Here is a 57,671-nt window from a genome sequence, read left to right as displayed (position 1 = left end):
TACTGACACAATAGCGTTACTGGAGCTTTTTTAGACTTTCCAAACATCCTCTGAGAGAAACAGAAAAAGTTTTACTAGCAGCCGCCAACAAAAATCTGAAAGTTTGCATCTTCCGTTTGGGTGGTATTTATGGCCCTGGAAGAGAATTAATTAAAATATTTAGTCGTGCATCTGGTACAACTCGCCCTGGTAATGGTCAAGACGTAACCAATTGGATTCATTTAGATGATATAGTCGCGGCGATCGAATTTGCCCGTCACTATCACTTAGATGGGATTTATAATTTGGTTGATGATGCCCATATAGCCAGCAAAGAACTCTTAGATACCTTATTTAAAAAACACAATTTACCGACAGTTACCTGGGATGTTTCGCAAAAAAGCAACCGACCCTATAATGCAACTGTATCAAATCAAAAGATAAAAGATGCCGGATACAAATTAATTCATCCCCAGATGATTTTTGATTAACAATATACTTATGCAAGCATCTATCACCACAACTCCTACCCAGTTTTATACTTGGCAAAATTATCGTTGTGCTTACGAAGTTTACCAACCAAATAATATTCATCCAGCCGGAATTCCCTTGCTATTAATTCACCCAATTGGCGTAGGCTTATCAGGTGAATTTTGGCAGCGATTTTGGAATGAATGGTATACACAAGGCAACCAAAATATAATTTACAATCCTGATTTAATCGGGTGTGGTAAAAGTGATATGCCTCATGTGGCATACACTCCCCAAGATTTGGCAGAACAATTACAGTATTTTTTACAAACAGTTGTCCAAAAGCCTGTTGTTTTAGTAGTCCAAGGTGCTTTATTTCCGGTTGCCATCGAATTAGTCAAAAAAGAATCAAATTTAGTTAAAGGTTTGGTACTGTCTGGGCCGCCAGCTTGGCCTGTAATTACCAAACAGTCGTCAACAACACAGCAAAAACTGATTTGGAATCTGTTAGATTCGCCTCTAGGAAATGCCTTTTTTCGCTACGCCAGAACTGAAAAATTTTTGCGGTCTTTTTCCACTCGTCAGCTATTTGCGAGTGGTGATGATGTAGATAGTGAATGGTTAAAGATGTTAGTTGCTGGTGCAGAAAATACAGCTAGCCGTTATGCAGTATTTTCTTTTCTAGCTAGATTTTGGCAACAAGGTTATAGTGGTGACATTGCCAATATCCAGCAACCAACATTAGTGGCTGTGGGTGAAACAGCATCGAGTATTAGCAAAGAAGGGAAACAAGAAACACCCGATGAGCGTTTAGCTGATTATCTAGCAAGATTACCTCAAGGAAGTGGGGTAAAAGTGCCAGGAAGAAATGTTTTACCTTATGAATCTACCAAAGAATTTGTAAGTGCGATCGCGCCATTTATTACGGCATTATCTCAAAAAAATTAGTCATTTGTCGTTAGGACAAATGACCAATACAGTATATTTCATCTAAATGAGGTAGATTTTTCTAACCTCTAACCTCTTCCCCTAATTAAATTACCTCTTCCCGGTTTGGTTTTATCAAACGTTCCGTCAACGACTTAATCACAATATATAAAACCGGAACGACAAACAAACTCAAGAAAGTGGCAATTAACATTCCCCCAAATACCGCAGTTCCTAATGATTGGCGACTACCTGCACCTGCACCTGTAGCCACAGCCAAAGGAAAAATCCCCAAAAGAGTAGAAAAAGCTGTCATCAAAATGGGGCGTAAACGTTCTTGCGATGCTTCAATTACTGCTTTGGTAATTGACAGCCCTTGGTCTCTTAATTGATTGGCAAATTCTACAATCAAAATTGCGTTTTTACTTGCCAAACCAATCAACATAACTAACCCAATTTGACAGTAAACATCATTAGGAAATCCCCGCATTGATTGGGCTAACAGTGCGCCAAAAATTGCTAAAGGTACTGAAAGCATAATAATCAATGGGTCAATGTAATTCTCATACTGAGCAGCCAGTACCAAAAATACAAAGACCAATCCTAAACCAAAGATAATTGGGGCTAAACCGCCTGATTCCAATTCTTCTAGGGCTGTTCCTGACCATTCATAACCATAACCTGGCGGTAGAACTTGTTGCGCCGTCTGTTCCATTTTCTCAATAGCATCACCAGAACTAGAGCCAGGTGCGGCGGAACCGTTGATTTCTATTGAGCGGAATAGGTTGTAATGGTTAATGGTTTGCGCCCCTGTGGTAGAGGTAATTTTCACCAGGTTGCTCACAGGAATCATTTCATTGCGACGAGAGCGGACGTATAATTTACCAATATCTTGGGGGTTCGAGCGAAACTGTTCGTCTGCTTGGACGTATACCCGATAGTTACGCTGCTGCAGGTTAAAATCGTTGACATATTGCGAACCTAAAGCAGTTTGTAAGGTGGTAAAGATATCGTCTACATTAACTTGCAGTGCATTTGCTTTGTTGCGGTCTACTTCTACAAGTAGCTGGGGTGTATTAGCTGCAAAGGTAGTAAATACTGCTTGTAATCCTGGTGTTTGATTAGCACGGCCTAGCAATTGTCCCATTGTTTGGACTAAATTTTCTAAGCCACTATTACCTCTGCGGTCTTGCAGCTGAAAGGTAAAACCACCAAAGTTACCTAATCCTTGAATTGAGGGTGGGTTAACTGCAAAAACTCTCGCTTCAGGAATGGCGAAAAACTTACCTTGCAATTTACCAATAATTGCCTGTACTGTCTGATCTGGTTTAGGACGTTCATCCCAATTTTTTAAGGTGGTAAAGATAATCCCACTGTTGGCGGTGCTACCACTAAAACCAAACCCACCCACAGCAAAAGTGCCGACGACTTCAGGTAGTTGCAAAATTTCTTTTTCTACCTGAGACATAACATTGCTGGTGTATTGTAACGAAACACCTTGAGGCCCTTGGATAATTGTGATGAAATAGCCTTGGTCTTCATCAGGGAGAAATGCCGTTGGGACTGTTGTATACAGCCAAGCAGTCATTCCCAAGGTGACGATAAATAAACCAATGATGATACTTTTAATGCGGGCGAGAAACATTAGCGATCGCTGATAGCTCTGCCTCACCCAGTCCAAAAATCTGTTAATCTGGTTAAAAATCCAACCTATCCAGCCTGTAGGTTTTTGTCCTTGACGCAGCAGCAAAGCACACAAAGAAGGCGTAAGCGTCAGAGCAATAAAAGTAGAAATGGCAATAGAAAAGGCAATAGTCAGAGCAAATTGCTGATACAACGCGCCTGTAGTTCCCGGGAAAAATGCCACTGGGACAAACACTGCCATCAACACTAAAGATGTAGCAATTACAGCACCAAATAACTCCGCCATTGATTCACTAGCCGCACGCTTGGGATTTATCCCTTTATCTTGAATAAAACGGCTAATCTGCTCAACCACAACAATCGCATCATCTACCACCATCCCCGTTCCGAGAGTCAAACCAAACAAGGTCAAACTATTAATCGAAAAATTAAACACTTTCACAAAGGCAAATGTCCCAATCAAAGAAAAGGGAATCGTCAGCGCGGGAATCAGGGTAGTTCGCCAATCTTGTAAGAATAAGAAAATGACAATTACAACCAACACTACTGCTTCCAATAAGGATTTAAGCACTTCTGCCAAAGACTCTTCGACAAACACAGTAGTGTCAAATGCTACTTGATATTTCATTCCTGGTGGCAAACTCGGAGCTAATTCTGCCATTGCAGCTTTCACGCCTTTTGCCACATCCAAAGCATTACTTCCAGGAACCTGATAAATCCCTAAACCCACGGCATCCTTAGCGCGAAATCGCAAAAATGTATTGTAATTTTCTGCGCCTAATTCGGCTCTGCCAACATCTTTTAGTTTGACTAAAGTACCATCATCTTCAGTTTTAATCACAATTTCGGCAAATTCTTCGGGATTTGTCAGACGACTGGCTGCACGCACATCAATTTGATATTGTTGCCCTTGAGGCGCAGGTTCTTGTCCAATTCTCCCTGCACCAACTTGCAAGTTTTGTTGCGATAGTGCGGTAGTCACATCTTGCGGGGTTAATCCCCGACTGGCCAAGCGATTTGGATCTAGCCACAAGCGCATCGCATAGCGACGTTCACCAAAAATCCGCACATCACCTACGCCTTTGACTCTTTTTAAAGCATCTGCAATATAAAGGTCAGCATAGTTACTCAAGAATGTGTTGTCATATTCTTGATTATCGGTATACAAACCAATTGCCAGCAAAATATTGTTAGATTGCTTGGTAACTCTCACGCCTGTACGCTGCACCACATCTGGCAATTGTGCTTCAGCTACAGAAACCCGGTTTTGGACATCAACAGCAGCTAAGTCTTTATTGCGTGAAGCATCGAAGGTAACTGTAATAGTGCTTGTACCATCGTTGCTGCTGCTGGAGGTCATATATTTTAGACCTTCAACACCGTTAATTTGTCTTTCTAAAATATTAGTTATGCCACTTTCTACGACTTCGGCACTAGCTCCACTGTAGTTAGCAGTGACGTTAATTTGAGTCGGACTAATATCAGGAAAACGGGCAATTGGTAGAGTTGGAATACTAATTAATCCCACCAACAGGATAATAATTGCACAGACCGTAGCAAAGACGGGTCGCTTGATGAAAAAATCAACAAACATAAATTAGGAAGTATGAAGTATGAAGTGTGAAGTATGAAGTATGAAGTCTGAAGTGTGAAGTCTGAAGTGCAGAATTTCAGAGTACCCCTGCGGGAACGCCTGCCGTAGGATGCCCTTAGGGCTGTAAGGCGAACATACTTCATCATTCAGACTTTTTTTTCTAAGGAGCGGGGCTGATGGGTGCGCCATTAGTTAAGTTGAGAATGCCAGAAACAACGATTTTGTCTCCTGCTTTTAGTCCTTCCAGAACTTGATAATTATTGCCTTCAATAGCTCCTAATTTGATTGCTTTTTGCATAGCTACTAAAGATGGTGCGCCCGGTTTGGGGTTTTCTGGTGCTTGCGCGACAAAGACAAATGACTCGCCACCTAAGCGCGACACGGCTGTAACTGGAATTAAGATTCCCGGGCGTTCATTCCAAATTACTTTTGTTTGCACTAACTGACGATTGAGCAGTTGTCTATTGCCATTACCAAAGGTGGCTTTAGCTAAGACTGTTTGGGAATTGGCGTTGGCATTTGGCGCAATGAAACTTATTTTGCCTGTAGCAGTTGCTTGACCTTGGTCATTGAGCATTTGTATGGGTAAGCCCAGACGCAATTGTTTGCCTTGATTGAGTGGTACAGAGATGTTTAATTCTAAGGAATCATTTCTGGTGAGGGTGGTGAGGTTGTCCGCTTTACTGACAAATTCTCCGACTCGGACAGGAATATCGCCAACGACACCAGTAAAAGGTGCGCGGACGTTGGTGTATTGCAATTGCACTTGGGCGGCTTGGACTTGAGCGGCGGCTTGGGTAACTTGCGATCGCGCCTGGGCAATTTCTTCTGGACGCGCCCCATTCTCTAATTGCCTTAGATTCTGTCTTTGCTGTTCTAGTGCTGCTTCTAATTCACTAATATCGGAACCTCTAGCTTTGCGGAGTTGTTCTAGCCGACGCTGCGCTACAACTAAAGCAGCTTCAGCACTGCTTTGTTCTTTGAGATAACCTTCTAAAGCATCTTGCGAAACTGCGCCTTCTTTTTGCAGTTGGGCGTAACGCTGCGCTCTCGATTTTGCTAGTTCTAAATCAGATTTTGCTGAATTAATTTGGGCTTCGGCTTGGGCAATTTCTTCTGGTTGCGCCCCTGCTTGAGCATCCCTGAGCCGCGCTTGGGCTTGGGCTAGCTGCGCTCTGGCTTGGGCAATTTCTTCTGAGCGACTACCTGCTTTGAGTTCTGCCAGGCGTGCTTGTGCTTGCTCTAAAGCAGCTTTGGCTTGTAGCAATTGGGCTTGAGCATCATCACTTTGCAGCCGAATGACTACTTGTCCTTGGGAAATGCGATCGCCTTCTTTAAAGGCAATCTGCGTAATCCGTCCGTCAACTTCTGGTTTGAGGGTGACAGAACGGGGAGCATCTAAAGTCCCCACTAACTCAGATGTTTCTTGGATAGTTGTATTCTCAACAGTGGCTAGTTTTACCGGGATTCCCATCGGTTTACCAGGCGCACTCGCCTTAGGCTGTGAATTACTCGCTTGGTTAGTTTTCCACCATTGCCAACCTGCACGCCCACCCGTGATTAATAGTACAATGCCTAAAATTATCGGCCAAATTCGCTTTTTTTTTGCTACTGATATTGGTTTTGGCTCTGGTGAGTAATTTTCTGGTTGAGCCTGACTAGTATCATTAGCAACAGGCTGCTCTATTTCGACTTGAACCTGTGAATCAGGGAACTCAGCTTGGGACATTTTAGTTTTCTCATTTATTCAGACTGGGAAAAAGGCTGAGGGTTGAGTAATTTCTAGCCTTTTTTATAGTTTTTGGTTTGCTTGAGCAAACGCTCATAAATCTACGCAAGTATTAAGGCAATTAAACTGCATCTTGAGTATCTCCAAAATGCAGTATTTCATAGGACTTAAGTATGAAAACGACAAATCAAGGTTTAGCGAAAAAAGGTTTCAGGCGTTCAAGTTCAGCCTTACACCCAGTCCCAACCACAAATTTTTGTATATAAGTCCTGATTCATTGACAAATACCTCTTTTGCCACATTTAGCAACCTTGCACGAGCCAGCATTGGTTTTGAAATTAAGTTACTCATAATTATCATGCAAGTGCTTACTTACAAATGTAAGTAATTGCTTGCATTATATTATGTATGTTCCCAAAAAGTGTATAAACTAGGGCAAGCCAAGTGCGATCGCGCTTGAAATTGGATACTTCTACCCTCAGAATATCCTCAATTTTCTTGTGGGTATCCTTACCCGTACCGTCTCAAAGGTAAGCAGGATACTCACCCTATAAGATAAATAATTTATTTTTTGGCAACCCCATTGACAAAGAAAGCTTCAAAAACAAATGCGGGTATTTTCCGATGCTGTTATAAACTTAATTCTTGCATCGTGGAATAAAGCATTTACCTTTTAATCCTGATGGAATTTGTGATTTTATTTTTATGGCTCATGCTGATGTTGTTCATTCTGCGGTTAGCCTACTTAGTTGTACAAAATTCTCAACAATCTTCCACGCAAAAACACAGAACAAAGCATATCCGAACTTTTCCAATCACGCTTCCCCCTAGAGGTAGAAAAACTAATTCTCAACAATGGCGAGAATTGCTGAGGTTGGTTCATGGTGATGTTGCTACAGCCAATCGACTAGTTGATTATGAAATGAAGCGTAACCCTGGGCGCAATTTTGATTGGTGTGTAGATAAAGCCTTGTGGCAATTGAAGCGCGATCGCCGTTAATTAATTAATGTGTACGATATTACTCTAAACTGATTGATGAGTTAAGTTTTAGTCACGCGGAGGAATGGTGGCAATGGATGTCAGCTTGATAGTGTCGAACATCTTGAATCCACCAGTTTTAGCTTTTTTCCTGGGGGTGCTGGCAGTTTTACTCAAGACTGATTTAGAAATTCCTGCACCTATCCCGAAACTCTTGTCTTTATATTTACTTTTTGCCATTGGGTTTAAAGGTGGGGTAGAACTTGTCAAAAGTGGCATTAATCAACAAGTTATTTTGACTCTTTTGGCAGCCATGATTATGGCCTGTGTTGTTCCTCTTTATACCTTTTTTATTTTGCGGCTCAAACTTGATACTTATAATTCAGCCGCTATAGCTGCTACCTATGGTTCCATTAGTGCCGTCACCTTTATCACGGCTAGTTCCTTCTTAACTCAACTAGGTATGGCTTTTGATGGGTTTATGGTTGCAGCCCTGGCCCTGATGGAATCACCAGCTATTGTGGTTGGTTTAATATTAGTCAATGTATTTAGTGCCAATAAAAACGAGCAAGAATTTGTTTGGAAAGAGGTATTACAAGAAGCTTTTTTGAATAGCTCTGTGTTTTTGCTAGTTGGTAGCCTGTTAATGGGTCTTTTGACTGGAGAACACGGTTGGCAGACCCTAAAGCCTTTTACCCAAGATATGTTTTATGGGGTGTTGACATTCTTCTTATTGGATATGGGCTTGTTGGCAGCTAGAAGAATCAAAGATTTGCAAACAACAGGGATATTCCTAATTTTATTTGCGATTTTAATTCCAATTTTAAATGCTGGGATAGCTTTATTAATAGCCAAGGCGATCGGGATGTCCCCAGGAGATACTTTATTATTCTCCGTTTTGTGTGCCAGTGCCTCTTATATTGCCGTACCAGCAGCTATGCGCCTAACTGTCCCCGAAGCTAATCCTAGTTTATATGTTTCTGCTGCTCTGGCTGTAACCTTTCCTTTTAATATCATTGTAGGTATACCCCTCTACTTATACGGCATTAATATTCTTTGGAGATAAGATAATGCAGCCAGTCAAACGTATAGAAATATTTGCCAATTATGTTGAACTCGGTAAGATTTTAGAGTCCTTAGAAAAGGCAGGTGTACTTGGACACTCAGTTGTTAAAGATGTCGCAGGCAAAGGTACAAGAGGCAAAGTTACCAACGATTTAGCCATGACAATGCTAGACAACGTTTATATCATTGCCTTTTTTTCACCTGACAAATTGCCTTTAGTAGAATCAAATGTTCGGCAAACTCTCAGTAGGTTTGGTGGAGCTTGTTTCATTTCTGATGCAATGGAAATTGAAACTACTAGATGTGTGGGATGAAATCTCAAGTGTGAAGTGTGAAGTGTGAAATGATTTCCATTAGCACTTTAACTTTTAACTATTCACATCACTTAAGCGTGAAGTTGTAAACCTATCCATCCACTTTTCTAAATAAACTCGGTTGGAATTTTGTTCAGATGGATCTTGAGTATCTGCAGGATAAGGCATCAGTCCTAAAATTGTGGCTGTTGTCACACAAAACATTGACTTTTGGAAAGTGATACAAATTTGCACCCGCAAGTCATCTTCACCGCGAAGACTGTGGCGATAAAGAGCGTGCAAATATTCTGGTAAGTAATGGCGCATATCCTGCATCAACAAGGTAGGAGGAATACCAGCACCACCAATAGGCAAAGGATCGGCATACAAAGCACCATACTGGAATCGAGATTGGTCTGGGGGAATTTGATAAGCTTGAGCGTTGTATGAAACTGTACCAGCAAAGGGAGTGCCTCTAAAGAAAACTGCCTCGACATAAGGCACGGCTGTATCTGCTAAAAATGTTAACCCAGCTTTTTTAGGCAGCAAATCGTAGACTTTATCGCCAATTTTGACAGAGTATGTAACTGGCTTCATAGCATCGGCGACTAATCCAGCTTTAATATGGTCTACAACATCAGCAATTGATGTAATTTCGCCTTGATCATAGCGGTCTGATAAGCTCAAAAATATATCAGCCATGACTCGCCAGAATTGGCCTAAACCACTGTAGTAAGCCGAGACACGCAACTGTTCAATTAAAAAATCAGGAAACAGTTGATTAATGCCCAAAATAAAAGGATTATTTTTAAATTTAGCGGTGATAACTGCTTTTGCTCTTTCTTGAAATTCTTTGGTATCTAAATAGGCATCTAGTCCACCGCCACCGTGCCACATCATTGATTTCATGCAATATTCTGCATATTCATAATTGATGCGGTCATGCCACCAATGACGGAATAATTTTTTATAGGAAAAATCCCCATTAAAGTATTTAAAAAAGGGAAAAAATACTAAAAATTGATGGTCAGCAATGTAGATAAGATTGTTGGAGTAGGCATCTAAAACAACACCATAACTTTTGAGAATGCCGACTACTTCTAAAACATTTTCCGGACTATTAGGAAGTAATGCGCCGCCTGTTCGCAACCTTTCCACATACTCAGTTAAAGGATGTTTAGCTGGCTGATTTTTCATTGTTACCATTGCAAGTTCTCCAAGTTGGGAATGAGGAAATCAAAAGGAAAAAGTAAAAAGGCAAAAATAACCAGATTTTTACCTTTTAATTTTTCCGTTTGACTTTAATTTTTGTGGCTTACCTTTTCTACCGATACTGTGGCCACGACTTTATCTACACTAATCATTGCGGTGATTGTTGGTTCAGTCCAGCGAGATAACCAAGCAGGTTGAATGCCAAAAATTACAATTAACACAGCTAAAACTACTGAAGGCAAGCGATCGCTCCAATAGACTCGTGGTAAATTTACTACTTGGGCAGATAAGCGCCCAAAAAAGGCCCGATTCATCAAGATTAAGAAGTAAACTGCTGTTAACCCTGTCCCAATCATCGACAGCAAGGTTTGCACTGGGAATACAGGAAAACTACCCCGGAAAATAATAAATTCCGAAATAAAACCAACCATCCCTGGTATACCTGCACTGGCCATTACTCCCAGTACCATCAAGCTGCCAATCACAGGTAAACCTCTTTCTGGGTTTAATAGTCCTTGCAGAACGTCTAAATCACGGCTACCTGTTTTCTTGTAAACTACGCCGACTAACAAAAATAACAAGGCGGAGATTAAGCCGTGGCTGACCATTTGCATGACTGCACCTAAGACGCTAAGGGGTGTAGCGGCGGCGGCGGCTAGTAAAACGTAGCCCATATGTCCAATTGAACTGTAGGCTACCATTTTTTTCATGTCAGTTTGGGCGATCGCACAAGACGCACCATAAAGTACGCTAATTACTGCCCAAGTCGCTAACCAAGGAGCCGCATAGTGCCAAGCTTCTGGTAGCAAATTCATCCCAAACCGCAGTAAGCCGTAAGTGCCTAACTTCAACAGTACCCCAGCTAACAGTACAGAAATGGGTGTTGAGGCTTCAACGTGGGCATCTGGCAACCAAGTATGGAAAGGAACCAAAGGAATTTTGATACCAAAGCCAACTAAAATCCCCGCCAGTAGAATCAGTTGGGTAGCTAATGGTAAAGATTGGGCATTTAAGTTGGCTAAGGCAAAGTTAGAGCCACCACTCAGCCAAACCATCCCCAAGAAGCTGGCCAAAATCAAAATGCCGGATAAGGCGGTGTAAATCAGAAACTTTGTTGCTGCGTAACCCCTTCTCGCACCACCCCAAATCGCAATTAACAAGTATAGGGGAATTAGTTCTAATTCGTAAAACAAGAAAAATAGCAGTAAATCCTGGGCAAGAAAAGCTCCAGTTACCCCAGTATTTAACAGTAATACTAGCGAGTAATACAATTTTGGTCGTTGTATAGCACCATCGCTACTGGTAATCGCAATACAGGTTAAAAGTGCATTTAACACCAACAAGGGCAAAGATAAACCATCAACTCCCAGGTTATAACTTAGCCCGATCGCATCTACCCAAGGGAGGAATTCACTAAACTGTTGCGCAATTTCTCCGGGGTTGAATTGGATGGCTAAAAATACTGACCAGACAAAACTGAGACTGGCAAATCCAAAAGCTACTTTCCGGGCTAACTTGCTGTCAAGGGCAGCAGGCCAGAAACCGATTAACGCCGCACCTAAAAGTGGCAGCAAGATTAAGGCACTTAGCATACAAACAAAACAAGAGATGGGGAGATGAAGAGAGAAGGAGACACGTAGCACTAAGATTCTTAGAAATGCAAGTTATCTAAAAGCCCTAATGACCAGCTAATAAAGAAGCCCAGAACGCTGACAACCGCAAGGATAGTCAACATATATCCTTGAGATTGTCCAGAAACGCTGTATTTCAAGCCTTGACCCCCGAAAATAGTCGCAAAGCCTACTAAGTTCACAAAACCATCGACTACATAGCGATCGCTCCAAGCCGATATTTTAGACAGCAATGCCACTGCACTCACAACTGTCAAACGGTAGATGCGGTCAATGTAAAAGTCGTAACCTAATAAGTCTTGTACAAATCGCCAAGCCAAAATTCTTGATCTTGACCAAGCTTTGTGGAGGTACATTGTCGAACCGATGCCTACTCCCAAAATGGTGGAAGACAATAGCACTGATACTACATACCAGTCAATGCTTTCCCAACTTGGTAGTAGATACCATTGCTGAAGCATCACTGGCAATAGCAAACTCAATATTGTCAATGTCACCATTGGAAATGCCATCTGCCAGCCAACTTCTGGCGCGCGTCGGGTTTTTTGTTGTGGAGAACCCCAAAATACTAATCGAAATACCCTTGTCAAGTTTAAAGCCGTCAAGCCATTGACAATCACTAAAACACCAATTACCCAAGGGCTAATTTTTACCAAACCATCAGCCCAAGATAACATTGCCCAAAAGCTGCCTAGTGGTAACAGGGTAATCATCCCGGCTGAACCGACAACAAAGGCAGTAGTTGTAGCCGGCATCCTTGACCACAAACCACCCATTTCGGTTAAATCTTGGCTGTGGGTAGTGTAGATAATTGAGCCGGAACTCATAAATAATAACGCCTTGGCGATCGCATGAGTTAACAGCAACATCAAAGCCACACCGCCCTGCTGTAGCCCTACCGCCAAAAACACTAGCCCCATGTATGCACTTGTAGAGTGGGATAGCGCTCGTTTAATGTCAATTTGGGCTATGGATACCAAAGTTGCGCCAATTGCTGTCACCGTCCCCATAATGATTAAGGCATTCAACGCCACTGGCGATAGTGCTAAGATTGGTTGCAACCTGTACAACATATAAGCACCACCCGCCACCACCAGGGAGTTCCGCATCACAGAAGCGGGGTTTGGCCCTTCCATCGCTTCATCTAACCACAGATGCAAAGGAAACTGAGCGCACTTCCCCGCAGGCCCAGCAATTAAAGCTAACCCCAATAAAGTTGAGGTAACAGGACTTAAATTCGCTGTCTGCGCCCATTCATACAAATCCGAAAAGTTTAAGCTGCCAGCTAAGGTAGAAAGTGTGACTACACCCATCAAGAGCAACAAATCACCAACCCGCTTGGTTAAAAAGGCATCCCGCGCTGCTGTCACCACCAACGGTTGGGCATACCAGAATCCCACCAACAAGTAGGTAGAAAGTGTGAGGACTTCTAGCAAAGCATAGCTGAGAAATAAGGAATCACTAATTGCTAGCCCACTTAAAGCCGCTTCAAAAAACCCAACAAGGGCAAAAAAGCGTGCTAACGACCAGTCTTTTTCCAGATATCCCAAGGCATAAATTTGCGCTAACAGACTTAACCCTGTCACTAAGACTGTTGCCCCAACACTCACTGGCGATATTTCTAAAGCAAAGGATAAATTTAAATCTGCTGCTTGAAACCAGTGAATCAGCAAATTTTCTGGTTCTCTATCCCAAATATCTTTAAAAACAAATAAGCTATGGGCAAAAGCCAAAAGGGTTGTCAACAAGTTAAGATATGCTGCTGGTCTGGGGCCTGTACGTCTGATAATTCCCATTCCCCAGGGCAACGTGAAAATCGCACCCATTAAGCTATATAAGGGTATCCACCAACTTGTTGAAAATAGAAATTCATTCATTTAATTTGCTTCCCTTGACGACTCAGCCTTGATTTTTATCAGTAAGTTTTTTAAACATTGTTTGTGTAATAAAAAAATTGTCAAAGTTTGGACTTTTATATTAATTTTTTAACTAAACTAAAAATGTGTATTTTTCCCTGAGATATTTCTCACAGAGTTAGGATAAAAATTAAGTTACATATTTCAATACTCCTATTTCCATTAGATAATATTTGTTGGGAAATTTCTATTTCTACTTTTAGCAGATAACTTTATAAGATATATTTAAAAAAATTATATATTTTTTTGGCATCATTGATCACATACAACAAAACTGAGGAAAGACAGAAGCACCAATAGATACAGCTTTTGCTCATTCCTCACCAGACAAAATAAGTCTTGGTTATGAACTTTGTTTTGTATATGTAATAAAAAAATTATAAAGCATAAGCGGCTGCTCTTGGAATGAGCCGATTTAAAGCGAGCAGAATCCGGGAATCAAAAAGCATTAAGTTTTTTAAAACTTTTTTATTATAAACTATTATACTAATTTATATTGCCAGGGGAGCCAAGCTTTCCTATGCTTATTTTGGAAGTGTCTTTTAGCTCAAGATGAGCTTCCCCGTCAAAATTTTCAAACAACAGTACTGATTGGATTTAATTTTTAGGAGTTTCTGCGATGCCAATTGCAGTTGGAATGATTGAGACAAAGGGCTTTCCAGCAGTAGTAGAAGCTGCTGATGCGATGGTAAAAGCCGCCCGTGTAACTTTGGTAGGATATGAAAAAATTGGTAGCGCTCGTGTCACCGTGATTGTGCGGGGTGATGTTTCCGAAGTGCAAGCCTCAGTCGCAGCTGGAATTGAAGCAGCAAGAAGAGTAAATGGTGGTGAAGTGGTTTCCACTCATATCATTGCGCGTCCTCATGAAAACTTGGAATATGTTTTGCCGATTCGTTACACAGAAGCAGTAGAACAGTTTCGCACTTAACAGTTGAGAATACAAAGTGACTGACGGGGTTGCTTGCTTGGGCTGCGCTTTTGTTTGTTTGAGAAAATTTAATTAGGGATTAAAACTAATGTCAATTGCAGTGGGAATGGTAGAAACGCTTGGCTTTCCAGCAGTAGTAGAAGCTGCTGACGCGATGGTAAAAGCTGCGCGTGTAACCTTAGTTGGCTACGAAAAAATCGGTAGTGGTCGGGTGACAGTAATCGTGCGGGGTGACGTTTCCGAAGTCCAAGCTTCTGTAGCAGCAGGTGTGGAATCAGTTAAGCGAGTCAATGGCGGACAAGTGCTATCTACACACATCATTGCTCGTCCCCATGAAAACTTAGAATACGTCCTGCCAATTCGGTATACAGAAGACGTAGAACAATTCCGGGAAAATGTGAACGCAATTCGACCTTTCGGCGGCAGAAGACCATAACATATAATGCAAATTGCCAAAGTACGTGGCACAGTAGTTAGCACTCAAAAAGAACCAAGTCTTCGCGGTGTGAAACTACTGATGTTGCAATTAGTAGATGAAGAAGGGAATATCCTACCACAATACGAGGTAGCAGCGGATACAGTGGGAGCAGGAGTAGATGAGTGGGTACTAGTCAGTCGTGGCAGTGCCGCTCGTCAAATCCTGGGCAACGAACAACGCCCTTTGGATGCAGCAGTGGTGGCGATAATTGATACTATTCATGTTCAAGATCGCCTTATTTACAGTAAAAAAGACCAATATAGATAGTCATTAGTCAACAGTCAACGGTCAACAGTCAACAGTCACTCAACTATGGACTATTGACTATGGACTATTGACTATGGACAAAAAGCTTAATTCAGGAGGAATCTCGCAATGGCAGTCAGCAGCACGGCGGCACCCCCAACCCCGTGGTCAAAAACTTTAGCTGAGCCAGAAATCCACGAAACCTCATTTGTCCACTCCTTCTCCAAGGTTATTGGCGATGTGCAGATTGGTGCAAATGTAATCGTTGCTCCGGGGACTTCGATTAGAGCGGATGAAGGTACACCTTTTTACATCGGTGAGAATACCAATATCCAAGATGGTGTAGTGATTCATGGGTTGGAGCAAGGCCGAGTAATTGGTGATGATGGCAATGAATACTCGGTGTGGATTGGTAAAAATGCTTCGATTACCCACATGGCTCTGATTCATGGCCCAGCTTATGTAGGGGAAAATTGCTTTATTGGTTTTCGCTCCACAGTATTTAATGCCAGAGTGGGTGCGGGGTGCATTGTGATGATGCACGCTTTAATTCAAGATGTAGAAATTCCCCCAGGTAAATATGTACCATCGGGAGCGATAATTACCAGCCAGCAGCAAGCTGACCGTCTGCCAGATGTGCAAGACCAAGACCAGCAATTTGCTCATCATGTAGTAGGAATTAATCAGGCACTGCGGGCTGGTTATCTCTGTGCTGCTGATAGCAAATGTATTGCACCCATCCGGGATGAATTAGCTAAATCTTATACAAGTAGTAATGGTTTAACTGTCTTAGAGTTGGAAAGGAGTAGTGAAGTGGCGAGCAATAGCTTGGGTGCGGAAACCATAGATCAAGTGCGTTATCTATGGGAGCAAGGATATAAAATCGGTACAGAACACGTAGACCAAAGACGTTTTCGGACTGGTTCTTGGACTAGCTGTCAACCAATTGAAGCAAGATCGGTAAATGAAGCTTTATCAGCTTTGGAAGGCTGTTTGGCAGATCATAGTGGCGAGTACGTGCGTTTATTTGGCATTGACCCCAAAGGTAAACGTCGGGTATTAGAAACAATTATTCAACGCCCAGATGGTGTAGTTGCAGCAGGCTCTAGCTTTAAAGCCCCTGCTAGTACAAGTGGTTCTAGCTATAGCAGCTACAACGGTAATGGTAATGGTAACGGTGCTGGGATTGGTTCTATCAGTGGAGAAACTGTAGAGCAAATCCGCAAACTGTTGGCTGGTGGTTATAAAATTGGTACAGAACACGTAGATGAGCGGCGTTTCCGTACAGGTTCTTGGGCTAGCTGTAAGCCGATAGAAGCAACTTCAACCAATGATGTTGTGGCTGCTTTAGAAGAATGTATTGGCAACCATCAAGGTGAGTATGTTCGGTTGATTGGGATTGACCCGAAAGCTAAACGCCGGGTGTTAGAAAGCATTATTCAAAGACCTAATGGCCCAGCTGCACCCTCTGGTGGCCAAAAATCCTATCCTAGTTCCAGCATTGCTAGCGCGCCAAAAACAACAGCAACCGCAACTGCTACTAGCAACCGCTTGAGTGCAGAAGTTGTAGACCAATTACGGCAATTATTGGCTAGCGGTTATAAAATTAGTGCCGAACACGTAGACCAAAGACGTTTCCGCACAGGTTCTTGGGCTAGCTGTGGCCAAATTGAGGCAAGATCGGAAAGAGATGCGATCGCCGCATTAGAAGCATACCTGTCTGAATATGAAGGTGAATACGTGCGCTTGATTGGTATTGACCCCAAAGCCAAACGTCGAGTATTGGAAACTATTATTCAACGTCCATAGTAGTGCTGAGTTAAAAGTGCTGAGTGCTGAGTTAAAAGTGCTGAGTGCTGAGTTGTAAAGTATTGAGTTAACTTTGAACCAGAATATTTAGTCACACTAACCATAAACTGTGAGTGATTAAAGATGCTGAATTTTACTCAGCACTCAGCACTCAGCACTCAGCACTCGGCCCTTCTATCTTTCGAGGTTTAATTTTTCATGTCTGTGCCGCCACTGCGCCTCCACAATAACTTTGAGCCTTACATTAGTGGCGAGGTGATTATTCATCCCAGTGCAGTGCTAGCACCCGGTGTGATACTCCAAGCGGCTACCAACAGCAAAATTATTATTGGCCCTGGTGTCTGTATTGGTATGGGGTCGATTCTCCAAGCCAATGCAGGAACCCTAGAAGTAGGAGCAGGGGCTAACTTGGGAGCCGGTTTTTTGATGGTGGGGGCAGGCAAAATTGGTACTAATGCTTGTATTGGTGCTGCGACAACAGTTTTTAACTGTTCTGTGGAACCAGGCGCAGTAGTACCGCCAAGCTCGGTCTTAGGAGATACTAGCCGTCAGATTAGTCCATCTCAACCCCAAGAACCACCCACAAATAATGCTGCTGTTCCGAATACCCAAGAGCAACAACCAGAAGGCAATAATTTAGAGGGAAGTAAGGAAAAAGTAATTTCTCTATCCTCAACGAATCTCTCGGCTGCCGCTTTTTGGGAATTAAAACACCAGTCTGTTTCTATTCCTCAACCTTCGCCTACACCGTCTGCACAACCACCACCTACTGAGCAAGATAAAACTGCGGCTAATTCATCAGACGTAAGTTCAGCCAACCCTGAATCTTCAGAGATTTTTGGCACGCAAATTTATGGGCAAGGAAGTATTCAAAGGCTATTAACCACATTATTTCCCCATAGGCAATCCTTGAATAATCCTAATTCTGACGAACCGCCTGAATAAGTGTTAATTGTAAGTTGTCTTCTAAAGTATGAAGTGTGAAGTATGAATTATGAAGGATGATAAAACTGATTTCATCCTTTATGCTTGATTCTTCTGCCTTTTACTTTCAATCATTGGCTTACCCTTGGGACAGCTACTAAAAGGGCATTTACATCATTGACTGTGAGTATCCTGGAGAATTCACATGGACACATATAATCAACAGTCCCTTAGCACTATTCGGGCCGCATCGCGTCGGCGAGATAGAGATAACCTCAAGGATACTGCCTTGGGTATGGTATCTACACTTAGCTTTCCGGCAATTGTTGGCACTGCTGACATGATGTTGAAATCAGCCGGGGTTCACCTGGTTGGATATGAAAAAATTGGTAGCGGTCACTGTACGGCAATTATTCGGGGTGGTATTGCTGATGTCCGCCTAGCAGTAGAATCAGGTGTGCAAACTGCTGAACAGTTTGGTCAATTGGTTTCGAGTTTGGTGATTCCTCGCCCTTTTCCTAATCTAGATGTCGTGCTGCCAATTACAAATAGATTAAGTAAATATATGGAGGAAGGCAGTTATAGCCGTCTGAGTAATTTGGCGATTGGCTTGGTGGAAACACGGGGGTTTCCGGCGATGGTAGGAGCCTGCGATGCCATGTTGAAATCTGCTGATGTGCAGTTAGCAGCGTATGAGAAAATCGGTGCGGGCTTATGTACAGCTATTATTCGTGGCTCGGTAGCTAATGTCGCGGTAGCAGTGGAAGCGGGAATGTATGAGGCAGAACGCATTGGGGAATTGAATGCGGTGATGGTGATTCCTCGTCCTTTGGATGAGTTGGAACAAACCTTGCCTGTAGCAAGTTGCTGGATAGAAGAACGGCAACCGATTAAGATGCCAGTGAATATTAAGGAGCAAGTGGCTGAATTGGAGGTACTGCAATTGCCAGATTTGGCGAAGTTGCCTGCAAAAGTTACCGAAGAATTATGGAAGGATGAATGATGAATTTTGAATTTTGTGTGATGAATTGTGGGAAAATTCTCATCAAAATTCAGTATTCAGCATTCATCTTGGCTGGAAGGCATCTTACGCTTCGCTTGTTGTTTTGATCATAACTTTTACGGACTATAAATCAAATATCTTTCTTTTAATAGCGAAAATAGATTTTTCTCTATACTAAAACTCATAACTTTGTATGAGCAACACCGCATGATTGGCAGGTGTTTAGTGATACTAGTTTTATATCTATAGATCGCTATTAGAGGAGAATTACCCTTGAACCAAGCGACGCTACACCAGTTAAAGGTATTTGAGGCGGCGGCTCGACATGGTAGCTTTACTCGTGCTGCGGAAGAATTGTTTCTGACCCAGCCTACAGTTTCCATGCAAATCAAGCAATTGACAAAATCTGTGGGGTTGCCCTTATTTGAGCAGGTGGGTAAACGCTTGTATTTGACGGAGGCGGGTAGAGAACTTTTTGCTACTTGTCGACAAATTTTTGAGACGATTGCTCAATTTGAGATGAAAGTGGCTGATTTGAAAGGGCTAAAACAAGGGCAATTACGTTTAGCAGTGATCACTACAGCTAAGTATTTTATCCCACGTTTATTGGGGCCATTTTGTCAGCGTTACCCAGGAATTGATATTTCGCTGCAAGTCACAAATCACGAAAAAATCATTGAGCGAATGATGAATAATCTGGATGACTTATACATTATGAGTCAGGTTCCAGAACATTTGGATGTCAATTGTGAACCATTTTTAGACAATCCTTTGGTAGTTTTTGCACCAGTAAATCATCGTTTAGCAAAAGAGAAAAATATCCCAATTCAAGAGCTAAATGATGAACCTTTCATTATGCGAGAACCAGGTTCAGGGACTCGTCGGGCTGTGCAAGCTTTATTAGAAGAGCATAATGTGAGGGTGAATGTAAAGTTGGAGTTAGGCAGTAATGAAGCAATTAAACAAGCGATCGCAGGTGGTTTAGGAATTTCAGTTTTATCTCGCCATACTTTACTCTCAGATGCTTCGGAGTTTAGTATTTTGGATGTGCAGCACTTCCCGATTAAACGAGCTTGGTACATGGTTTATCCGGCGGGTAAACAATTATCAATTGTCGCTCGGACTTATTATGAGTATTTATTGGATGCTGCCAAAACATTTGTGGAGCAGACTGAGATTCCTGTTTATAGCACTGTTGATTGAGTTTTAATATCTAAGCTTCAATTTGCTTGACTTGTAGCATCTGAACCGTGACAAAATTAACCAGCAGAGTCATTTGATATGGGGGAAAGCTGGCAGTGACAAACCCGGAAACTCTTTCTCTGAGAAAAACAGTCCCAACCCAGGTAGTAACTGTGACGGTATACACCGATCAAGCCTTAGTTACAAGACGAGGTGTCGTTGCTGTAACAGGGGCGGAAAGGGAATTGGTGATTAATTCACTGCCAGTAACTCTAGAAACAAATTCTGTTAGGGTAGGTGGTCAAGGTACGGTAGGAGTACGTTTGTTGGGAGTAAGTAGCGATCGCATCTACACTACCGAACCAGTAGCCGAAAGAGTAGCACAGTTAACCCGGCAAATTCAACAAATAGAAGCGGAAAAACGCAATCTCCAAGCGCAAATTGATGCCTTAGCTTTGCAGGCAAAATTTATTGAGGGTTTGCGGGAAAAAACCGAAGAACCATTTGCTCAAAGTTTGTCCCGCAAAAATCTCAGCCTGAGCGAGACTTTGGATTTTTTGAATTTTTTAGGCAGTCAGTATAGTGAATATGCGATCGCATCTGGTGATTGTCACAGCCAACAGCAGGAACTAGACAAGCAATTACAAGCACTCCGCGCCACCTTACACAACATACAAACACCCCATCCTAAAGAAAGTTTTAGCTTGGTTGTTGGCGTAGAAGTTGCTGGTGCAGGCGAATTTGAATTAGAAGTATCCTACATTGTCAATCGTGCTAGTTGGATGCCACTGTATGATTTGCGAGTAGATAGTGCCAGCCAGACAGTACATTTGAGCTACCTAGCAGAAGTCACTCAAAATACTGGCGAAGATTGGCAGGATGTGGCTCTTACCTTATCCACTGCTAAACCAGGATTAGGTACACTACCACCACAACTAGAACCTTGGTATATTGACAGTTTACGTTCGCGCTCATTACAACGAGTATTACCTCGTCCATCACTGCCTAGCATAGCGGCTGTGCCTGCTGCGGCTGACGCATTTTTTTCCCAAAATGAGGAAGATTTAGCCGATGATGCTTTGATTCTCGCAGAAAATGTCGGAGCAACAGTCTCCAAACAAGGAAGTTTAGTTACATTTAAACTTAATAGTGGTGGGAATATTCCTAGTGATGGCGCGCCCCATAAAACCACAATTTTTCATGATGATTATACCTGTAATTTTGATTATGTAGTCATGCCACGCTTGGTGAGCTTTGCTTATTTACAAGCTCACGTCAAAAATAGCTCTGATGGCGCAACTTTATTACCAGGAAAAGCTAATATTTTTCGAGATGATATTTTTGTAGGGACAACTAGATTAGAAAATATTGCGCCTGGACAAGAGTTTATTTTGAATTTAGGAATTGATGAAGGTTTAAAAATTGAACGTAGTTTAGTAGAACGGCAAGTAGATAAAAAAGTAATTGTGAATCAACGTCGCACTACTTACGCTTATCGGTTATTGATTACTAACTTACTCAATCATGAAATTAATTTAAAAATCACCGATCAATTACCCGTTAGCCGCAATGAGCAAATAAAAGTTCGCCTCACGCGCATTCAACCACAAATTCAACTTGGGGAAATGGGAACTTTAGAATGGCAGTTAAGCGTTTCACCGCAAGAGCGACGAGAGATATATTATCAATTTACGCTAGAACATCCACCCGATTTAACAGTAGTAGGTTTGGATATTTAGATAAGCTAAAACACCTCTATTTTGCATATTGTAATTACATCAAACTCTTGTGGGGGTGGACATATTGTCTGCCAATTGGATGCAAGTTAAATATGGAACAGCTTATCGACAAAAGTACAAAGAGATAATTTAGGATTTAATATCTAATAAATTAAGGATTAATGGTGTCAATAAACGCTATATTTATAAGAAATTGCCTTAAATGAACAGTGAAAGACTGATTAAAATTTTGTTTTTAGCATCTGAACCTACTGATGCGTCACGGCTGCGTTTAGGGCAAGAATTACGAGAAATTCAACAAAGGTTACAACTGGCAAAACAGAGAGATAAATTTAGACTAGAACAGCGATGGAGCGTCCGTCCCACAGATATTAGTCAGGCAATCTTAGATGTTGAGCCTCAGATTGTACATTTTTCTGGTCATGGTACAAATGCTAGCGAGCTTTGTTTTGAAGATGAATTAGGCAAAGTTAAAGCTGTCCCACCTGATGCTTTAGCTGCGTTATTTGAACTTGTGAGTGAACAAGTCAATTGTGTAATCTTAAATGCCTGTGATTCTGCGTCTCAAGCCGATGCTATTTCTCAGCATATCGATTTTGTAATTGGTATGAACCAAGCCATCGGTGATCAAGCTGCGATCGCCTTTGCTGTGGGTTTTTATAAAGCACTTGGAGCAAATCGTTCAATTAATGAGGCTTACAAGTTTGGCTGTGTAGATGTTCGCCTAGAAGGTATTCCTGAACATTTAACCCCAGTAATTTACGAAAAAAAAAATTCCGAGAGCATAAATCGCCACAATCTAAATACATCCTTGTACTAAGTGCTACTATCGATGAAATTAATAAACCACTAGCAGAAGCCATTATTGCTCATTTGCGTCAAATTTCTGGTGATGCATCGTTAACGCTACAAAAGATAGAGGCAGGTAGTGTAAAACTTTTTTTAGAAGGTTCTCAAGCGGGATTTGAGCGAATTTTGGCTTTGTTCAGGGACGGTAGACTTGCTGAAATTCAAGGTATTCCAGTTCAAGATTTACAGATCATACCTGCCGAAGAGCAAACATTTGCTAGCTCACAACTCAAAACTTCACTAAACAAACTGGTAGAACAAGAAATTGCAGATGAGAATTTACCAGACACAACTTCTAATATCCAGGTTTTAGTATTGCAAACGCGAGGTGTTGAAGAACAGAATCTAGCTAGGTTTTCACAAGTAGAAAAACTAGAGAAATATTGGCGCAACCGCCTAGCCGAAGAATGTCCAGAGCAAAGTGCAACAACAAGAGAAAGTATTGTAAGTTGGTTGTTAGGCAGGGATTTACAACGGTTTGAACTACTCGAACTTAAAGAACTAGAGATTGCCAAACAAGCGATAGAGTATCGCTGGAAAATTTTACGTCAACGCTACTTAGGAATTGGCAGAGATAAAGCTTATCGCAACTTAATTACCCGATTGGGCAGTTTAGTTTCTTTACGTAATAAAATTCAAACTTGGGTAGCCTTAAGCCGCGATCGCCAACGCAGTGTGATGGATGTATTACAAGAAGTCATCCAAGAATTGTTGCAAAACGACACTTATATGCAGCAGCAAATGGCTAATATTGCAGAAATTACCACAGACCGAAGGCTGCAAGACACATTACTGTTTACCACCATAGAAGAGTATGCTTTGCGACCAATACGCAATCAACCGTTATTAGTCTATCGCTTTGTCAACTACCTGCGCCAGACACAGCGTGGTGGCTTAACCCAAGTTCCCGGTAGCGACATAGTGAGACTGGTATCTGAAGAAAGTCTCACTGATGACAGTGATAATCGCATCAACTTAGTAGATACACAAGCCATAGCCGAATATCAAGAAGCGCAGCAACTAGAAGAACAACAATCACTGCGGCAAACAGTTCAACAAGAATTTGCTGATTACCTCCAAGAAAACCTGGGACAAGAAGCAGTCGATTGGTTGCGGCTGTATCTCCAAGGTAAAACTCAAGATGAAATTGCCAAACAACAGGGCAAATCCATCCGCGAAATCTATCGCCTGCGCGAAAAAATCAGCTATCATGCAGTGCGCGTTTTTTCCCTTAAAGGTAAACCAGAACTTGTAGATAGCTGGTTATCAATTTCCTTGCAAGAACATAACCTGGGACTAACACCTAGCCAATGGCAACAACTTTATGACAAACTTACCCCTATTGGAAGGCAGGTACTAGATTTACGTAAAGCAGGTAACTCTATTGAAGCAGTTGCCCAACAGTTAAAACTCAAAACTCATCAGGCAATGGGCGAATGGTCAAAAATTTATCTCGCAGCCCAATCAATTAGAAATCAAGAACAGAGTTGATTTTAATTGAGAGTTCTTGGTTTTTCGCTACGCTAAACTTAAATTACTGAGACACTTGCTACTATGTCTGTTGCTAAAGATTTACCCGCACCAGAAGATGTTATATTTCCCTCTGGAGATTTCTACAGTGATGAACCAGAGTTGGAAAGTTATCAGCATTTACAGCAGATGCTGTTGTTGTTAAAGTGCCTTGATTGGTGGTGGCGCGATCGCCAAGATTTTTTTAGTGCAGGCAATCTCACCATCTATTACAGCCCAAATCAGCGTAAATCAGAATACTTTCGCGGCCCAGACTTCTTTGTGGTACTAAATACTGAAAGAAAACCTCGCAATAGCTGGGTTGTTTGGGAAGAAGATGGTAAGTACCCCAACGTAATTATAGAACTGCTATCAAGTTCCACAGCCGCAACTGATAAAGGGTTAAAGAAACAAATTTATCAAGAGACTTTTCGCACACCAGAATATTTCTGGTTTGACCCCCATAATTTAGAATTTGCTGGATTTGTCTTATTAGCTGGCAAGTATCAACCAATCGAATCAAATCCTCAAGGTTGGTTGTGGAGTCAGCAACTTGAGCTATATTTGGGTGTTTTTGAAGGGAAACTAAGATTTTACACTCCTGAAGGACAACTAATTGCCACACCAGAAGAAGCTGTGCAAGAGGAAGTACAACGTACAGAACAAGAACGACAGCGTGCTGAACAAGAGCGACAGCGCGCTGAACAAGAACGTCAACGCGCTGATCGCCTAGCAGCAAAACTGCGAGAATTGAATATCGATCCAGACGCTATTTAACAGCTACTAATCTTCAGGTAGCACCCATTTTGGTGGTTCTGTCATTTTTTTACGCAGACGTTCTTCGGCAATTGCCAGCATTTCGTCTAAAGAAGTCTCTTTGATGAATTGTGAGGCGGCTTCTCTAAACTCGATATTGGGGCATTTATCCCCTAAAATGCAACCGTTGACGCAAACTTCTGCGCAATTAATTTTCTGCTCCACAGTCGATTCCTCTCCAAAATTAGGGCGTTTTACTACCCGTAAGTTAAATTTTACGATGAGACAATGGTTATTTGTCATCTGTCATGAGTTTGGCTTGGCTGAGTCTTGCTATGACTAGTCTCAGCAGTTTCCTGTTAACTGATGACTGTTATGGATATTGGATGACTGCACTCCTGTTACGCTATCCATAATATATGCAATATTTTGCGAAAACGAGCTTTCATGTCAGAAATTTTTGCCACCACTGGAACCATCGCTGCGATCGCAACTGCTGTTGTGCCACAACAAGGTAGTGTGAGTATTGTACGCGTGTCTGGTTCCCAAGCAATGGCGATCGCGCAATCTCTATTTCACGCACCTGGAAAACAAGTCTGGGAAAGTCACCGGATTCTTTACGGCTATATTCGTCATCCCCAGACCCGAGAACTAGTGGATGAATCGCTGTTGCTGATCATGAAAGCACCTCGCTCATACACCCGCGAGGATGTGGTGGAATTTCATTGTCATGGTGGCATTATTGCCGTGCAGCAGGTTTTACAATTATGTCTAGAACAGGGTGCAAGATTAGCGCAGCCTGGGGAATTCACTTTAAGAGCGTTTTTGAATGGCAGACTCGATTTAACCCAAGCCGAAAGCATTGCTGATTTAGTCGGGGCGAAATCTCCCCAAGCCGCCCAAACTGCTTTAGCTGGTTTGCAAGGAAAACTCGCTCATCCTATCCGCCAGTTACGGTCTAACTGTTTGGATATTCTCGCCGAAATCGAAGCGCGGATTGACTTTGAGGAAGACTTACCCCCGTTGGATGATAACGCCATCATATCAGGAATTGAGAACATCGCCGCAGAAATCACCCAATTGTTAGCAACCAAAGATAAAGGTGAACTTTTGCGTACAGGCTTGAAAGTGGCGATTGTTGGTCGTCCAAATGTCGGTAAATCCAGTTTGCTCAACGCTTGGAGCCGGAGCGATCGCGCCATAGTTACCGACTTACCCGGTACAACCCGCGACGTTGTAGAATCACAGCTTGTTGTCGGCGGCATACCTGTACAAGTCCTTGACACAGCAGGGATTCGAGAAACAGCCGACCAAGTAGAAAAAATTGGCGTAGAGCGATCGCGCCGTGCTGCCAGTGCTGCTGATTTAGTATTATTTACTATCGACGCTGCTGTTGGCTGGACTGAAGGCGACCAAGAAATTTATGAACAGGTGCAACACCGTCCATTAATTTTAGTAATTAACAAAATTGACTTAGTAAATAAAGCTGAAAGCAAACTTCTGCAATCCAAAATCCCAAATCTAGATTCTCAAATTCTTACAGCCGCCTCGCAAAATCAAGGCATTGATGATTTAGAAACAGCTATTTTAGAAGTAGTGCAACAAGGAAAAGTGCAAGCTGCTGATATGGATTTAGCGATTAATCAAAGACAAGCCGCAGCATTAACTAAAGCAAAAATTTCATTAGAACAAGTGCAAGCAACAATTACTCAACAATTACCCCTAGATTTTTGGACAATTGACTTGCGTGGTGCAATTCAAGCATTAGGAGAAATTACAGGCGAAGAAGTTACAGAATCAGTTTTAGATAGAATATTTAGCCGATTCTGTATTGGTAAATAGAGAAAAACTCCGCGCACGTCCGCGCTAACCTCCGCGAAACTCTGCGTTAAAAAAATACTATAGATTTATTGAGTGAACATAATGAGTTTTATTACAAATATTCAAAATGCGAATGTCATGATTATCGGAGCTAGCCAAGGCATTGGTCTAGGTTTTATTAAAAAACTCCTACAAGATGAAAAAGTTAGCAAAATATATGCCACTTATCGTAATCAGAATACCGCAGAAGAATTACTTTCTTTAGCAGAAAAATATCCTGATAAATTAACTTGTTTAATCATGGATATTACTGAAGAATCGCAAATTATTACATCTATACAGCATATCAGTACAGAGGTTGACAAGCTGCATTTAGTCATTAATTGTGTTGGACTGCTACATGATAACAACATCCAACCAGAAAAAAGTTTAAAACATATAAATTCAGAAAACTTACTCCGCTACTTTCAAATCAATAGTATTGGTGCAGTGCTGCTGGCTAAACATTTATTGCCCTTATTTCGCCATAAAGAACTCAGCGTATTTGCCACAATATCAGCTAAAGTCGGCAGTATTGGTGATAACCAACTAGGTGGATGGTATGGTTATCGAGCTTCTAAAGCTGCACTGAATATGTTGATGCGAAATGTGGCAATTGAATATAAAAGAACTTGTCCACAAACCTTAGTTGTAATGTTACATCCAGGGACAACCGATACACGTTTATCTCGTCCGTTTCAACGCAATGTCCCGCCAGAAAAATTATTTTCAGTCGAACGTACAGTCAGTCAATTATTGACTGTAATTGAGCAACTCCAAGAGGGTGATAGTGGGGAATTTTTCTCCTGGGATGGTAGTAAACTGCCTTGGTAGTTGAACCTCACGCTAGTTCTGAGTACATTTATAATCAAAATATGTCAGCCAAAGATATTTTTCACAACGCTGTGCGTTCAGCTTTAGAAAAAGATGGATGGATAATTACCGATGACCCATTATCGGTTAAAGTTGATGAAATTGATTTCTATATAGACTTAGGAGCCGAGAGGCTGCTAGCTGCTCAAAAAGCTGGGCAAAAAATCGCAGTTGAGATTAAATCTTTCTTAGGTGCATCCGAAATCAGTGATTTTTATGTAGCTTTAGGTCAAACACTTACATATCGTTCAGCATTAAATAAAAAACAACCTGAACGAGTTCTATATTTAGCAATTTCTGAAGATATATATAGAGATTTATTTATTCGACCATTTATTCAGGAAGTAGTTTCAGAATATAAGTTGAAGCTATTAATTTTTGAACCTATTACAGAGGATATTTTATTATGGAAGGAATAAATTACCGTGAATTAATTCAGACAATTATTAAAAATCATGCCAACTATCATTCTGATAGTGATACAGAATTGCTATTAATATTTGATATAGAGCGAGATCATTATCAACTACTTCATTTGGGATGGGAAAATCTGCGGCGAGTTTACGGCTGCATCATTCATATAGATATTAAAGATGGCAAAATTTGGATTCAACGAGATGGAACTGAGATAGGAGTAGCAAATGAGTTAGTTGCGGCTGGTGTACCGAAACAAGATATTGTTTTAGGTTTTCATGCCCCCTATAAGCGCAAATTTACGGAATTTGCTACTGGTTAGAAAAAAGAAACTCTAGCTAATAGTTTTTGTCTCCGTTAATAAATGCTTTTCTAGCCAATTTTCTAAATCTGCTAATACTTCTTGATAATTAAGATCATCTTGTAGTTCGTGATAAGCTTCAGGATATTCAATTCTTGTTTTATCTGTAAAAGTTACTTGCTCATAAAAAATTCTGCTACTTTCAGGCAATGTTACTCTATCTGCGCTACCGTGAAGAATTAATAATGGTAATTGCAATTCAGTAGCATGGTTATTCACCCAAGCAACGGTATCTAAAAACTCTGTAGCCAAACGCGCAGTTCCTAAAGTGTGCCGCAGCGTGTCTTGGGCGTAGGCGGCTAATACTTTTTCATCGCGTGTGCCAGCAGCTAAATCAAGACCAGTACTCAAACTAAAACGCGGCCATATCCGTGACATCAATTGTCCAATAAGTAACTTGACTTTCGGTACTCCAACTTTGCCTAAACTTGGGGCTAAAGTAATTACACCTTGCAGTGCAGCCGCTTCTTGGGGGTGTCGCAAAACATAGTCTAAAACAACAACTGAGCCTAAGCTATGCCCTAATAGAAAAATCGGGCATTTTGGCTGCTGAGTTTGAATTAAAGTTATGAATTTTCGCAGGTCTTCCCGAAACTCAGCCCATGAATTGATATAACCTCGCTGTCCGGGTGAGCGTCCATGACCGCGCATATCGAAGGCATAGATAGTATATTGTTTGGGGATGAAATGCTGGACTATATTACCGTACTTGCTACTATGACCTCCCAACCCATGCACAACAACTAATATTGCTTTGGCTTTCCCTTGTGGTTGCCAATTTTGGTAATACAAATCAAGTTTGCCAACACCCGCAAATTTGCCTTCGCTACGCTCAATCATATAAATGTATTTTTGATGAGTTTTTTAGCTAGTTACAGCTAATTAAGGTACATTGTAAGGACTTATAACTCCAGATGGGTTAATAAAAAGCGATCGCCCACTATGATGAGTGAGTGACTAAAAATTCCTCTAACCATCAGTCAGATAGTTTGCCGCTTTTGGATGCTGCTGCAATTAAAAGAGTAGAAGAAGGTGTAGCAGCAGCTAGCGATCGCACTGTGCGTAATACAATTAAACAAGCTTTAACTCGTCTTGAAGCAATTAAGCAAGGGCATACAGAACATCAAATTAATGGTAGTGTACGACGATTTGTTTTGCGATCGCTCATTCATACATTATTCAAAGTCCGAGTAGAAAACCTCGCCAACTTACCGCAGACACCAGCAATTCTCGCCGTTAACCATCTCCACCACATTGACCCCTTGCTGTTGTTGGCAGAACTCCCCAGCCATCCCTATTACTATATTTTGGGCGATGCTCGCACTTTATATAACAAGTGGTGGAAGCGGTTTGTTTTATGCTTTGCTGGCGGTGTCATTCCGCTAGCGCGGTTGTGGAAAGAAGAAGTCGCTGTTATGGAAGCCGCCAAAGCCGGGAGACAAGACTTAACAGAACTAGCCGCCGCTATTGAACAAAATGTTCCTTCCGGTAGTGATATCCAAACATTACGCCAAATAGACCGCATTGTTTTGGGAATTTTAGCTCATGGCGATGGCATGATGATTTTTCCTGAAGGAAGGTTGGGAAGTACAGAGGGTAAATTGCATCTTCCCTTGAAGCGAGGAACGGTGATATATGCTTTACGCGCTGGTGTACCAATAGTCCCGGTGGCGATAATAGGCTCTTATGATCTTTATTTAAGAAAAGAGTTAACTATTCGCTTTGGTGAACCGTTGCATTTTTCTGCACATACAAAAACTACTCGACAAGACGTAGAAACTACTTTAGAAATTTTGGAGAACGCGATTGTATCTCTACTACCATCTAATTATCAAGAACCTAAAGGAATAAAACTTTTACGTTACTTTCTCAACCATATACTGTGGTGATCACAACGCTTTTGACGGGTGATATTTGCAGTCAAAAACAAAGAAACATCCTCCTTAATATAGATAATTATTGTTAACAAACTTGGAATTTTACTAAAGTTTTTATCTACAACATAATTTTTAACAATAGAAAAAGCTCTAGTATAAAGCAGCAAATAATAATACAATAAGTTGTTAACAGCCGCTTGTAGCGAATAGTACTTCATGAACTTAAATATGGCGGTGATGAGGTGAGGTAAACCGAAAAGTTTCAGCCTTTTCTATAGCTTTTCGGTTTACTTTGCCAAACAAACGTGGCGAACTATTAGGTATCAAAAAATAATGTTTAAACGTCGCACACTACTAGCTTGTCTAGCTGCGCTCGGCTTCACTTTGGCCGTTGGGACAAAAGTTTATGGACAATCTGCTAGCGGCCCAGACGCTTGGCAGACGGTCTACGATGATGCCGTTGCCGGAGCAACCACAATCATTGATGTTCCACTATTAGGGCCTTTGCTATCACTGATCTTACAAATAGTCTACGGCTTGACAGGTTTTTGGGGTGGTTAACCCTGTCCATTTCTATATAAAGAGCCAAAAATAAGGGCTTTTGCAGTGTAATTTTGGGTAATTTCTTGTCTGCGTAGACGCTTTGCGTATTGTCGCCAGACATTGCCTCACTATATCTTCAATACCATTTTTCACAATGCTACACATACTTTAGTCAGGGCGCACAGATGGGCTGCCCTGCAATTGAGGCTGGAGTATCAGCATTTGGGTGAAATGGTACAACTTATCAAAGCAAATTTTTTGTAACCAAATATCTCCAAACGTGAGGAGCTTTCTATGTTCAGACCTCGCGCAATTTTTCGCGCCTTAGCTGCAATTATCCTAACGGTTGTCATTAGCACACAGCTATATATACAACCTGCATTTGCTTCTGGTGGAACTTGTAATCCAACAGTGGCTAACCTACCTGTATGTCCTAGTACAGCACCTTCAACATCAGCTAGTTTTATTGACCCAACTGCAACAGTTACCAATCCTACAAATATTACCTTGGGCGAAAAAGTTTACATTGCCCCATTTGCGAAGTTAAACGCGACTAATGCACCTATTAGCATTGCAGCAGATTCCAACGTTCAAGACCAGGTAAATATTACAGCTTCGGGAACGGGAGTAGAGATAGGGCCGCGCGTAATTATGGCACACATGGCCACTATCAAAGGTGCAGCCAAAATCGGTACTCAAGGTTCAACCGGGCCGTTTACTGACCCAGTTAGCAATACTCAATTTAGCAACACTGTTCCAGAGACATTTCTCGCCTTTAACTGTGAAATCGACGGCGCAACAGTAGAAAGAAACACGGTAGTTAACTTTTTGGCAAGGGTTGGCCCTGGTGTCACCTTACCTGCTGGTAAAGTTGTTTTGCCTGGTAAAAACGTCACTACTAACCTAGAAGCTACAAGTGGTCTTTTGGGGAAAGTCGCAAACCTGACACAAGCCGATGTTGCATTAATGCAAGGCATTATTGAAGTTAATGAAGCATTTGCCCAAGGTTACACTGACTTAGCCAGAACCGATTTGACAAACGTAACAGGTATAAATTACGCCCCAGCTACCTCTTTTAACTCTGGAGGTCTGCCAAAGTTAGCTGGAGTTAGCACTCGCGATCCTAACTTCCGTAACCGTATTATTGGCAATGTCGTTTTAGAAGATTCTTTATTAGGTATCAACATCAAAACAGGCAATAGAATTTCTCTGCGCGCTGATGAGGGTGAACCTTTTAATGTTGGACAAATTGCTGGGATGGCCAACGATGTTGTCTTTCACGCTTTAGAAACCACTAGCTTGACTGTTGGTGATTTCGTTGGTTATGGGCCGCGTGCGTTAGTTCATGGTGGTCGGCAGGTTGTTAATGGTGTTGCTAATGGCCCGGAAACCAGCATTGGTGATTTTGTCGGTCTAGGGCCAAACTCCGTTATATTCCGTTCAGCTATTGGCAGTAAATCAGCTGTTGGGCAAAAAAGCGCAGTCTTCAACTCTACACTACCTTCGAGAACTTATGTTCGTTCTCGGGTGATTTATGCCGACAATGGCAGCCTAATTTCCCGCGTGGAATGGTAATACCAACTTTGGATTTTGGATTTTAGATTCAAAATCCTTAGCATCAAATAGTTCTAGACTTCTGAACAATTCTACCTATGCCAGGTGTAAGCAACTGAATTTTACATAATTTATGAATTGGAAAATCTTATCAGTAGTGCAGTTAAAATGCCTACGATTGATTCTGCTGCTCACTTTGATATGGGGACTGGTACTAAGTTTTGATGACAGTTCATCCATAGCTGCACAAACGGAAATATCCTCGAATCAGCCTCAGGTGGTGCAGCCTCCAGTTACAGGACTTGTATCTACATTGTCGGATGAAGTTAAGGAATTGTCAGCAGATTTAATTCGCTGGTCAACTTACTGGCAAATGTGTTGGGAAGCGTATCCTGATGCGAAAGAATATGAACTACAAACGGTGCTTGTAGAGGGTAAGTCTCCTAAGTTGAAGCGTCAAAGCGATCGCTGTTTTCGTTTACAAGCTGCATCTAATGAGAATCAAAAATCTCAAGGATTACTCAACCGTGACCTAATCTTATTAATGCACAAAATTCAGCTTGGTTATCGAGTCCGAGCCGTTTTAGATGACAACCGCGTCAGTGAATGGTCGCAAGTTATGGCTGTTGGCGCAACTAATGTCCCGGAAGCAAATGGTACTAATATCAGCCTAAATTCTTGATTAGGACTTACGCAAAATATCTCTCAAACTCTCATTTCTCCGTGAACTCTGCGCCTCTGTGGTTCGATTTTCCGTAGCTTGTGCGTAAGTCCTGTTGATATTGGTTTTAAGGCGTAGTTAATCGAGTAGGGTTTGTGATTCCATAGTGTCTAACTCACCACCTAGATAACAAAATGGTGCGTTGCGCTGTGCGACAACACACCCTACTTTTGTTAACTGTTAACCCTCAACACAACTCCAAGATTATTTTTCTAAAAAGTTCTTAATTTTAAAATTTGATGTTCCTTCCCAGCAGTGATTTAAAGATGCGTTTACTTGAGCATCAGCAGCATCCACAGACTCTTTTGATGCGTTTAATTGTACTGCTGTCACAATGTACTCAAAAATAATCACAAACTGTTTTTGCGGTGAAATTCTTTCCACAACAATTGTTTCACCCACCTTTGGTATTTGTGGCAAATCTACCACAAATGTTTCAATCTTCGGTTTATCTAACGGATTTTTGAAATTGAAGTATTTACAGTAAACAAGAACTTTCACGGTAGTTAATACTCAACGTCATGGATTATTTTTTATTTTCTCTTATAATCTTTTGTTCATTACTTACCTTGCCAAAGTGTTTGTAGGAATCTAAGTCCTTTCACTAAGATTTCTTCTAACCACAACATAGTGCGATCGAGCCATACTAAAATTCTTTCTAGAAAATGTTGATCGTATCCCATAGAAGTGGCTTTAATCTCTATCCAGTCAGGCTGTGCCTCAACTTGATGAGAATTTTTGTTTTGTTGGTGAGTAATTTCGCTTGTGTAAATTTCACTTTTGGTGACATTTGCAACTTTACCAGATATTTTTTGACTTTGGGTCAAGTGGCGGCTTTGTTTTTTTCTTTGTACTAAACCAGCACCAGCTTTTGGTTGTGTTATGGTCAATTTTTGCTTTGGAGATAGCCTAATTTGTGGACTGGGAGTTAAAGATTGTGGTGTTGATGTCAATGTTTTATCTGCAACTGTTGGCGAGTTACCAAACAAATCATGCCAAGTCAGCCAAGTTTCTGCTGTTGCATCTTGATTTTTTAACTGTCTATTTTTAGGACGTAAATATTTACCTTGGGTGTGAATTTTTGTACTCCCTGAAGCCAGCTTTTTCGCTTTCCCAACACCAAAAAAGTAGTTTAATGCTGCTTCAATTAAAGCTTGAAAATGCAGCATTTGTGTTTCTATACCTTCAGATGTGACTGCAATATTTCCTTGAGAGTTTAGCTGCTCTTTACCGTAAAGCAATATATTCAATTGTGTGTGTGTAATTTTGATAAGTTCTTGGCTGCGTTGCTGCACAGGAATTAAGGTAGTTTCTTCTAATTTGGCAACAACTTTATCGATTAATTCTAAGAAATCTCGATTATTCAGTGAGTTTGTGTTAATACCGGGAGGTAATTCTGGAATATCGTGGTTATTTTCACCAGTTAATTTAGCTAATAACCGATTAATTTCTGGTAATAAATCCAAGGCATTTTCATCTGCAATTAACTGCTGATAATGCCAGTAATTGGCAACTTCGCTAATAATTCTGTCTCTCAGTTTTGCCTGTTGTTGCGGTGACAAAATATCGAGAATTTCATTATCGCTGGCAACTAAAACTAAATTGCGATCGCCTAAACTTGATGCAATTCCCCTCACTTCTGGTAAATAGCCTAACAGCGAATTGTCTGAAATCGTTAAGTATTGCGGCAAAGACTGGTCATTTGTGGCACTATGTTGAAACGGTTTGCTCAACCATGTACCCACGGAATTTAAAAGTGCTGATTTTTTAACAGGAGTGGTTATTTCTTCAGATGGAAGATTTTGAACAGCTTCTAATACACGCTGTATAGGCGTATCAGTAGTTAAGCTAGTTTCGGGCGCAGTTGGTTGTAACTTTAGCCTAGGTTGTGGTTCTTGAGTATACAGCGTTTTCACCTTTGACTCGGCTGATTGCAATAGTAGAAACAGAGGGTAAAGTAATGCTTCTACACCCCACTTAGTAGCAACTTGCACTTGTCGGAAGGTTTGTTCCCATTGTTGTGTCAACCGCCGAGATTGCTGGTGGACAAAGTTAAAGAGTCTGCTTTGATAACGCCCAGAAGAACCAGATGACATGATTGTGATTTGTAAGTTGGAGTTTTGTTTAGTTGTGAGACTCCCGCCCAAAAATAGATAACGACAAACTGTTAATCATCGTAAGTGCCATCATCTTAGCGAAAATATGACCTCTCCTGTATCTCAATCCCAGACAAATTTAATCTCCCAAACTATTGAGCAATTGCGCTCTTGTTGTCAAGTTAATATTCAGTCTAATTGGTTATACCAAGAATCTGACCGAAATATTACGGATGTTATGACATCTAATTGGTCTGATTGGCAACCTGTAGAGCTAAATTTTAAAGGAAATATTGCTTGGACAGGCGGAAAACAAGTTTTATGGTTAGTACAAAAGCTAGTGGTTCCGCAAGATTTACAGGGTTATCCTTTGGCGGGTTTGTGTTTGCGGTTGGCTTTGGTTTGGTGGGCGGATGCTGCTGAGATTTATGTTAATGGGAAATTAGTCCAAGCAGGAGATTTGTTTGATTGTTCGCCCAGGGTGTTGCTGAGTCGGAGTGTGACTCCTGGGGATGAGTTTATCTTAGCTTTGCGCTTGGCTAGTCCGGGCCACTGTGATGGGGCTTTGATGCGATCGCTCTTAGTCTACGAGTCTACAGATTATAATCAGCCTGACCCCGGTTTTGTCGCTGATGAGTTGGCGGTGACGCAGTTGTATTTGGAAAAATTTGCGCCGGAAGGGTTGGATAGTTTGGCTGCGGAGATAGAAAAAGTAACGAACCGCCAAGGCGCAAAGTTCGCGGAGAGGGTGCGTCAATATCTGTTAAATTCTTTGCACGGTGGGACAAAATACCAAATCAATTTACTTGGTCACGCCCATTTAGATTTAGCATGGCTGTGGCCTGTGAGTGAAACTTGGAATGCAGCCCAAAATACTTTTGAGTCGGTTCTGAAATTACAAAAAGATTTTCCTGAATTAATTTTCTGTCATTCTACGCCTGCCCTTTATGCTTGGGTGGAAGAACATCGCCCAGATTTATTTGCAGCCATTCAACAAGCTGTCGCTGCTGGAAAGTGGGAAATTCTGGGGGCGACTTGGGTAGAACCAGATTTAAATTTAATTAGTGGTGAATCAATAGTTCGTCAGTTATTGTATGGTCAGCGATATTATCAAGAAAAATTCGGTAAGCTGTCGCCGATAGTTTGGGTTCCTGATACGTTTGGTTTTTGTGCAACTTTACCGCAGTTTTTTGCTGATGCGGGTGTGGAGTATTTTGTTACTCAAAAATTGCGGTGGAATGATACTACTAAATTTGATTATGGGGCTTTTTGGTGGCGATCGCCTGATGGTAGTCAAGTATTTAGTTTGATGTCTGCGCCTGTCGGGGAAGGTATTGACCCGATTAAAATGGCATCCTACACGCTAGAATGGCAAGGTCAAACTGGTTTACAAGCATCACTCTGGCTGCCTGGTGTGGGCGACCACGGCGGCGGCCCGACCCGTGATATGTTGGAAACTGCTCAACGCTGGCAACATTCTCCAGTTTTTCCAGAATTAGAATTTACGACTGCCGAAAAGTATTTACAACAAATTAATCAAGCAGACTTTCCCACTTGGGATGATGAATTATATCTAGAATTTCATCGCGGCTGTTACACTACTCATGGTGATCAAAAGCGGTGGAATCGACGCGGTGAAAATTTACTTTATCAAGCTGAACTATTTGCGACTTTAGCAACTATTACGTGTGGCGCGAAATATCCGAAAGCAGAGATAGAAACGGCTTGGAAGCAAGTTTTATTTAACCAGTTTCACGATATTTTACCTGGTTCTTCCATTACGCAAGTTTATACTGATGCTTTGGTTGAGTGTCAGCAAGTTGAACAAGTCGGGACAAGAATATTAGCAGAGTCGATGCAGGCGATCGCATCTCACTTTACCTTACCTGAACCACCAGAACCAAATAGTTTACCAATTTTTGTATTTAATGCCCTTAACTGGCAACGTTCTGAGGTAGTTGCCGTTACTTTACCCCCAACTCACCCAGAATGGCAAATCTACGATGTCGCTGGAAATCAACTGATCTCGCAATTCACCCCACCATCCACACTCTTATTTTTAGCAAGCGATATCCCATCTGTCGGTTATCGTTTATTTTGGTTAGTTCCCACATCCCAAATTCCTAGTAACTCATCATCTCTTATCCCTGAGTTTGTCCTCGAAAATCAATTTTTGCGGATATTTATTGACCCAGATACAGGAGATTTAGCCAGCGTTTTTGATAAAACTCATCAACGCGAAGTCTTAAGCGGTGCGGGAAATCAATTACAAGCTTTTAAAGATAGTGGTCAATATTGGGATGCTTGGAATATTGACCCCAATTATGCAGAACATCCCTTACCAGCCACCAGCCTCAAATCGATTCGGGTATTAGAACAAGGGCCAATACAACATCGCTTGCGTGTGATGCGTCAACTAGGTGAATCGGAATTTTGTCAAGACTATATTTTACAAGCAGGTTCACCCATCTTAAAAATTACCACCACAGTTCATTGGCACGAAAATCAAGTTTTCGTTAAAGCTGCATTTCCCTTAAATGTCGAAGCAGACTTCGCCACCTATGAAATTCCCTGCGGTGCTATTCGCCGCCCCACCAAGCCCCAAACCCCCGCAGAAAAAGCCAAATGGGAAGTACCTGCTTTACGTTGGGCAGACTTAACCGGAGAATCAGAAATCGGTATTTACGGTGTTAGCTTGCTCAATGATTGTAAATATGGCTACGATGCCCAAGCAAATCAACTACGCCTATCATTATTACGTAGCCCCAACTGGCCAGACCCAGAAGCCGATAGAGGTTTTCACCAATTCACCTACGCCTTGTATCCTCACGCTGGTACTTGGGAATCAGCCCAGACAGTACAACGCGGCTATGAACTAAACATTCCCCTACAAGTCGTCTGTACTCAGCACGCTGCTCAACTCCCGCTACCGCTAACAGCACTCAATACTCCCGACAGAATCAGTTTCTTAAATCTAACTTCTCAAAATTTAATCTTAATGGCCTTGAAGCCAGGAGAAGATCATCCCCAAGAGTGGATTTTGCGATGTTACGAATCTCAAGGAGAAATCGCCGAACTGTATTTACAGAGTGATTTAGGGCTAAGTCTGGGACAGACAGTCGATTTATTAGAACGTCCCCTAGATAATGCTGAATTTTCTGGCAATCAGCAGTTACTTATAATACAACCTTGGAAAATTACGACTGTCAAAGTGATACAACAGCCAGAGTGATTTTTTAGATAGCAGAAGCAGGTAGCTAGACATTCTGCTTCCTGCCTCCTGCCTTCTAATCTTCGTGGTCTTCAAAGGGATCTGCTAACTCCTTGCTTGGTGGGCCAAACGAGGTATAAATTCCATACGCAGTAACGGCTACAAGTATCGCGCCTACAGAAATGCTAAGAACTATTGCGGGTTCCATAAAATATAGATTGATTATGAGTGCTATTCTTATAGAATATTACAGAAGATTAAAAAAAGCTTTGGCAACTAATCTTAGGTGAACTATGGCACAACGGACTAGGTTGGGAGATATCCTGAGACCTTTGAATTCTGAGTATGGTAAAGTGGCTCCTGGCTGGGGAACTACCCCAGTAATGGCCGTTTTTATGGGGCTATTTTTTGTGTTTTTGCTGATCATTCTGCAACTTTACAATAGATCAATTGCAATTCAGGATGTGTTGGTTGATTGGCGCAGTTTAGGCGGCTAATTGAAAATAGCAATCAAGCTTGCGTATTCAGCGAACTTACACCCGGCTTGTCCGGGTTTTTTTGTCTGTTATAGCCTGATCCAATTTTGGATTTTGGATGACAACACCTAATCAGCAGGTATTTTCAGTCCTGCCAAACAATTCTATCTATCCCAATTCAGTATTACAGGGTTAGCCTGGAACAAGTAAGCATAATATTGATAAAGAACTTTTCATTGTCATCCCCACTTTTTCAGTTTGTCTGTCTGTATACTTATAGGAGCGATCGCATGAATATATTTGGTATCGGTCTGCCAGAAATGGCATTAATTATGATAGTGGCACTGTTAATCTTTGGCCCTAAGAAACTCCCAGAAATTGGCCGGAGTGTCGGAAAAGCAATTCGCGGTTTCCAAGAAGCTTCTAATGAATTTCAAAACGAATTTAAACGCGAAGCCGAACAAATCGAACAAGCTGTAAAAACCACTGCTGAAATCGAACCCAAACAAATCGAACCTGCTCAACCACAGCATGATACTGCTAATTAGAGTGCTGAGTGCTGAGTGCTGAGTGCTGAGTAAAAAACTAGTACAGTCTGCGGAAATAAAACGCGCATTATCAATTGCTGAAAATCTGACTATAAGGGTTTTTCATTTCAGACTTCAGACTTCAGACTTCAGCCTTTTTGTACTAGTCTCTAACCCCTTAACATAGTTCTGCGAATCGATTGATTGTAAGTGAAATGACAGAAGCTGTAACACCACCAGCTTTGGTAATTCCTCAACTAATTGTGGGGTTGGGGAACCCAGAGCCAAAATATGAACAAACACGCCATAATATTGGCTTTGCTGCTGTTGATGCGCTTGCTCGTGCTTGGCAAATTTCTTTAGCGGAAAATCGCAAGTTTCAAGGGGAGTATGGCGAAGGTATAGCATTTGCTGGAAGTAAAATCCGCTTGCTTAAGCCATTAACTTACATGAATCGCTCAGGACAATCAATCCAAGCTGTCACAAGTTGGTATAAATTGCCGCCAGAATCGGTATTGATAATTTATGACGATATGGATTTACCCTTGGGCAAAACCCGCCTGCGCCTTTCTGGTTCTGCGGGTGGGCATAATGGAATGAAGAGTGCGATAGCTCATCTTAGCACCCAAAACTTTCCACGTTTACGTATCGGTATCGGCAAACCAAAAGATGCAGATAATAGCGACAACTCTGAAACAGTCTCTCACGTACTCGGAAAATTTTCTGCTACCGAAACTAAATTGATGTCTGCTGTTCTTGAATTTGTCGTCGAGTGCGTAGAAATGAGCTTAAAACAAGGAGTCGAAAAAGCGATGAATCGTTGTAACAGCCGTAACGTGGCTAATAATGAGTAGTCATTTGTAATTTGTCATTTGTCATTTGTTCCCTTACGCCCTCATACAAAGCAATATACCCAAACCTTAGTCAGGCATGGGTAAATCTTGCTAAATTTCATCTGAGTACTCTGGCAAAGTGCTGTTGCTAACTGAGAATGATTTCTTGAAGCAAAGCCAGTACCAAACCATCCATATTTATTTAAAACGGCGCTTGCGTCTTGCTGCTACAGCTTTACGTTTGCGCTTTTCTAATGGTGTTTCAAAGTGCCGATGATATTTCACGTCGGCAAGTATACCAGCCTTGGATACTTGACGCTTAAACCGACGTAATGCTGAATCTATTCCTTCGTTTTCGCCTAGAACCACTTGGGTCATTCTGTTTCCTCGTTATGGATAATTTCCATTGTAATAGTAGCCTCTGACTTAGCCAAACGCCGCTAGCTTGCGTTAAAACATACTAGTTTTGGCAAGTTTACTGCGTACAGATGGAGAAATACTATTTATAATGACAAATTAGTATTATAGGACTTAGTTACAAAAGTTAGTGATTGATGTAGAGTCCAAATAGACGCTGTGTTGCCTAAATGTCATCATTGATACTGCTTAAAAGTTGATTCTCCCCTGATTTAATAATTTATATCCTGCGGCTAATGCAGTAAAGGCCACACAAAAACTCCATAAACTAGTCGGTCTTAAAATAACTCCACCACTTAAGAAAACTAGTACTATCCCAAGACCTAGTAATATCCAACCAAAATTACCAGTTTGTCTGGGAAAGAGAATTAGTGAAAAGATGCCAGCCATAATTGCCAGAACTGAACCAGTAGCCGGGAGACTCCGATAGAAAAACGAATAGTATCCGCTAACAAATATGATGTTTTGACCGAAAAAATATAAACCTACAAATAACAAAATTAAGCCTATAAGCTTGTTGAAAAGCCTACCCATAATTATTGGATTCGCCTTAGCTAAATCTAAAGTTAGTGTGGGTTTATTATATTTGAACTATTAATAAAAAACTATAGATTAACGTAAAAAATTATTCAAAATCAATGTTTTATTCAGCAAATATACTTAGAGCATAGAATATTCAGCTTGACTTTTATAGTAGGGGATAGGTGATAGAGTTTATACTCATTCCATAAGGGATTTCCAAGAAATACGTTATTCATCTTGTGGGGTGGGATGGGCCGGACAGCCCGCCCTCAGGAATGGACGGGTGAGGACACCCAGCCCACAAGAAAATTTTGGATATTTTTTTACTTGGAAGTCCCTAAATCAACCCCTCAGACTGAAAGTGAGGAGTGGGGAGTAGGAAAAAGTGATTTTGAGGTACGGATTTTGTTCAAAAATCAAATATGAGGCCTCTATAACTACTCAGCATTGACATCGATAGACAAGGCTAATTGATAGACTTCTCGGCGGGAAAGCGAGGTAAAGTTGGCTAGTTGACGGCTCGCTTGAGAGCGAGAGATTCCTTGGCTAATTAGCTGTTGCAATTCGGTTTTGAGTTGTATCTCGGTTAATAAAGTTTGGGTGGCTGGGGTTCCGGCAACAAGTAAAGTATATTCACCTTGGGGTTCTCGTTGTTGGTAATGGGCGATCGCCTCGGCAATTGTACCGCGCCAAAATTCTTCGTACAATTTAGTTAATTCCCGCGCCAGCACAATTTGGCGTTCATCCCCAAAAACTGCTGCTAAATCTTGTAACGTATCTGTTAAACGATGGGGCGATTCGTAGAAAATTAAAGTACGGGATTCTGTTTGCAAAGTTTCTAGATGTTTCCGTCTTTGCTGTGCTTTTGGTGCTAAAAAACCTTCAAACGTAAATTTATCCGTTGGTAAACCCGCCGCACTCAAAGCGGTAATTGCCGCACTTGCACCGGGAATTGGTACTACTGTTATTCCTGCGTCAATACAAGCTTTAATTAATTCATAACCAGGATCGGAAATACCAGGCATACCCGCATCGCTAACTAAAGCGATCGCTTTACCATGATTTAAATGCTCTAATATGTCTGGGATACGACTATTACGATTATGTTCGTGATAACTAATTTGGGGCGTTTTCACTTGAAAATGTTGGAGTAATTTCCCTGTGTGGCGTGTGTCTTCCGCAGCAATCAAATCTACTGTTTGCAAAATTCGCACCGCCCGAAAGGTAATATCTTCTAAGTTGCCAATGGGTGTGCCAACAACGTAAAGTGTTCCTGGTTTGGAATTGTCATTTGTCATTCGTTATTCGTCATTAAATACAGCATTGGTACTATCTGGTGACAAATCTAAAATCGCATCGGGGATTATTTGTTGGTTTAGTAACTTTAGATTTGATATATCTTGCTGATTCTGCCCCTAAAAATAATCAGAAGATGGTGGCTGCTGACTATACTGTAGCAGCAGGTGGCCCGGCTACGAATGCGGCTGTAACATTCACTCATTTAGGTAATCAAGCAAAAATTTTGGGTGTGGTTGGTTCTCACCCAATGACGCAACTAATTCGCACTGATGTAGAAAATTATAGAGTAGCGATCATAGACCTGGAACCCAACAAACTCACCCCACCACCTGTCTCTTCAATTATCGTCACCCAAGCAACGGGTGAACGGGCAGTAATTTCCATTAATGCAGCGAAAACTCAAGCCAGCGTCGCATCTATCCCAGCCCATATTTTGTCAGATATTGATATTGTATTAATTGATGGACATCAAATGGCAGTGAGTAGAGCGATCGCGCAAACAGCCAAAGCTAATCATATCCCAGTAGTGATTGATGGTGGAAGTTGGAAACCTGGCTTTGAGGAAATCTTGCCTTTTGTAGATTACGCCGTTTGTTCAGCAAATTTCCATCCTCCCGGTTGTGAAACAGAAGAACAAGTTTTTGATTATCTCAAAAGTTTTGGCATTCCTCACATTGCTGTCACTCACGGTGAACAACCAATTGCATATTTAACTATCAATCAAATTGGCACGATCAACGTACCGCAGATTCCAGTAGTTGATACACTAGGGGCTGGAGATATTTTTCATGGTGCTTTCTGCCACTATATATTAAGTGAAAATTTCACTGATGCTTTAGAACAAGCCGCCTATGTCGCAGCTAGTTCTTGTCAATTTTTTGGCACACGTCGCTGGATGGAGTAAATCAATGCAAGATTTAGCAGAATTATTAGCGATCGCTCGTGATATCAGCTGGGGTGCAGCCGATATACTACACTCTTATTATCATGGCACTGCTCCAGATGCAAATCTGCAAGTAGAATACAAACAAAATGAGCCTGTCACTCTTGCAGACATCGCCGTTAGCCAATATATTTTGCAACGATTACAAACAACTTTAGGTGAAGAAGATTTTGCTTACATCTGCGAAGAGACTTACAAATTACCATTAAATCAAGATGCTTCTAAGTTAGTGTGGGTGATTGATCCTTTGGATGGTACGCGTGATTTTATTGATAAAACTGGAGACTATGCAATTCATATTGCTTTAGTTCAAGAGCATCGCCCTATTTTAACAGTTGTAGCCGTACCAGAAGCAGAGAAGATATATTACGCAACCATTGGTGGTGGTACATTTGTGGAAACACCAAAAGCATTGCAACCTATCAAACTTACATCAGACAAAGAAATTGAAGATTTAACTTTAGTTGTGAGTCGTTCTCATCGCAACGAAAGGTTAAATTATTTACTACAACACTTGCCTTGTCAAAGTCACAAAAGTGTTGGGAGTGTAGGTTGCAAAATTGCTACTATTTTGGAACAACAAGCAGATATTTATATATCGCTTTCTGGCAAATCTGCCCCTAAAGACTGGGATATAGCCGCACCAGAATTAATTTTAACTGAAGCTGGTGGTAAGTTTACTCATTTTGACGGCAGCCCTTTGCAGTATAACACTGGTGATATTAATCAGTGGGGAGGTTTGCTTGCCAGTAATACGAAATATCATGAAAACTTATGTGATATCGCACAGAAACTTTTGTCGGAGGTAGACAACTTAAAATAACTTTGTCTAGTAAACTTAACTGGAGGGCAACTGTGATTTTCCAAGTTATTCCATAGATAAATTTAAAGACTTGTCATATCAAAAAACTATTGGTGACGCAGCTTGGAGTGCAGTGGCTAAATTTGTCATGAAAGCAATAACCAAAAAACCAAGAAAAATCAATCTACTAAAAGTAATAAATCCATATAATATTTAAAATTTAAATGATTAAATTCAGCATATATACTTAAAAAATTCCGTTGTATTCACTGAAGAATGTAAAGTTTTTTTCAGTAATTGATAATTTTGATTCTTGGAAGGTTGTGTTATACTTTGGCATATAAAGATTATTTTCGGTTGAGTAACTCGTTTTGATTTTGAAAAGCGTCTCTCCGAATCTAACTCTCTACACTCCCTGAATTCGGAGACATTATATGTCAATTTACGTCGGAAACCTGTCCTACCAAGTCACTGAGGACGACTTGAGAATGGCTTTTAGCGAGTACGGAAAGGTAAGTCGCGTTCAGTTACCAACTGATCGTGAGACTGGCCGTTCTCGTGGTTTTGCCTTTGTAGAGATGGAAAGTGAGTCACAAGAGACTGCTGCTATTGAAGCACTTGATGGTGCTGAATGGATGGGTCGTGACTTAAAAGTTAACAAAGCTAAACCTCGTGAAGAAAGAAGTCCTTCTCGTGGCGGTGGCGGTGGCTGGGGCAATAATAATCGCGGCGGCGGTCGTGGCGGTCGTTACTAAACTTTTGAACTAAAAATTTAACATCCAGAGTCTCCAGCAGGTAAGCCAAAGGCTCATTTCTGCTGGAGTATTTTATTTTTCTCTAAGTTCGGCTATTCATCCACATAAGGGAGGAATGAGAATGACGCAAGTAGTCTTGGGGGAGAACGAGGGTATTGATTCAGCTTTGCGAAGATTTAAACGGGAAGTTTCTAAAGCTGGAATTTTCCAAGACATGAGAAAGAAGCGTCACTTCGAGACACCGCTAGAAAAACAAAAGCGTAAAGCAGTTGCAAGACATAAGCAAAATCGCAGCAATGGTTCTCGTCGCTTCAAGTAACATTTCTCAACTTTTATTTGGTTAACTAATCTTTAGAATTAAGCAGAGATTAATTAACATAACCACTTGTAGTAGCACTAAGAATTAAAAAATAGTGCTACTACGCTTGTATATGGGTATTTATATTAGGCAAGAGGCAATAGGTGACAGGTGACAGAGTTGAGATTTATATAGTTAAATTTATTTGAACTAACCTATTTAATAATCTGCAATTATTTCCTAGGCAAAATTTCCAGCCATAATAATATATGTATCTTCTTGTACACTCACAAAATATTATCTCTACCCTAATTTGAGCATCTTGGCTCTGGATTTTCAGAAAAAATGCTGCGTGTTTATCATCTTTTCCTGCTTGTTGTCTTGTTACTTTTAGCACCTTTGGGGTTCAAGTTTGTTCTTCCCTATTTTTTTCCAAACAAGGTAGAACAAAAGAATTCTGTAACTGCGCCAACTTCAAAAACTTCTCCTTTAATTTCGCCGGGAGCTTCCTCTAACTCAATAGAGGGAAACATTTGGCAAAAAATTCTAGGTAAAAATCCTATAGCTCCGCATGGTTGGCAGATAGCTCCTTGTCAAGGCAATGCACCTTTATTGTGTGTTTCCTCCAAAGGCGAAGTTTTGGGTACTGTGGAGATTGGTGTTTATCAAGTCAGCAATAATCCCAATTTTCAAAAGGATCTCCAAGAAGCGGGTGTTCCATTTGGCACTCAGTTAGATTATAAAAATCCCAGCAACCAAACTAAGGTTCTATCAGCTTTGAAAGCTTGGGTTGCTTATTACTATACCTCTTTGTTAAAAGACCGCCAAAAAGGTTACGGCAATAAAATTTCTTTTTCAACTCACCCTTTAGAAGAAGTATCAGTAGGAAAATTGCCGGGGGTTCGTTATGGTTTTACAGGTATTAAACAAGAAGGTGGATTACAAGAGCAATATATTAGTCATGTTGCTTATGATGGCAAAACACTTTATGTAATTAGTACTTCTTTCGATCCGGGTGCAGTTACAGGCAAGTTTGAGAAATTAGAGAATCTGTTAATTTTTCAGCCTTATTATTATGCGATCGCTGAAAATTTAAATCTCTCAGTTATTAATGGTAGTTAGCCATTACTATAAATAATAAAATACCCGATTTATTCAATAAATCGGGTATCTGAGCAGCAAAATTTGTCCAATTTAAATTTCAGCTACAGCCCGTTCAATTAAGCGACGTGCTAGAGTTTGTGTGCCTGTATGCTCGTAATAATTAGTAGACACATCTAAAAAAGCTGCCAAATAATCTAACTTGCTATCGCTAACTTCCATGAAGTTTTGTAAGTGTCCAACAACATTTTGTGGTGTTAGATTATGACTCACAACTAAGCCATTCATCCAGCCTTTAACCGAATCAAAACTTTCGCCGATAAAGTTGAGTTTACTGCCAGCATTGTTGCCAGGAATGACATCCTTAATTCCTTGAAATGTGGAGTTTTGTTCTAGTTCTTGGGGATTAGTTTGACTAACTAAAGATAAGGCTTTGCTAATAAAATCTGGGCCTAAAGGTATCAACCCATCAATACAAACTAAAGCCGCCATTCTGATGAGTGATTCGCCACTATATTCGCCTAACGAAGCGACAAAATCGCCGATGCTGTCTCCTGGTATGCCATTAATTTGACAGAAAGCGACTAATTCAGCTACTAGTTTTAAACACAAATCAATTGTTTGCGCCTTATCGGGTTTGGGTGTAACCGAGTTAAGAAAACCTAAAAGTGGAATTTTTTCACCGACTTTATTAGCCAAAGCTGCTGCACCGAGAGCTTTATCTGTGTTGTCAACAGTTTGATAAAGCCACATAGCTCTTTGATAACCTTGAGAGCGATCATTATAAAGATAAATCGCTCGTTCACCAATTTGTTGAATTAACTCTTCGTCAGTTTCACCAGTGACAGTTTTAATAGTATTGACGAAGCCAACAGTATTTTGCCATTCACCAGGAGCAACAAAATCCAAAGCTTTCAATACAGATACAGTTAAACCACCGGTTGGTAGTTCATCAACTAATTCAAAAATTGCTTTGCTCACAAAAATCTCCTGACTGCGAGTTTTTTATCTAAATATTTTGAGTGCAGATTACTTGAGTTTTGCTAATCCATCAAGATTAAATTTACTAATCCAGTCAGCGCGATCGCTAGATGTAAATGATTTATCACGAGATTGTACTTTTACTTGATAATTTCCAACTAAAACCGCAGTACCAGTTGAACCTTGTTCTACTGCTGGATAGCCATCAATTTTTTTGGTGCTTTGGGAAAATTTAGCGGCTGCACTAGGCGTGCTGGTAGTATCAGAAATCGAAAGTACAGCTACATTTTTACCATCTTTTTTCAACGCTGCTTCCGCAAAACCTTTTTTCTCTTGGGTATAGACGCGATTGTAACCACCGCCCGATTTGGGAAAATATTTGTTAAATTCACTTCCCTGAGTTGCCGTTTTAGCAACTGCTTGACCACTTTTTTGTCTGGTGCTTTCTTGTTGTACTTGGTCGAAACGTCCAGGTGTTTTAGGACTACAAGCTGTTGTCAGTAACAATACTGAGAGCAATACAACAGCTATCACCTTACGCCCACGATATAAATTCATGTTTTGGTTCCTCATGCTTGAGCTTTGAGGCAATTATCAGCGCAGCTGCCAACTTTCGCCACTAAATTTACTTTTTGATAACTATTGTAGATACCAAGAGAATAGGGATTAGGGAATAGGGAATCTCAGAGTAGCCTTGATACTATGGGAAAAAGGGATTCTAGTGTCTATTCACTGGTGATACTATTACAACAATTTGTTAAGCAAGCAAATGAACATTGATGTGGACAATCTCACTTCAAAAAATTCTGTCATTCGAGCCATACATACTTCTATCAAAGGCAGAGCTAGATATAAAGTCAGAGGATTACATAATTCCCTAGCTCTCAAACAGTATCTCGAATTTAGATTGTCCAAAGCAGAAAATATTTTTCAAGCTAGTGCTAATCACTTAACAGGTAACGTTTTGGTGCTGTTTCACCCAGATGTTAACTTACAAGCGATCGCCTGGCTGTTGCAAAATATGGTTTTAGACTATAGAAGGGATATTAGACAATTACCCCCCAGCACAGCACCAAAATTTACTTTAGCGAATGTAGTCTCTACTAAAAATACAGTCTTAGACAAGCCCATAAATCAATGGCGTAGCCAACTAGTACCAGCATCGGTGGCTTTTTCTTCCCTCACCTTCGGTACAGGATTGATACACAGATATGCTTTAGATGCAAGTATTTTATTAGCAATTCAAAAGCTGCACACGCCCCTGCTAGACAGCATCATGGTGGCCATTACTGCTTTAGGACAACCACCATCATTAGTGTTGACTTGTTTAGTATGGGAAACTAACTTGCTATATCGTCAGCGTCAAACACAAGCAGCAACCTTTGGTATAGCGGCTGTTGGTGCTATCAGCTTAAATTACTTACTCAAAGAACTATTTGTCAGGACACGCCCTGCATTATGGGATCACATCATTAATGTCAATCATTATAGTTTCCCTAGTGGTCATGCAATGGTGTCAATGGTGGTTTACGGGTTGATGGGATATACCCTAGCCGAAGAATTTCCCCAATGGCGCAAGCAGATTTTAGCCTTGAGTGCTGCTTTAATTTTGGCAATTGGTTTTAGTCGGCTTTATTTGGGAGTACACTGGCCGACTGATGTGGTAGCTGGCTATGCCGTAGGTTTAGTGTGTTTAACTGCTTGTATAGTTAGCCAGACCTTACACGAAAGTTAAATTCACACTTTTGTTAAGCTGAGTTTTTCATCAGAGAGTATGGTTTAATTAAAACTTCTGCCGGAATTCCCAATGAAGAATACAAACACCGAATCATTTCTAGCGTTAGCGGTTTTTGGCGACTCAAAACTTCTTCAACCTCTCTTTGGCCTCCAATAATAGACTCTAAATCCTGCCCAGACAAGCCACGGGATTCGAGATAATATAAAATTGCCTCAATTGGGTCTGGTGCTTCAATGGGATAATGTCGCTGTTCGTATGCTTCCACCAACGTTGTTAAAATTTCTAATAAATCGCACTCCGGTGTATTTGGTTGTGCATCAAATAATCTTTCAATTTCATCAAGTGCTGCACGATAATCAGCTTCGTTTCTGATGGGATGGGGTTTGAGCATATATCTTTTTTCCCCTGTTATAAAGAGAAAACATATAGCAAGACTAAATCATTTCGTGAGAAGCTAGATCCCCAACTTCTTTGAGAAGTTGGGGATTTGGAGAATTTATTAGGACTTACGCAAGAACCCTCTCGAACTCTTATAACTTCGTGTCCTTTGCGCCCTTTGCGGTTCGTTTTTTCAGAATTTTGCGTAAGTCCTGTATATATGAAATGTTAATTAATAGTTTAATTCCGAGACGCTATCACCGCATAAAAGGGATCTCCGCCAGCAATACCCATCCACTTTAAAATATCGGGTACTGCTGACTGGCGAGAAATTACTTCAGGTTGAGTAAATCCTGGTACTGAGTTGAAGTAACGTTTAACTAATTCAACTCTTGCGGCTTCGGAAGCATCACGCCAAGCTTGAATTGCTTTTTGAAAGAACATCCGGTTAGAAAAACTAATAATAGCAACGCCCCCGGGTTTGAGGATGCGGTGAATTTCCGAAAAGATTGCTTCTGGATATTGGATGTACTGTACGGAAACACAAATCACCACAGCATCAAAATCTTGATCTAGTAGAGGTAGCTGGGGATTTGCGTTGATATCTTGGACAAAGTAATGATTCAAGCGGGGATTTCTGGCTAATTCTTCGGCGTTGAGTCCATGTCCTTCAACATGGGCAAACTGAATTTCATCTGGCAAATGAGATACCCAACTGCTCATCATATCAAGGATGCGGGTGTTGGGTTTGAGGCGATCGCGGTATAAATCTGTTAGCTGTTGAATAAATCCATCATCAACATGAGTCACAAACCGGGGATAGGCATAAAATAGCTTATCGTCTGTCTCGTCTAATTTTTGGCGTTGATTTGCTCTGAGCATCATAAAATATCTATTTGAAAATTTTTTTTACAAAAATTATTTCGTACAAGTCATCTGTTACATATTTTAATAAAAGACGTTTGCATAACTCTGCCCATAAAGAAAGAGAATTTTCCAACTAATGGTGTCTAAAACTCACTTCATCCAGTCTATTTGGTGGCAATTTCGCGTATCAGCAGCTTTTCCTTACCTGAGTTTGTTAGCGTGGTTCATACCTTTATTACTCTTCACATCTGGGCAGAATAGCGTTATGGCCCATGATGAAGGGTTGTATGCGTGGCGTGCTAGGCAAATGTTTGATTCTGGTGATTGGATAGCACCTTGGGGGACGGTGCATCATAAAACCCCCGGCTCTTATTGGCTAATTGCCAGTGCTTACAACATATTTGGGATGAGTGAAGTTAGTGCGAGAATTCCGAGTGCGATCGCCGGGATACTTTGCTTATTATTAATATATGAAATTGGCAAAATTTTCATTGGTAAAAAGTTAGCTTGGTTAGCAGCAGTAATTTTACCTGTAGAATTTCTTTGGCTACAATATTGTCGTTTAGGTACGCCAGATATGCCAATGATATTTTTAGTATTGTTGGCAATGTTTTCTTTATTAAAAGCAGAATTACACCCTAAATATGCGAACATTTGGCGATTGATTGCAGGTTTATGTTTAGGCTGCGGCTTTTTAGTCAGAAGCTTTATGATTGTTTTACCAGCAGCAGCACTATTACCTTATTTAATTGGTGAACATCGCCGCCACCGTCATCTTACTAGCCCTATTTTATATGTAGGTTTAATATTAGGTTTTATTCCGACTTTAATGTGGCTGTGGTTTAGCTGGCAACGCTTCGGTAGTGGAAGTTGGGATGCTTTATTGCAGTTTGTTTTACAATTAGGCTCAAAAGAACGTGGTGGAAACAGCATAATTTTTTATTTTTGGAATATTCCTTTAAAAGCATTCCCTTGGGTATTTTTTAGTATTTTGGGATTGGTTGTTGCATTTCGCCGTCCCATCCGTCATTATCATTTATTACTAGTTGGATTCCCTATCGTTTTATTTATAGAACTCAGCATTTTTTCAACGCGGTTATCACACTATAGTCTTTGCCTTTATCCTTTTATGGCAATGTTGGCAGCTTTAGGTTTAGATTGGTTGGGCAAGGTTTACGATAAGACAAAACCACAGACAAATCTTCCTCGTAATTTGAGTTATGGCTTTGGTGGATTAGGTATTTTACTTTTTATAGCGGGTATATGCGTTTTAAGTTGGGGTAATGCAGATATCTACAGATATGCGGTTATTGGCTTGATTATTGGGTTGAGTTGGTTAATTTTACCTGCGGTGTGGGTTGATCGTCATCACTTAGGTTATGAATTTCTTACAGCACGTTATTGGCTGGCTGGTTGGTTGATTCCTTGTTGGCTGGCTTTAGCTGTAGCTGGAAGTTTGGGCTTAATAGGTGATTATAATCCCGCTTTTAGAACGTTTTTTCAACAAAGAGCGATCGCCTCAATTTTGCAAACTTATCCCATTTACTTTGTCCAGGTTGAGGGAAAAAACGCCGTCTTACTGAATTTTTACACTCCCATTCAAGGTTCTAGGTTAAACTCAATTTCTCAACTACCAGCTTCTAGCTACGCCTGGATTTATTTAAAAAATCCACCAGATTTATCTCGCTGCCATCGTGTTCTAGGTACAGTGCGAGATTATCAGTTAATTCAAGTTCTTCCTTAAATTTTTGGAGAAGATTACGAATAAACCATAAAAAAGTGGCGATATAAAAATTAATACTGCCACTTTTTTGTTAAGAATTTGTTCTTGAGATTGCAGTAATCAAATTAGCTAGGCAAAAGAGCGTCTTCATCAATTAAACTCGCTCTGCGGAAATACGAAGCTGAATTTAAGGCCATTGATTTGCAGTATTCCGCACATTTGCGGCAAATTGCAGCGCAATACATCATTTTAGGATCTTCATTCATTTGGTCGCAAGCCATTGCCGTGCGATCGCACAATTCGGCACACAAACTACAAGCGTTACCCATGAATTCAGAACCATCATTCATCATGTTGATGCACATCATACACATTTCGGCACAGTCGCGCATCATGGACATCATAGCCATATCTAAATATTTACCCCGCTGGTCTTTGCAGTATTTCAGGGTATCAATACAAATAGTGTGACATTCGATGCAGCTTTGTTTGCCAGCTTCTAATGTAGTGAGTGTAGGTTCAATCATCATATAAGTAACTTCCTAAAATTTTAAATGCTGGGAGATAGGTGCTTAATTACAAGGTAGAACTTTATTTTTATCACTTCAATAGATTGTCAAATTCCTGCAAATAGAAGGTCACTAAATCTATGATCTTGTAGGAAATTCAGCTATGTAAAACAAAGAGCCTCAGCTAAAACTCTGAAAAACTAAGGCTGGAGAATGTTCTGTTTTTGGTGAAGCATGAATTATGAAAGCTGATTCCCCACCTTAACGCGAGACAATGATTGCTGCTTTTTCGGTATATTTACTCATCTCAATCCAGTATGCACTAATTGAATTTAGAGGTTTTTGGAGTCAGCTTTAATTTAGAGAAATCCTTATCCAGTAAAACTTTTAGCCATTTTAATCAGCCAGAATTTATTGATAAAAAATTTGCTATAGGTATATATTCTCTAAAATTAGCAATGTCAAGATATCATGACTTAGTTACAATATATTTCATGATTGAGTCAGCAAAATCACCATCAAACAATGAAATCTTTTCAAGAAAGTTTCTCTGTTAGACTGAATGGAAATATGAAGGACGAGCATTGCCCGTCCCAAAAAACCAACAAAATCATCCTATTAGTAAGTATTTTTACTGCTGCTCTTGATGAGGAACTTGATCTGATAAACGTTTTGCCAGATTAATAAAATCAGAAGGGATCATAACTAAGGTAGTGGTGTTATTTTCTGCGCCTACTTCTGTGAGCATTTGTAGTCTTCGTAATTCCAAAGCGGCGGGATTTTCAGCAATGAGTTTAGAAGCTTCTGCTAGTTTGATTGATGCTTCTTGTTCTGCGGCTGCTTTAATTATCCGAGCGCGCTTTTCTCGAATGGCTTCTGCTTCTTTGGCCATAGCGCGTTGCATAGCGGTGGGAATTTCGACATCTTTCATTTCCACCCTTTCAATTACAACTCCCCAAGGTTCGGTAATTTCGTCTACGATTTCTTGAACTTTGCTGTTAATTTTGTCGCGGTTTTGTAAAACATCATCCAAAATATTCTGTCCGACAACATTTCTTAAAGTTGTCAGAGCAGTTTGATAAACAGCAATTTGGTAGTTTTCTACTTTATTAATTGCTTTTGAAGGGTCAAGAATGCGGTAATAAAGCACAGCATTGACTTTAATAGTAACGCTATCAGCTGTCACGGTTTCTTGTGGTTCTATAGTGACAGTTTTGGTACGAATATCAATTTGACTTTTTTGCTCAACGAGAGGAAAAACCCAGTATACGCCAGGGCCACGGACACCATTAATTCTCCCTAAACGAAAAATTACCCCACGCTGATATTCTCGGTCTAACTTCAATCCAGATACAGCGAAGACGAGTAAAAACGTCAAAAATGTACCTATAAGTGTACCCATATTATTTGCAATGATTGGGTTTAAATATGCCTATTTTAGTCTTGGGATAGATGTGAAAATAGCAATTATGTAGAAAGTGCAACAGAAAATTAGGATTGTTTTTCCTAGTCCTAGCGATCGCAATTTGTAAACAATAGATGCCAGTTGGCTTTGTCAAGGCTGTGGCTAAATTCAGCAACTGGATATATCATGGAAAGTTGCTATGTAAAATTGAAAAGTCCCAAAAAATTAAAAATTCCTAACACTTCTGGCCAATAGTGCTAGAGTTTCAAAAATCTGTCAAAATTTTCAGCGGGTATCAATGCTGAAGCAACTCAAGAAAAACCAAGTTCCTTTAATTATTGGCGCGGCAGTGTTTGCCTTTTCCGCTGGGGCAATGGTCTCAGCACCAGAAATTGGAAAAACATTAAGTCAATGGCTCAAGCTGGATAAAAATCAATCAGAACAGCTATCAGACGCAGCCAAGGTAAAATCGGCTGTATTTCCACTGGTGTCTAAATCTCCAGTAGAACGGGCAACCCAGCTAGAAGCGATCGCCAAAGGATTTGCTTCAGCAGACCGCAATCGCGCCCGTTATCTTTTAGCTAGCGATTTAATTGAAACCAGAGACGCACAACCAGCCCTTGATTTACTCCAAGGTCTAGAAAAAGACTACCCGGTTTTAGCTCCTTATATCTTGCTAAAACAGGCACAAGCGCAAGATATTTTAGGTGAAGCAGGTAAAGCTTCGGATTTACGGCAAAAAGTTTTAAAACTCTATCCCAAAGACGCAGCAGCAGCGAAGGCGCATTATTTAATTGGTCAACCAGAAAATCAAAATAAAGCGATATCTCAATTTCCGTCTAATCCCCTCAGTTGGGAAATTATTCGCAAGCGGCTGCAAGAAAACCCCAATCAGCCACAATTAAAATTAATTTTGGCGAAATATGCCTATAACCAAGCTGGCATAGTCGGCATATTAGATCAGTTAATCAAACAGCCAAATCTCAAACCCGCAGATTGGGACATTATCGGCACAGCTTATTGGGATAATAATCAATTTCGTAAAGGGGCGATCGCCTATTCTCAAGCACCAGTAACGGCTCGCAACCTTTACCGCATAGCCCGCGGCTTGCAAGTAGGCGGACAAAGCCAAGATAGAGAAAAAGCGATCGCGATTTACAAACAAATAGTCCAGCAATTCCCCGAAGCTTCCGAAACAGGAACAGCATTATTACGTTTGGCAGATATGGCCAAAACTCGCAAAGATGCCATACCTTATCTCAACCAAGTTATTACTCAATTTCCCGAACAAGCTGCAACAGCATTAGCCACCAAAGGCAAAACTCTAGAAAGTCTCAAAGATGCTAAATCTGCTCAACAAACGTGGGATTTATTGATTAGCAAATATTCTAAATCAGACGAAGCAGCAGAGTATCGCTGGAAAATCGCGCAAGATAAAGCCAAAGCAGGTGATTACGTTACAGCTTGGGAATGGGCACAACCCATTGCGATGAATAATCCCAACAGTATTTTGGCTCCCAGAGCCGGATTTTGGGTAGGTAAATGGGCGATGAAACTTGGCAAACAACAAGATGCCAAAACATCTTTTGAGTATGTCATTAGCCAATTTCCTTACTCTTATTATGCCTGGCGATCGGCAAATATTTTAGGGCTAAATGTTGGCGACTTTAATAGTGTGCGTCAAATGAATCCAGAAGTAGTAGCGCGCCAGCGTCCAATTCCTACTGCTGGTTCAGACACCTTTAAAGAACTGTATTTGTTGGGTCAAGACCGTGATGCTTGGTTACAGTGGGAAACAGAATTTCTCAATAAAAAGCAGCCCACAGTTGCCGAACAATTTACTGAAGGATTGATGCAACTTGCCAGAGGCGAAAATCTTTCGGGAATTGACACAATTTCTAAGTTGGAAGACCGAGAAACACCCCAAGAACAAACAGAATATCAAGCTTTAAGTAAACAAATCACTTATTGGCAAGCTCGCTATCCCTTTCCTTATCTCAAAGAAATTGAAAAATGGTCTAAAGAACGCCAACTTAATCCTCTATTAGTTACTGCTTTAATCCGCCAAGAATCTCGGTTTGAGCCAGAAATTAAATCTGTTGTTGGTGCTACAGGGCTAATGCAGGTAATGCCAAGTACAGGACAATGGATAGCTTCAAAAACTAACTTAGATAGCAAAACAATTGATTTAACCAATCCTAACGACAACATCATGTTAGGTACTTGGTATTTAGATTATACCCATCAGCAATATGGCAATAATTCATTATTAGCTATAGCCAGTTACAATGCAGGCCCTGGCAATGTTTCTAAATGGCTCCAAACTCTTCCCAAAGAAGACCCCGATGAATTTGTTGAAACAATTCCGTTTGACGAAACTAAAAATTATGTGCGGCAAGTTTTTGGTAACTACTGGAATTATCTGCGACTATATAATCCAGAAATTTCTAACTTAGTAGCGAAATATTCATCAGCACAACCAAAATTACCAACCCAATAATTTACAATTTCATTATATAAATACTCCACTTTAAATTAAAGTGGAGTATTTTTTATCAAAGCATCAACCCTAAAATACAACTACTCTATTCAGCTATAGCTGTAAACTTGAAAATTGCAGTTATTCTACAACTTTCTTGATTTCATCTTTGATATTTTCTGTAGTGTGAATCACTTGAGCTTCAGCTTGTTTAGCTTTACCTTCAGCTTTATCTGAGGGATTTCCTGTGATTTCGCCAACTACTTCTTGCAGTTTGCCTTCAATGTTTTTAGCAGTAGCTTCTATTCTGTTCTCAATACTCATATTTTTTCCTGGTTATTTACTGTAACTAATGAGAAACTACCAAGATTAGCTAGTGAGTACATCTATCATGGGAATGAGCAATTAAAAAATATTTTTTACTCCTTAAGATAGTTGACGTTTTATATCGTAAAAATCTAATAAATAAAAAATACTCTCTAGATTAGACAATTCAAATTAAACTCAAAGGATTAATATAAACTAAATATATAGAAATCCGGTTTGATTATTGGAATTATCTGCGTAGCCTGTGATTAGGGGGTATGAAAGAGTGATTTTGTGGGTACAGATTTGGTTCAAAAATCAAATATGAGTCCTATATAAAATTAATTTTATGAATAAAAATAGTTGTAGATAAAGTTAATAATATTGCTAATTTAGTAAAGGTGAATAAGGAATATACGTGGGTAAGAAGCCGAAAAAGAATGTTTGGTTAAGTGAGGTCAATGATATTATTCGTGGTGCTTGTGGAGGTTTTTTATTTGGTGTCCCATTGCTTTACACAATGGAAGTGTGGTGGGTTGGTTCACAGGCAAAACCGCAATTAATCATGATGGCGATCGCCGTAACTTTTATTGTTGTTTTTTTACTCAACCGCACTGAAGGCTTTAGAAAACGCAAATATACTTTAAAGCCATACGAAGCGTTGACTGATACCATAGAAGCACTAGCTATTGGGATAGTTTGTTCTAGTTTTATCCTCTTCATCTTACGAGAAATCACATTAGCTACACCCTTACGAGAGGCTTTAGGAAAAATAATTTTTGAAAGTGTACCTTTTGCCTTAGGTGTATCATTAGCTAATCAGTTTTTAGAGGATGTTTTAAAAGTAGGGGACTATTGTAAGAAAGCTCACAAGGCGTATGCTGAAATTTGTAGAAAACAGCACCTTATGAGCGAATGTCTAAAGCATACCGTAGCAAT

General features: G+C 40.7%; 56 protein-coding genes and 1 pseudogene. 37 read left to right on the top strand and 20 right to left on the bottom strand.

Annotated features, from left to right (window positions below):
• Positions 1-50 precede the first annotated feature (50 nt).
• A pseudogene (locus tag H6G69_RS28900) lies at positions 51-470 on the top strand (SDR family NAD(P)-dependent oxidoreductase); the annotation flags it as partial.
• A 10-nt stretch (positions 471-480) separates the two neighbouring features.
• The gene (locus tag H6G69_RS28895) at positions 481-1,398 is read left to right on the top strand and encodes an alpha/beta fold hydrolase (protein ID WP_190692554.1); all 918 of its coding nucleotides are present in this window, start codon (positions 481-483) and stop codon (positions 1,396-1,398) included.
• Between the two features lie 85 nt (positions 1,399-1,483).
• Here the strand turns inward: H6G69_RS28895 and H6G69_RS28890 are convergent, their stop codons facing one another.
• Together H6G69_RS28890 and H6G69_RS28885 are read right to left on the bottom strand one after the other, a co-directional pair.
• Positions 1,484-4,615 carry an efflux RND transporter permease subunit gene (locus H6G69_RS28890; protein WP_190692553.1) on the bottom strand — a complete coding sequence of 1,044 codons (3,132 nt, stop codon included), beginning with the start codon at positions 4,613-4,615 and terminating at the stop codon, positions 1,484-1,486.
• Between the two features lie 160 nt (positions 4,616-4,775).
• Positions 4,776-6,344 (bottom strand): efflux RND transporter periplasmic adaptor subunit, encoded by a 1,569-nt coding sequence (locus H6G69_RS28885; RefSeq protein ID WP_190692552.1) that lies wholly within the window; start codon positions 6,342-6,344, stop codon positions 4,776-4,778.
• A 682-nt stretch (positions 6,345-7,026) separates the two neighbouring features.
• Between H6G69_RS28885 and H6G69_RS28880 the strand changes: the two genes are divergently transcribed.
• The 3 genes from H6G69_RS28880 (at position 7,027) to H6G69_RS28870 (ending at position 8,702) form a co-directional block, all read left to right on the top strand.
• The gene (locus H6G69_RS28880; RefSeq protein WP_190692551.1) at positions 7,027-7,344 is read left to right on the top strand and encodes a hypothetical protein; all 318 of its coding nucleotides are present in this window, start codon (positions 7,027-7,029) and stop codon (positions 7,342-7,344) included.
• A 73-nt stretch (positions 7,345-7,417) separates the two neighbouring features.
• Positions 7,418-8,389: a sodium-dependent bicarbonate transport family permease gene (locus H6G69_RS28875; RefSeq protein ID WP_190692550.1), complete on the top strand. Its 972-nt coding sequence runs from the start codon at positions 7,418-7,420 to the stop codon at positions 8,387-8,389.
• Positions 8,390-8,393: 4 nt separating this feature from the next.
• Positions 8,394-8,702: a P-II family nitrogen regulator gene (locus tag H6G69_RS28870; RefSeq protein WP_190692549.1), complete on the top strand. Its 309-nt coding sequence runs from the start codon at positions 8,394-8,396 to the stop codon at positions 8,700-8,702.
• Between the two features lie 54 nt (positions 8,703-8,756).
• Here the strand turns inward: H6G69_RS28870 and H6G69_RS28865 are convergent, their stop codons facing one another.
• The 3 genes from H6G69_RS28865 to H6G69_RS28855 form a co-directional block, all read right to left on the bottom strand.
• Entirely contained in the window at positions 8,757-9,887 is a 1,131-nt protein-coding gene (locus H6G69_RS28865; RefSeq protein ID WP_190692548.1) for a CO2 hydration protein, read from the bottom strand.
• A gap of 95 nt (positions 9,888-9,982) precedes the next feature.
• Positions 9,983-11,485, bottom strand: coding sequence for an NADH-quinone oxidoreductase subunit M (locus H6G69_RS28860; protein WP_190692547.1), 1,503 nt, complete (start codon positions 11,483-11,485; stop codon positions 9,983-9,985).
• A 59-nt stretch (positions 11,486-11,544) separates the two neighbouring features.
• Positions 11,545-13,401 carry an NAD(P)H-quinone oxidoreductase subunit F gene (locus tag H6G69_RS28855; protein ID WP_190692546.1) on the bottom strand — a complete coding sequence of 619 codons (1,857 nt, stop codon included), beginning with the start codon at positions 13,399-13,401 and terminating at the stop codon, positions 11,545-11,547.
• A gap of 658 nt (positions 13,402-14,059) precedes the next feature.
• On the opposite strand from H6G69_RS28855, the gene H6G69_RS28850 reads away from it, so the two are divergent.
• From H6G69_RS28850 to H6G69_RS28800, 11 genes are all read left to right on the top strand, one after another.
• Positions 14,060-14,368, top strand: a complete 309-nt coding sequence (locus tag H6G69_RS28850; RefSeq protein WP_010995042.1) for a carbon dioxide-concentrating mechanism protein CcmK — start codon at positions 14,060-14,062, stop codon at positions 14,366-14,368.
• A gap of 88 nt (positions 14,369-14,456) precedes the next feature.
• A complete protein-coding gene (locus tag H6G69_RS28845; RefSeq protein ID WP_015111750.1) occupies positions 14,457-14,804 on the top strand; it encodes a carbon dioxide-concentrating mechanism protein CcmK in 348 nt (115 codons plus the stop codon).
• Between the two features lie 6 nt (positions 14,805-14,810).
• Positions 14,811-15,113, top strand: coding sequence for a EutN/CcmL family microcompartment protein (locus H6G69_RS28840; protein ID WP_190692545.1), 303 nt, complete (start codon positions 14,811-14,813; stop codon positions 15,111-15,113).
• Positions 15,114-15,221: 108 nt separating this feature from the next.
• Positions 15,222-16,901 (top strand): ribulose bisphosphate carboxylase small subunit, encoded by a 1,680-nt coding sequence (locus H6G69_RS28835; protein WP_190692544.1) that lies wholly within the window; start codon positions 15,222-15,224, stop codon positions 16,899-16,901.
• 198 nt (positions 16,902-17,099) lie between these two features.
• Positions 17,100-17,846: a transferase gene (locus H6G69_RS28830; protein ID WP_190692543.1), complete on the top strand. Its 747-nt coding sequence runs from the start codon at positions 17,100-17,102 to the stop codon at positions 17,844-17,846.
• A gap of 184 nt (positions 17,847-18,030) precedes the next feature.
• A complete protein-coding gene (locus H6G69_RS28825; RefSeq protein ID WP_190692542.1) occupies positions 18,031-18,828 on the top strand; it encodes a BMC domain-containing protein in 798 nt (265 codons plus the stop codon).
• 273 nt (positions 18,829-19,101) lie between these two features.
• Positions 19,102-20,031, top strand: a complete 930-nt coding sequence (locus tag H6G69_RS28820; RefSeq protein WP_190692541.1) for a LysR family transcriptional regulator — start codon at positions 19,102-19,104, stop codon at positions 20,029-20,031.
• Positions 20,032-20,126: 95 nt separating this feature from the next.
• Positions 20,127-21,749, top strand: a complete 1,623-nt coding sequence (locus H6G69_RS28815; RefSeq protein WP_190692540.1) for a mucoidy inhibitor MuiA family protein — start codon at positions 20,127-20,129, stop codon at positions 21,747-21,749.
• A gap of 202 nt (positions 21,750-21,951) precedes the next feature.
• Positions 21,952-22,569 carry a CHAT domain-containing protein gene (locus tag H6G69_RS28810; protein ID WP_190692539.1) on the top strand — a complete coding sequence of 206 codons (618 nt, stop codon included), beginning with the start codon at positions 21,952-21,954 and terminating at the stop codon, positions 22,567-22,569.
• The gene (locus tag H6G69_RS28805) at positions 22,557-24,089 is read left to right on the top strand and encodes a HetZ-related protein 2 (protein ID WP_397327022.1); all 1,533 of its coding nucleotides are present in this window, start codon (positions 22,557-22,559) and stop codon (positions 24,087-24,089) included. The genes H6G69_RS28810 and H6G69_RS28805 overlap by 13 nt, the downstream gene beginning before the upstream one ends.
• Positions 24,090-24,152: 63 nt before the next feature.
• A complete protein-coding gene (locus H6G69_RS28800; protein WP_190692538.1) occupies positions 24,153-24,884 on the top strand; it encodes a Uma2 family endonuclease in 732 nt (243 codons plus the stop codon).
• A 6-nt stretch (positions 24,885-24,890) separates the two neighbouring features.
• On the opposite strand, the gene H6G69_RS28795 is transcribed toward H6G69_RS28800, so the two are convergent.
• On the bottom strand, positions 24,891-25,088 hold the full coding sequence (locus tag H6G69_RS28795; protein ID WP_190692559.1) for a hypothetical protein: 198 nt from the start codon (positions 25,086-25,088) through the stop codon (positions 24,891-24,893).
• 222 nt (positions 25,089-25,310) lie between these two features.
• Between H6G69_RS28795 and mnmE the strand changes: the two genes are divergently transcribed.
• From mnmE to H6G69_RS28775, 4 genes are all read left to right on the top strand, one after another.
• Positions 25,311-26,705, top strand: a complete 1,395-nt coding sequence (gene mnmE, locus H6G69_RS28790; RefSeq protein WP_190692537.1) for a tRNA uridine-5-carboxymethylaminomethyl(34) synthesis GTPase MnmE — start codon at positions 25,311-25,313, stop codon at positions 26,703-26,705.
• Between the two features lie 81 nt (positions 26,706-26,786).
• A complete protein-coding gene (locus tag H6G69_RS28785; RefSeq protein ID WP_190692536.1) occupies positions 26,787-27,557 on the top strand; it encodes an SDR family NAD(P)-dependent oxidoreductase in 771 nt (256 codons plus the stop codon).
• A gap of 41 nt (positions 27,558-27,598) precedes the next feature.
• Complete coding sequence (locus H6G69_RS28780; protein ID WP_190692558.1) at positions 27,599-28,015, top strand: XisH family protein; 417 nt, start codon at positions 27,599-27,601, stop codon at positions 28,013-28,015.
• Positions 28,003-28,332 carry a XisI protein gene (locus H6G69_RS28775; protein WP_190692535.1) on the top strand — a complete coding sequence of 110 codons (330 nt, stop codon included), beginning with the start codon at positions 28,003-28,005 and terminating at the stop codon, positions 28,330-28,332. The genes H6G69_RS28780 and H6G69_RS28775 overlap by 13 nt, the downstream gene beginning before the upstream one ends.
• 12 nt (positions 28,333-28,344) lie before the next feature.
• On the opposite strand, the gene H6G69_RS28770 is transcribed toward H6G69_RS28775, so the two are convergent.
• The gene (locus H6G69_RS28770; protein WP_190692534.1) at positions 28,345-29,211 is read right to left on the bottom strand and encodes an alpha/beta hydrolase; all 867 of its coding nucleotides are present in this window, start codon (positions 29,209-29,211) and stop codon (positions 28,345-28,347) included.
• A 113-nt stretch (positions 29,212-29,324) separates the two neighbouring features.
• Here H6G69_RS28770 and H6G69_RS28765 point away from each other — a divergent pair, with 113 nt between their 5' ends.
• The 4 genes from H6G69_RS28765 to H6G69_RS28750 all read left to right on the top strand — a co-directional run bounded on the left by H6G69_RS28765 (position 29,325) and on the right by H6G69_RS28750 (position 33,027).
• The gene (locus H6G69_RS28765) at positions 29,325-30,260 is read left to right on the top strand and encodes a 1-acyl-sn-glycerol-3-phosphate acyltransferase (protein WP_313952314.1); all 936 of its coding nucleotides are present in this window, start codon (positions 29,325-29,327) and stop codon (positions 30,258-30,260) included.
• Between the two features lie 321 nt (positions 30,261-30,581).
• Positions 30,582-30,809 (top strand): hypothetical protein, encoded by a 228-nt coding sequence (locus tag H6G69_RS28760; RefSeq protein ID WP_190692533.1) that lies wholly within the window; start codon positions 30,582-30,584, stop codon positions 30,807-30,809.
• Between the two features lie 276 nt (positions 30,810-31,085).
• Complete coding sequence (locus H6G69_RS28755; RefSeq protein WP_190692532.1) at positions 31,086-32,366, top strand: acetyltransferase; 1,281 nt, start codon at positions 31,086-31,088, stop codon at positions 32,364-32,366.
• 112 nt (positions 32,367-32,478) lie between these two features.
• Positions 32,479-33,027, top strand: a complete 549-nt coding sequence (locus H6G69_RS28750; protein ID WP_190692531.1) for a hypothetical protein — start codon at positions 32,479-32,481, stop codon at positions 33,025-33,027.
• A gap of 243 nt (positions 33,028-33,270) precedes the next feature.
• On the opposite strand, the gene H6G69_RS28745 is transcribed toward H6G69_RS28750, so the two are convergent.
• A complete protein-coding gene (locus H6G69_RS28745) occupies positions 33,271-33,567 on the bottom strand; it encodes a hypothetical protein (protein ID WP_190692530.1) in 297 nt (98 codons plus the stop codon).
• 59 nt (positions 33,568-33,626) lie between these two features.
• Positions 33,627-35,162: a hypothetical protein gene (locus tag H6G69_RS28740; RefSeq protein WP_190692529.1), complete on the bottom strand. Its 1,536-nt coding sequence runs from the start codon at positions 35,160-35,162 to the stop codon at positions 33,627-33,629.
• A 106-nt stretch (positions 35,163-35,268) separates the two neighbouring features.
• Between H6G69_RS28740 and H6G69_RS28735 the strand changes: the two genes are divergently transcribed.
• On the top strand, positions 35,269-38,394 hold the full coding sequence (locus H6G69_RS28735) for an alpha-mannosidase (protein ID WP_190692528.1): 3,126 nt from the start codon (positions 35,269-35,271) through the stop codon (positions 38,392-38,394).
• Between the two features lie 55 nt (positions 38,395-38,449).
• Here the strand turns inward: H6G69_RS28735 and psbN are convergent, their stop codons facing one another.
• The gene (psbN, locus tag H6G69_RS28730) at positions 38,450-38,581 is read right to left on the bottom strand and encodes a photosystem II reaction center protein PsbN (RefSeq protein WP_190692527.1); all 132 of its coding nucleotides are present in this window, start codon (positions 38,579-38,581) and stop codon (positions 38,450-38,452) included.
• Between the two features lie 85 nt (positions 38,582-38,666).
• On the opposite strand from psbN, the gene psbH reads away from it, so the two are divergent.
• The 3 genes from psbH to pth all read left to right on the top strand — a co-directional run bounded on the left by psbH (position 38,667) and on the right by pth (position 40,230).
• Positions 38,667-38,870 (top strand): photosystem II reaction center phosphoprotein PsbH, encoded by a 204-nt coding sequence (psbH, locus tag H6G69_RS28725; protein WP_190692526.1) that lies wholly within the window; start codon positions 38,667-38,669, stop codon positions 38,868-38,870.
• A gap of 269 nt (positions 38,871-39,139) precedes the next feature.
• Complete coding sequence (locus tag H6G69_RS28720) at positions 39,140-39,397, top strand: TatA/E family twin arginine-targeting protein translocase (RefSeq protein WP_190692525.1); 258 nt, start codon at positions 39,140-39,142, stop codon at positions 39,395-39,397.
• A 194-nt stretch (positions 39,398-39,591) separates the two neighbouring features.
• Positions 39,592-40,230, top strand: a complete 639-nt coding sequence (pth, locus tag H6G69_RS28715) for an aminoacyl-tRNA hydrolase (protein ID WP_190692524.1) — start codon at positions 39,592-39,594, stop codon at positions 40,228-40,230.
• Positions 40,231-40,407: 177 nt separating this feature from the next.
• Here pth and rpsU (H6G69_RS28710) read toward each other — a convergent pair whose 3' ends face one another.
• The 3 genes from rpsU (H6G69_RS28710) to rsmI form a co-directional block, all read right to left on the bottom strand.
• Positions 40,408-40,587, bottom strand: coding sequence for a 30S ribosomal protein S21 (gene rpsU / locus H6G69_RS28710; RefSeq protein WP_008226419.1), 180 nt, complete (start codon positions 40,585-40,587; stop codon positions 40,408-40,410).
• Positions 40,588-40,815: 228 nt separating this feature from the next.
• Positions 40,816-41,160, bottom strand: a complete 345-nt coding sequence (locus tag H6G69_RS28705) for a hypothetical protein (RefSeq protein ID WP_190692523.1) — start codon at positions 41,158-41,160, stop codon at positions 40,816-40,818.
• 425 nt (positions 41,161-41,585) lie between these two features.
• Positions 41,586-42,446, bottom strand: coding sequence for a 16S rRNA (cytidine(1402)-2'-O)-methyltransferase (gene rsmI, locus H6G69_RS28700; protein WP_190692522.1), 861 nt, complete (start codon positions 42,444-42,446; stop codon positions 41,586-41,588).
• 38 nt (positions 42,447-42,484) lie between these two features.
• On the opposite strand from rsmI, the gene H6G69_RS28695 reads away from it, so the two are divergent.
• The 5 genes from H6G69_RS28695 to H6G69_RS28675 all read left to right on the top strand — a co-directional run bounded on the left by H6G69_RS28695 (position 42,485) and on the right by H6G69_RS28675 (position 46,367).
• Complete coding sequence (locus tag H6G69_RS28695; RefSeq protein WP_190692521.1) at positions 42,485-43,351, top strand: PfkB family carbohydrate kinase; 867 nt, start codon at positions 42,485-42,487, stop codon at positions 43,349-43,351.
• 4 nt (positions 43,352-43,355) lie between these two features.
• Entirely contained in the window at positions 43,356-44,213 is an 858-nt protein-coding gene (locus H6G69_RS28690) for a 3'(2'),5'-bisphosphate nucleotidase CysQ (protein ID WP_190692556.1), read from the top strand.
• Positions 44,214-44,626: 413 nt separating this feature from the next.
• Positions 44,627-44,947 carry an RNA-binding protein gene (locus H6G69_RS28685; RefSeq protein WP_190692520.1) on the top strand — a complete coding sequence of 107 codons (321 nt, stop codon included), beginning with the start codon at positions 44,627-44,629 and terminating at the stop codon, positions 44,945-44,947.
• Positions 44,948-45,068: 121 nt separating this feature from the next.
• Positions 45,069-45,266, top strand: a complete 198-nt coding sequence (gene rpsU, locus H6G69_RS28680) for a 30S ribosomal protein S21 (protein WP_190692519.1) — start codon at positions 45,069-45,071, stop codon at positions 45,264-45,266.
• Between the two features lie 324 nt (positions 45,267-45,590).
• A complete protein-coding gene (locus H6G69_RS28675; RefSeq protein WP_190692518.1) occupies positions 45,591-46,367 on the top strand; it encodes a hypothetical protein in 777 nt (258 codons plus the stop codon).
• Positions 46,368-46,439: 72 nt separating this feature from the next.
• On the opposite strand, the gene H6G69_RS28670 is transcribed toward H6G69_RS28675, so the two are convergent.
• Positions 46,440-47,327, bottom strand: coding sequence for a hypothetical protein (locus H6G69_RS28670; protein ID WP_190692517.1), 888 nt, complete (start codon positions 47,325-47,327; stop codon positions 46,440-46,442).
• A 48-nt stretch (positions 47,328-47,375) separates the two neighbouring features.
• Positions 47,376-47,885, bottom strand: coding sequence for a hypothetical protein (locus H6G69_RS28665; RefSeq protein WP_190692516.1), 510 nt, complete (start codon positions 47,883-47,885; stop codon positions 47,376-47,378).
• Between the two features lie 211 nt (positions 47,886-48,096).
• Between H6G69_RS28665 and H6G69_RS28660 the strand changes: the two genes are divergently transcribed.
• Positions 48,097-49,062, top strand: a complete 966-nt coding sequence (locus tag H6G69_RS28660; protein ID WP_190692515.1) for a phosphatase PAP2 family protein — start codon at positions 48,097-48,099, stop codon at positions 49,060-49,062.
• A gap of 13 nt (positions 49,063-49,075) precedes the next feature.
• On the opposite strand, the gene H6G69_RS28655 is transcribed toward H6G69_RS28660, so the two are convergent.
• On the bottom strand, positions 49,076-49,456 hold the full coding sequence (locus H6G69_RS28655; RefSeq protein WP_190692514.1) for a type II toxin-antitoxin system HigA family antitoxin: 381 nt from the start codon (positions 49,454-49,456) through the stop codon (positions 49,076-49,078).
• Positions 49,457-49,683: 227 nt separating this feature from the next.
• Positions 49,684-50,328, bottom strand: coding sequence for a class I SAM-dependent methyltransferase (locus H6G69_RS28650; protein ID WP_190692513.1), 645 nt, complete (start codon positions 50,326-50,328; stop codon positions 49,684-49,686).
• Positions 50,329-50,446: 118 nt separating this feature from the next.
• On the opposite strand from H6G69_RS28650, the gene H6G69_RS28645 reads away from it, so the two are divergent.
• Complete coding sequence (locus H6G69_RS28645) at positions 50,447-52,054, top strand: glycosyltransferase family 39 protein (protein WP_190692512.1); 1,608 nt, start codon at positions 50,447-50,449, stop codon at positions 52,052-52,054.
• Positions 52,055-52,158: 104 nt separating this feature from the next.
• On the opposite strand, the gene H6G69_RS28640 is transcribed toward H6G69_RS28645, so the two are convergent.
• Together H6G69_RS28640 and H6G69_RS28635 are read right to left on the bottom strand one after the other, a co-directional pair.
• Entirely contained in the window at positions 52,159-52,563 is a 405-nt protein-coding gene (locus H6G69_RS28640) for a four-helix bundle copper-binding protein (protein WP_190692511.1), read from the bottom strand.
• Between the two features lie 610 nt (positions 52,564-53,173).
• Complete coding sequence (locus H6G69_RS28635) at positions 53,174-53,944, bottom strand: slipin family protein (RefSeq protein WP_190692510.1); 771 nt, start codon at positions 53,942-53,944, stop codon at positions 53,174-53,176.
• A 301-nt stretch (positions 53,945-54,245) separates the two neighbouring features.
• On the opposite strand from H6G69_RS28635, the gene H6G69_RS28630 reads away from it, so the two are divergent.
• On the top strand, positions 54,246-56,447 hold the full coding sequence (locus tag H6G69_RS28630) for a transglycosylase SLT domain-containing protein (RefSeq protein ID WP_190692509.1): 2,202 nt from the start codon (positions 54,246-54,248) through the stop codon (positions 56,445-56,447).
• Between the two features lie 120 nt (positions 56,448-56,567).
• Here the strand turns inward: H6G69_RS28630 and H6G69_RS28625 are convergent, their stop codons facing one another.
• Positions 56,568-56,750 (bottom strand): CsbD family protein, encoded by a 183-nt coding sequence (locus H6G69_RS28625; protein ID WP_190692508.1) that lies wholly within the window; start codon positions 56,748-56,750, stop codon positions 56,568-56,570.
• Positions 56,751-57,150: 400 nt separating this feature from the next.
• Here H6G69_RS28625 and H6G69_RS28620 point away from each other — a divergent pair.
• Positions 57,151-57,671 (top strand): DUF2391 family protein (locus H6G69_RS28620; RefSeq protein ID WP_397327019.1); only part of this gene is annotated, 521 nt, incomplete at its 3' end.

The organism is Nostoc sp. FACHB-110 (assembly GCF_014697425.1).
Classification (GTDB): Bacteria; Cyanobacteriota; Cyanobacteriia; order Cyanobacteriales; family Nostocaceae; genus Nostoc_B.
This window is presented reverse-complemented; position numbering and strand designations above follow the sequence as displayed.

What these genes read in the sequence shown, in the direction of transcription:
- H6G69_RS28895 (WP_190692554.1), top strand. Translation starts at nt 481, where the DNA reads ATGCAAGCATCTATCACCACAACTCCTACCCAGTTTTATACTTGGCAA.
- H6G69_RS28890 (WP_190692553.1), bottom strand. Translation starts at nt 4,615, where the DNA reads ATGTTTGTTGATTTTTTCATCAAGCGACCCGTCTTTGCTACGGTCTGT.
- H6G69_RS28885 (WP_190692552.1), bottom strand. Translation starts at nt 6,344, where the DNA reads ATGTCCCAAGCTGAGTTCCCTGATTCACAGGTTCAAGTCGAAATAGAG.
- H6G69_RS28880 (WP_190692551.1), top strand. Translation starts at nt 7,027, where the DNA reads ATGGAATTTGTGATTTTATTTTTATGGCTCATGCTGATGTTGTTCATT.
- H6G69_RS28875 (WP_190692550.1), top strand. Translation starts at nt 7,418, where the DNA reads ATGGATGTCAGCTTGATAGTGTCGAACATCTTGAATCCACCAGTTTTA.
- H6G69_RS28870 (WP_190692549.1), top strand. Translation starts at nt 8,394, where the DNA reads ATGCAGCCAGTCAAACGTATAGAAATATTTGCCAATTATGTTGAACTC.
- H6G69_RS28865 (WP_190692548.1), bottom strand. Translation starts at nt 9,887, where the DNA reads ATGGTAACAATGAAAAATCAGCCAGCTAAACATCCTTTAACTGAGTAT.
- H6G69_RS28860 (WP_190692547.1), bottom strand. Translation starts at nt 11,485, where the DNA reads ATGCTAAGTGCCTTAATCTTGCTGCCACTTTTAGGTGCGGCGTTAATC.
- H6G69_RS28855 (WP_190692546.1), bottom strand. Translation starts at nt 13,401, where the DNA reads ATGAATGAATTTCTATTTTCAACAAGTTGGTGGATACCCTTATATAGC.
- H6G69_RS28850 (WP_010995042.1), top strand. Translation starts at nt 14,060, where the DNA reads ATGCCAATTGCAGTTGGAATGATTGAGACAAAGGGCTTTCCAGCAGTA.
- H6G69_RS28845 (WP_015111750.1), top strand. Translation starts at nt 14,457, where the DNA reads ATGTCAATTGCAGTGGGAATGGTAGAAACGCTTGGCTTTCCAGCAGTA.
- H6G69_RS28840 (WP_190692545.1), top strand. Translation starts at nt 14,811, where the DNA reads ATGCAAATTGCCAAAGTACGTGGCACAGTAGTTAGCACTCAAAAAGAA.
- H6G69_RS28835 (WP_190692544.1), top strand. Translation starts at nt 15,222, where the DNA reads ATGGCAGTCAGCAGCACGGCGGCACCCCCAACCCCGTGGTCAAAAACT.
- H6G69_RS28830 (WP_190692543.1), top strand. Translation starts at nt 17,100, where the DNA reads ATGTCTGTGCCGCCACTGCGCCTCCACAATAACTTTGAGCCTTACATT.
- H6G69_RS28825 (WP_190692542.1), top strand. Translation starts at nt 18,031, where the DNA reads ATGGACACATATAATCAACAGTCCCTTAGCACTATTCGGGCCGCATCG.
- H6G69_RS28810 (WP_190692539.1), top strand. Translation starts at nt 21,952, where the DNA reads ATGAACAGTGAAAGACTGATTAAAATTTTGTTTTTAGCATCTGAACCT.
- H6G69_RS28800 (WP_190692538.1), top strand. Translation starts at nt 24,153, where the DNA reads ATGTCTGTTGCTAAAGATTTACCCGCACCAGAAGATGTTATATTTCCC.
- mnmE (WP_190692537.1), top strand. Translation starts at nt 25,311, where the DNA reads ATGTCAGAAATTTTTGCCACCACTGGAACCATCGCTGCGATCGCAACT.
- H6G69_RS28785 (WP_190692536.1), top strand. Translation starts at nt 26,787, where the DNA reads ATGAGTTTTATTACAAATATTCAAAATGCGAATGTCATGATTATCGGA.
- H6G69_RS28780 (WP_190692558.1), top strand. Translation starts at nt 27,599, where the DNA reads ATGTCAGCCAAAGATATTTTTCACAACGCTGTGCGTTCAGCTTTAGAA.
- H6G69_RS28775 (WP_190692535.1), top strand. Translation starts at nt 28,003, where the DNA reads ATGGAAGGAATAAATTACCGTGAATTAATTCAGACAATTATTAAAAAT.
- H6G69_RS28770 (WP_190692534.1), bottom strand. Translation starts at nt 29,211, where the DNA reads ATGATTGAGCGTAGCGAAGGCAAATTTGCGGGTGTTGGCAAACTTGAT.
- H6G69_RS28760 (WP_190692533.1), top strand. Translation starts at nt 30,582, where the DNA reads ATGTTTAAACGTCGCACACTACTAGCTTGTCTAGCTGCGCTCGGCTTC.
- H6G69_RS28755 (WP_190692532.1), top strand. Translation starts at nt 31,086, where the DNA reads ATGTTCAGACCTCGCGCAATTTTTCGCGCCTTAGCTGCAATTATCCTA.
- H6G69_RS28750 (WP_190692531.1), top strand. Translation starts at nt 32,479, where the DNA reads ATGAATTGGAAAATCTTATCAGTAGTGCAGTTAAAATGCCTACGATTG.
- H6G69_RS28740 (WP_190692529.1), bottom strand. Translation starts at nt 35,162, where the DNA reads ATGTCATCTGGTTCTTCTGGGCGTTATCAAAGCAGACTCTTTAACTTT.
- H6G69_RS28735 (WP_190692528.1), top strand. Translation starts at nt 35,269, where the DNA reads ATGACCTCTCCTGTATCTCAATCCCAGACAAATTTAATCTCCCAAACT.
- psbN (WP_190692527.1), bottom strand. Translation starts at nt 38,581, where the DNA reads ATGGAACCCGCAATAGTTCTTAGCATTTCTGTAGGCGCGATACTTGTA.
- psbH (WP_190692526.1), top strand. Translation starts at nt 38,667, where the DNA reads ATGGCACAACGGACTAGGTTGGGAGATATCCTGAGACCTTTGAATTCT.
- H6G69_RS28720 (WP_190692525.1), top strand. Translation starts at nt 39,140, where the DNA reads ATGAATATATTTGGTATCGGTCTGCCAGAAATGGCATTAATTATGATA.
- pth (WP_190692524.1), top strand. Translation starts at nt 39,592, where the DNA reads ATGACAGAAGCTGTAACACCACCAGCTTTGGTAATTCCTCAACTAATT.
- rpsU (WP_008226419.1), bottom strand. Translation starts at nt 40,587, where the DNA reads ATGACCCAAGTGGTTCTAGGCGAAAACGAAGGAATAGATTCAGCATTA.
- H6G69_RS28705 (WP_190692523.1), bottom strand. Translation starts at nt 41,160, where the DNA reads ATGGGTAGGCTTTTCAACAAGCTTATAGGCTTAATTTTGTTATTTGTA.
- rsmI (WP_190692522.1), bottom strand. Translation starts at nt 42,446, where the DNA reads ATGACAAATGACAATTCCAAACCAGGAACACTTTACGTTGTTGGCACA.
- H6G69_RS28690 (WP_190692556.1), top strand. Translation starts at nt 43,356, where the DNA reads ATGCAAGATTTAGCAGAATTATTAGCGATCGCTCGTGATATCAGCTGG.
- H6G69_RS28685 (WP_190692520.1), top strand. Translation starts at nt 44,627, where the DNA reads ATGTCAATTTACGTCGGAAACCTGTCCTACCAAGTCACTGAGGACGAC.
- rpsU (WP_190692519.1), top strand. Translation starts at nt 45,069, where the DNA reads ATGACGCAAGTAGTCTTGGGGGAGAACGAGGGTATTGATTCAGCTTTG.
- H6G69_RS28675 (WP_190692518.1), top strand. Translation starts at nt 45,591, where the DNA reads ATGCTGCGTGTTTATCATCTTTTCCTGCTTGTTGTCTTGTTACTTTTA.
- H6G69_RS28665 (WP_190692516.1), bottom strand. Translation starts at nt 47,885, where the DNA reads ATGAATTTATATCGTGGGCGTAAGGTGATAGCTGTTGTATTGCTCTCA.
- H6G69_RS28660 (WP_190692515.1), top strand. Translation starts at nt 48,097, where the DNA reads ATGAACATTGATGTGGACAATCTCACTTCAAAAAATTCTGTCATTCGA.
- H6G69_RS28655 (WP_190692514.1), bottom strand. Translation starts at nt 49,456, where the DNA reads ATGCTCAAACCCCATCCCATCAGAAACGAAGCTGATTATCGTGCAGCA.
- H6G69_RS28650 (WP_190692513.1), bottom strand. Translation starts at nt 50,328, where the DNA reads ATGATGCTCAGAGCAAATCAACGCCAAAAATTAGACGAGACAGACGAT.
- H6G69_RS28645 (WP_190692512.1), top strand. Translation starts at nt 50,447, where the DNA reads ATGGTGTCTAAAACTCACTTCATCCAGTCTATTTGGTGGCAATTTCGC.
- H6G69_RS28640 (WP_190692511.1), bottom strand. Translation starts at nt 52,563, where the DNA reads ATGATGATTGAACCTACACTCACTACATTAGAAGCTGGCAAACAAAGC.
- H6G69_RS28635 (WP_190692510.1), bottom strand. Translation starts at nt 53,944, where the DNA reads ATGGGTACACTTATAGGTACATTTTTGACGTTTTTACTCGTCTTCGCT.
- H6G69_RS28630 (WP_190692509.1), top strand. Translation starts at nt 54,246, where the DNA reads ATGCTGAAGCAACTCAAGAAAAACCAAGTTCCTTTAATTATTGGCGCG.
- H6G69_RS28625 (WP_190692508.1), bottom strand. Translation starts at nt 56,750, where the DNA reads ATGAGTATTGAGAACAGAATAGAAGCTACTGCTAAAAACATTGAAGGC.